Source organism: Micromonospora sp. DT15 (assembly GCF_049841475.1).
Taxonomy (GTDB): domain Bacteria; phylum Actinomycetota; class Actinomycetes; order Mycobacteriales; family Micromonosporaceae; genus Micromonospora.
The window spans coordinates 1-57,671 of record NZ_JBNCKJ010000012.1 but is presented as its reverse complement, the minus strand read 5'-3'; the positions used below and the strand labels follow the sequence as shown (position 1 = coordinate 57,671).

Genomic DNA, 57,671 nt, shown 5'->3' with positions numbered 1-57,671 from the left:
GGCCGTAGCTGGGCGCGGCCGGGGACAGCAGAACCACCCCGCCGGCCGGGGTCACCTCGCGGGACAGCCGGACCGCGTCCACCAGGTCGTCGACCAGTTCGGTACGCACCTTCGGCAGGCCGGCGAGCACCTCGACGATCCGGGTGCCGCTGTCCGGAATCCCGATCACGGTCAGCTCCCGCTCGGCCAGGTGCTCGGCCAACGGCGTGTAGTCCAGACCCCGGTCGTTGCCCCCGACGATCACCGTCAACGGCCGCCCGTCGTACGCGTCGATGGCGTGCATGGCCGCGTACGGGCTGGTGGCGAGGGTGTCGTCGACGAACGTCAGCCCGGACGGGTCGGTGATCTCGGTGAGCCGGTGGGCCAGCCCCTGGAACTCGGCGACCGCGATGGCGAGGTGGTCCTTACCGGCCACCACGTCCACGCCGAGCGCGTCAAGGACCGCGAGCGCGACGCAGAGGTTGCCCTCGTTGTGCCGGCCGACCAGCGGCAGCACCGCGCGCGGAAAGAGCGGCTGGTCGCCGAAGTGGAACCACTGCGTACCGTCGGAGCCGGTGGCGACGTGGGTGGTGTCGGGGCTTCCTGCGCGGACCGCCGGCAGCTCACCAAGCTCCGCCGCCAGCCGGGGATCGCCACCGTTGACCACGATCGTCTGCGGGTCGTGGGCGAGCAGGTTGAGCTTGTCCCGGTAGTACTCCCGCTCCCCGCCGTGCGCGTCCAGGTGCTCGGGGAAGAGCGCGGTGACCACCGCCACCCGCGGCGAGTCGGTGAGGTCGCTGCACTGGTAGCTGGACAGCTCCAACACGTACAGCTCCGCCTCCGGCAGGTCCAGGGTCGGCACGCCGATGTTGCCGCCGAAGACGTTCGGTCGCCCCATCGCGGTGAGCAGGTGACTGATCAGGCTGGAGGTGGTGCTCTTGCCCTTGCTGCCGGTGACCCCGACGGTGCGCGCGGCGTGGTCGGCCATCCACAACGCGGTGCCCTGGGTCACCATGACCCCGCGGCGGCGCAGCTCGACCAGCCACGGGTGGGTCTGGGGCACGCCCGGGGACCGGACCACCACGTCGGCGGCGGCAAGCCGTTCGAAGCCCGCCTCGCCGGTGACCAGCGGCGCCGCCTCGGCCAGGGGGCCTTCCCACGGCAGCGACAGGAAGTTCGCGCTGTCGTCCACGGCGACCAGGTCGGCGGGGCCGTGGGCGGCGATCGCTGTCACAGCGGCCCGGCCCTCCCGACCGGCGCCCCAGACGGCGACGGTACGTCCGCGCAGGTCAGACAGGCGCACTGGTGTCTCCTCGGGGGTCACGGCGGCGGCAGGGCGGGCCCGGTCCGGACACGGCCGGACGAACCAGGGCCTAGTATGGCGTGTGCCCAACGAGCAGCTCCGGCGGATGGACGCCTTCACCTTCCCGTCCTACTCGATCGACTTCGCCACCGGCGAGGTGTTGTTCGACTACGCCCTGACCGGCCCGGCCGGCGAGCAGCGGTTCACCGAGGTGATCACGCTCCCGCTGCCGGCGGAACCGCCCTCCGACGAGACGGTGGCGACCCTCAACCGGGTGCTGGAGGTGCTCCACCTCGTCGCCGGGGTCAGCTACTACAAGGCCGCCGCGCCGCCCCGGCTCGTGCTGCCGACGCCGTTGGGCGCGGCCACCGTCGACTACGTCACGGCCGTCTACACCAGGGGCCTCGCCGAGTACGCGTACCGCAACCAACTGCCGCACGTGCTCGACCTGCGCCCCGAGGTGCCAACCGGTGTGGTGGCGCCGGCCCGGGTGTACGACGACTCGGACCGTCGCCCGCTCTCCGCAGTCGGCGGCGGTAAGGACTCGATCGTCAGCCTGGAGGCGCTGCGCCGCGCCGAACTGGACCCGGTGCCATTCTCGGTCAACCCGAACCACGTGATCGTCGCCGTCAACGAGGCGTCCGGGCTGGTTCCCCTCGCTGCCCGGCGGCGCATCGACCCGGTGCTGTTCGACCTGAACGCCGCCGGCGCGCTGAACGGGCACATCCCGGTCACCGCCATCAACTCCCTGATCGCGGTGGCCACCGCCGTCCTGCACGGGCTGGGCCCGGTGGTGATGTCCAACGAGCGTTCGGCATCCGACCCGAACCTGGTCTGGAACGGCCACGAGATCAACCACCAGTGGTCCAAGGGCGTCGAGGCGGAGGGGCTGCTGCGGGCGTCGCTGGCCGAGCACGCCGGCCTGACCGACCCGTACTTCTCCCTGCTGCGTTCGCTGTCCGAGCTGCACATCGCCCGGCTGTTCGCCGAGTTCACCCGGTACGACGACGTGGTGACCAGCTGCAACCAGGCGTTCAAGCTGCGCGACGCGAGCGAGCGCTGGTGCCGGGACTGCCCGAAGTGTCGCTTCGTCTTCCTGGCCATGGCGCCGTTCATGCCGCGGGAGCGGGTCACCCACATCTTCGGCGGCGACCTGCTGGCCGACGAGTCGCAGATCCCCGGCTACCGCGAGTTGCTGGGCGTGGACGGGCACAAGCCGTTCGAGTGCGTCGGTGAGGTCGAGGAGTCGGTGGTGGCCCTCGGCCTGCTCGCCGAGCAGGAGCAGTGGCGCGACGCCCCGGTGATCCAGGCCCTCGTCGACGCCGTCCCGGAGACGGCCTGGTCCTCGGTGGCCCACTCGGACGTCTTCACCCCCGGCGGCCCCAACCACATCCCCCCAACCTACGCAAAAGCCCTAAACGCCCTAGCAACCTAACCCCACCCTCTTCCGGGTCGATCATGGAGTTGTGGTGGCCGTTGTGCCCCTGATCGCGACATTTGTGAGGCACCACAACTCCATGATCGACCGGTTCGGGCGGGGTTAGGCCGGGCCGGCGTGAGGGGGGTGGGGGGAGGGCGCGGGGGTTACGGGGTTCGGACTGCGTCCAGGGCCAGCAGGGCCACGTGTAGGGAGAGGGCGGCCTCTACCGAGTCGAGGTCCACGTCCAGGACGCGGGCGATGCGGGCCAGGCGTTCGTAGAAGGCCGGTCGGGACAGGTGGGCGGCGGCAGCGGCTGCGGACTTGTTGCGCCCCTGCTCCAGGTAGGCGCGCAGGGTGTCCAGCAGCCGCTCCCTCGGGTGCCGGGCGTCGTACTCCAGCAGGGCGCCGAGTTCGCGTTCCACGAACGTCTGCAGGCGGGGCTCGTCGCGCAGCAGGTGCAGCAGACCGGCCAGCCCGACGTGCGGGAGCCGGAAGATCGGCAGGTCACGCCGGTCCCGTCGGGCCGCCTCGGCGACCTGCCGTGCCTCCACGAGCGACCGGCGGGCCTCCCGCAGGGTGCTCACCCCGGACCCGGCGGCCACGATCACGGCACCCGGACCAGCACCCCGGGCCCCCTCGACACCCACCCGAGCGGCCTCGACACCGGGAGCCGCGCGGGACGGCTCCGCGCCCGAGGATGAGCGGGACACCTCGACGCCGGGTCCCGTCCGGCCGGCGCCGGCGTCGAGGCGTACCTGGCGAAGGGCGCTGGCGAACGCGGACAGCGCGCGGTCCTCGGCGGCCGGGTCTGGCAGGGCCAGCAGCACGCCCACCGAGTTGTCGTCGACGGCGCTGGTCAGCGCGGTCAGCTTCGCCTCCCGCAGGGCCTGGCCGACGGCCTCGGAGAGATCACGTAGCCGGGCCTGGCCGGCCTCGGGGCCGACTTCCCCGGCGGGGTCGTCGGCGCGGTGCCGGACCATCACGCCGACCAGGTGCCGCCGGTCGAGCACCACGCCGAGCGCCTTGGCCCGCAGTCCCACCTCGTCCACCGGGCGGGAGTGGTCGAGCAGCGCGGTGAGCAGGGTGCGGTGGATCTGCCGTTCCAGGCCCTCGGCGTCGCGGCGGATCAGCCGGCCCAGCGCGAGGGTGGACGCGGCCCGCTCGATCAGGATGGTGAGCCGGGTGGGCGAGCCCGCGCTCGGCTCGACGGCCTGGGCGCTGGGCACGTCGCCGCTGGCCGGCCAGCGCAGCAGCAGCCGACCCCAGTCCTGCCCCCGGGCGCCGACGGTGGTCACCAGCCAGCCGCTGTCCGGGTCGTACGCGGTCCGCCCGGCCGGGCGGATCCGCCGGGAGTGCTGCTCCCAGCCGTCCAGCAGCAGCTCTGCGCTCTCCCCCGCCGGGTCGTACCCGAGCACCTGCCGGGACAGGTTCTCCAGCACCACCGGGCAGCCGGACAGCTCGGCGGTCTGTCGGATCACCTCGGCGGCGTCGGCGCCCTCCACGGACAGGTCGTTGAACCGCTGGTGGATCTCCTCGGTGGCGCGCAGCTCGGTGAGCTGCGCGTCGACGATCAGCGCGTGCACCGCCTCGGTGATCCGGACGAACGGGGTGGCCCGGCGCAGCTCCACCAGGGGCAGCCCACGCCGCTCGGCGGCGGCGGCCATCACCCGGGGCACACCGCTGACGTACCGGCGGCCCAGCTCGACGACGAGCCCGGAGACCCCGACGTCGGCGAGATCGCCGATGAACGCCCGCAACCCGGCGTCGTCCCCGGGCAGACCGATGCCGGTGGTGAGCACCAGTTCGCCACCGCCGAGCAGGGTGGCGATGTCCGGCACCTCGGCGACGTGCACCCAGCGGACGGGTCGGTCCAGCCCCTCGTCGCCGGCGACGACGCGTGGCGCGCCGTGGCGGACCGGGCCCAGGGCGAGGACCTCACGGACGGTAGGGAACACGGCCGCCACGCTACCGTCCGTGACGCCGGATCTCGAACAGCGGCCGGCGACGCGAGCCGGGGCGGCGGCGTGGGCTGCCCCGGCCTGGCGGCGTGGTAGAAGGGCTCAGTCGACGCCGAACTCCATCGCGGCGCGGTCGAGGGCCGCGTCCTCCGGCGAGGCGACGCCCCGGGACGCGATGGCTTCCGCGCCGCCCTCGGGCATCGCACCGATCAACCCGGTGGAGGCGGCCTGCGCGGCCCCGATCATCCGCTGTGGGTTTCCGCCGCCGACCAGCCCGAGGGAGGCGTACTGCTCCAGCTTCGACCGCGAGTCGGCGATGTCCAGGTTGCGCATCGTGAGCTGGCCGATCCGGTCCGACGGGCCGAACGCCGAGTCCTCGGTGCGCTCCATGGACAGCTTGTCGGGGTGGTAGCTGAACGACGGGCCGGTGGTGTCCAGGATCGAGTAGTCCTCGCCCCGGCGCAGCCGCAACGTCACCTCGCCGGTGACCGCCGTGCCGACCCACCGCTGCAACGACTCGCGCAGCATCAGCGCCTGCGGGTCCAGCCAGCGGCCCTCGTACATCAGCCGACCGAGGCGGCGACCCTCGTTGTGGTAGTTCGCCAGGGTGTCCTCGTTGTGGATGGCGTTCACCAGCCGCTCGTACGCGTAGTGCAGCAGCGCCATCCCGGGCGCCTCGTAGATGCCTCGGCTCTTGGCCTCGATGATCCGGTTCTCGATCTGGTCGGACATGCCCAGGCCGTGCCGACCGCCGATGGCGTTGGCCTCCAGCACCAGGTCGACGGCGCTGCCGAACTCCTTGCCGTTGATCGTGACCGGGCGACCCTGGTCGAAACCGACCGTGACGTCCTCGGTCGGGATCTCCACCGACGGGTCCCAGAACCGGACGCCCATGATCGGGTTGACCGTCTCGATGCCGGTGTCGAGGTGCTCCAGGGTCTTCGCCTCGTGCGTGGCGCCCCAGATGTTGGCGTCGGTCGAGTACGCCTTCTCGGTGCTGTCGCGGTAGGGCAGGCCGCGCTCCAGCAGCCACTCGGACATCTCCTTACGGCCACCCAGTTCGGTGACGAAGGCGGTGTCGAGCCACGGCTTGTAGATGCGCAGCATCGGGTTGGCCAGCAGGCCGTACCGGTAGAACCGCTCGATGTCGTTGCCCTTGAAGGTCGAGCCGTCGCCCCAGATCTGCACGTCGTCGGCGACCATCGCCCGCACCAGCAGGGTGCCGGTCACGGCGCGACCCAGCGGGGTGGTGTTGAAGTAGGCCCGACCGCCGGTGCGGATGTGGAAGGCGCCGCAGGTCAACGCGGCGAGGCCCTCCTCGACCAGGGCGGCGCGGCAGTCGACCAGGCGGCCGAGCTCGGCGCCGTAGCTGAGCGCACGACCGGGCACCGAGGCGATGTCGGGCTCGTCGTACTGGCCGATGTCGGCGGTGTAGGCGCAGGGAATGGCGCCCTTGTCGCGCATCCACGCGACCGCGACCGAGGTGTCGAGGCCGCCGGAGAAGGCGATGCCGACACGTTCGCCGGTGGGCAGGGAGGTGAGAACCTTGGACACGGGGAAAATTATGCAATAGAACGCATGGCCATGCAAGCCGATGCGGTCTACCCGCCGTCGACCGGCGCGTCGTCGCGCCCCAGCTCCCAGAACGCCACCGCCGCCGCGGCGGCGACGTTCAACGAGTCCACGCCGCGCCGCATCGGAAGAACCACCCGCACGTCACTGGCGGCCTGCGCCGCATCGGTGAGGCCCGGCCCCTCGGCGCCGAGCAGCAACGCGGCCCGCTCACGCTGCGCCGGGGTCAGCCGCTGCATCGGTACGGCGTCCGGCGCGGGCGTCATCGCGAGCACCGTGAAGCCGGCCTCCCGTACCTGGTCCAGGCCGTCGGGCCAGCGGTCGAGTTTCGCGTACGGCATGGCGAAGACCTCACCCATGCTGACCCTGACGCTGCGCCGGTAGAGCGGGTCGGCGCAGGTCGGCGACAGCAGCACCGCGTCGACACCGAGCGCGGCGGCGCCCCGGAAGATCGCGCCCAGGTTGGTGTGGTTGTTCACGTCCTCCAGGACGACCACCCGGCGCGCGGTGGCGAGCACCTCGGCCGCCGTCGGCAGCGGCCGGCGGTGGAACGACGCCAGCACCCCCCGGTGTACGTGGAAACCGGTGGCCCGTTGCAGCACATCCTGGGTCGCGGCGTAGACCGGGGCGTCGCCGGTGTCCAGGTCGGCGAGCTGGTCGGCCCGCTTGGCGTCGACCAGGTACGACCGGGCCGGGTAGCCCGCGCGCAGCGCCCGGCGCAGCACCAGCTCCCCCTCGGCGATGAACAGGCCGTGCGGTGGTTCCCAACGGGTGCGCAGCTCGACGTCGGTGAGCGCCCGGTAGTCGGCGATCCGGTCGTCGTCGGGGTCGGTGATCTGGTGGACGGGCACCCGACGATTCTGCCGGACGCGGAGCAGCGCGCTCCGAGGCCCGCCCGACGAGGCGTTTTGTCCGAAGAAGAAGGGGAATGACCGGCAGGCAACGGACGTGACGGGAAGGACCAGCCAGGTGAGCGCAGACGACACCACCCCGGGCGAAGCGGGTGCCCTGCCCCGGCGTCCGACCGTCGCGGACCACATCGTGTCGCGACTGTTCAGCTGGGGCGTGCACCGCTACTTCGGCTACCCCGGCGACGGCATCAACGGCCTCACCTCCGCGCTGCAACGCACGAACGGACGAGCCCAGTTCATCCAGGTCCGCCACGAGGAGACCGCCGGCTTCGCCGCCTCCGCGCACGTCAAGTACGGCGGCGGTCCGCTGGGCTGCGCTCTGGTCACCAGCGGGCCGGGCGCCATCCATCTACTCAATGGCCTGTACGACGCGAAGCTCGACCACCAACCGGTGATCGCCCTGGTCGGGCACACCGCGACCACCGCCGAGGGCGGCGGCTACTACCAGGAGGTCGACCTGCTCGCCCTCTACAAGGACGTGGCGGCAGCGTTCCTGGCCCAACTCGACAACCCCGCACAGGTACGTCACCTGGTCGACCGGGCGTGCCGCACGGCGCTGGCCCGGCGTACCGTCACCGCCCTGATCCTGCCTCTCGACATCCAGGACGAGCCGGCTGTCCCGAACCCGCCCCACGCGCACGGCTACTACCAGACCAGCAACGCGCCGAGCAGCACGCCGACGGTGCCACCGGAGGCGGACGTACGCCGGGCGGCCGAGGTCCTGCGCGGCGGGCAGCGGGTGGCCATGCTGGTCGGCCAGGGTGCCCTCGGCGCACGCGACGAGGTCCGCGAGATCGCTGATCGGCTCGGGGCCGGCGTGGCCACCGCGCTGCTCGGCTTCACCGCCGTCGACCATCGCGAGCCGTGGGTGACCGGCGCGATCGGGCTGCTCGGCACCCGACCGAGCTGGCAGCTGATGAGCGGCTGCGACCGGCTGCTGATCGTGGGCAGCAACATGCCGTACTCGGAGTTCTACCCGCAACCCGGGCAGGCCCGCGCGGTCCAGATCGACCTGGACGGCACCCAGCTCGGGCTGCGCTACCCGACGGAGGTGAACCTGACCGGCGACGCCCGCCCCACGCTGCGGGCCCTGCTGAACGAGCTGGGCCCCGGCCCCGGGCCGACCGCCTGGCGGACGGAGGTCACCGAGGCCACCTCGGCGTGGCGTCGGGTGCAACACGACCTGGCCGAACAGGCCGCCGACCCGGTCAACCCGCAGTTGCTCTTCCACACCCTGAACGAACGGCTGCCCGACGACGTGCTGCTCGCCGTCGACTGCGGCACCACCACCGCCTGGTACGCCCGACACATCCAGGTACGCCCCGGCATGCTGGCCAGCCTCTCCGGCACGCTGCTGTCCATGGGCGGCGCCATGCCGTACGCGCTGAGCGCCAAGTTCGCCCACCCGGACCGGCCGCTGGTCGCGCTGATCGGTGACGGCGCCATGCAGATGAACGGCGTCAACGAGCTGATCACCGTGGCGAAGTACTGGCGCAGCTGGGCCGACCCGCGCTTCGTGGTGCTGGTGCTCAACAACCGGGATCTGGCGTTCGTCAGCTGGGAACAGCGCTCCACCGAGGGGACGCCGATGTTCCCGGACAGCCAGCAGTTGCCGGACATCGCCTACCACCAGTGGGCGGAGGTGCTCGGGCTGCACGGCGAGTTGATCGACTCACCGGATCAGGTGCGCGACGTCTGGGACCGGGCGCTCACCGCCGACCGGCCGGTGGTGATCAACGCCCTGGTCGACCCGGCGGAGCTGATGCTGCCACCGCACTTCACTGTCGAGCAGGCCCGCAAGACCGCCGCGGCGGTGCTACGCGGCGACACCGACTGGGCCGGAATCATCCGCCGCGGCCTCCCGTCGACGCTCGCGAGCTACCGCCCCCGCCGCCGAGACCGCTAACCCCACCCCGCGCCCCGCGCCCGGCCCGGCCCGGGGCGGGCGGGGGCGGGCGGGGTGGGGTGGGTGGTCAGCCGCGGCGGTCGAGCCAGCGTTGGAGGGCTGAGCGGGGGTCCTGGGTGGGCTCCTGCCGACGCTCCGGGACGGCGGGGCGCTCCACCGGGCGGCGCGCGTCGCCGGCCAGCTCACGGCTCGGTGCGACGAACGCCTTCTCCGGTTGGCCCTTCACGGCGGTGGCGATGACCCGGGCCACCGCGTCGATCACCTTGGTCTGCACCGCTGACCCCACCGAGTCGGCCGGGTCGTCCGGGTTCGCGGCGATACCGGCCACCGCGACCTGCGGGGTGAAGCCGACGAACGTCTCGGTGGAGTTCTGCTCCGAGCTACCCGTCTTACCAGCCACCGGTCGGCCGTCGAGGATGCCGTTCACACCGGTGGCGGTGCCGCCGTTGCACTGCCCGAACGCCGACTGCTGACCCACCGGGCAGCGCGCCGCGTCGGTCGCGGCACGGGCGACGTCCGCGTCGAGCACCCGCTTGCAGGACGGCTGCCCCACCGGCACCTTCGTGCCGTCCGCGCCAGTCACCGAGACCACCGGCACCGGCGTGCAGTAGGTGCCCTCGGCGGCCACCGTCGCGTACGCGTTGGCCAGGTCGAGCGGGGTGGTCGCCGCCACTCCCAGAGTGAACGAGCCCCAGTTCGCGGCGTTGTTCTTGGCGAAGTTGGCGTCCGAGTCGGCGCGGAACGTGATGCCGAGCCGCTGCGCCATCTGGACCACCTTGTCCTGGCCGACCTGCTCGGCCAGCCAGACGAAGTAGGTGTTCACCGAGCGGCCGAAGCCGTCCCACATCATCCGGTACCCGTCCATCCAGTCCGGGTTGGCGTTCGCCGGGCACCAGTGACCGTCACAGCTGCCCGACCCCTCGGCGGGGTACCGGGTGGGCAGCTTGGCGGGCGCGTCGAAACCGGTGGAGAGGGTACGGCCCGACTCCAGCGCGGCGAGCATGGTGAACATCTTGAACGTGGAACCCGCCTGGTATCCGTCGACGCTGGCTCCGCCGGAGATCAACGGGTTGACGGTGTTCGGGTAGTTCGCCTGCCCGGCCGGGTTGTCGGCGAGGCTGTAGTGCCTGTTGACCGCCATCGCCAACACCCGCCCGGTCCCGGGCTGGACCGCCGCGATCGGCAGGGCGCGCTTGTTGTCGTACCCGTAGACCTTTGTGGCCTGCTGTTGCGCGGTGGCCTGGATCTTCGGGTCCAGCGAGGTGACCACGGTGTAGCCGCCCGAACGCAGTGCCTGCTCGCGCTCCGCGACGGTCGCCCCGAAGGCCGGCTGGGTCAGCCACCACTGGCGCAGGTAGTCGCAGAAGTAGCCCCAGTCGTCGTGGCCCTGGGAGACGGCGGTGCAGCCGTTGGGCTGGGCGGTGGGGCGCAGGGCCAGCGGCTCGGCCTTGGCCTGGGCGGCCTGCGCTGCGGTGATCGCGTTGGTGGCGACCATCGAGTCCAACACGTACGACCGGCGGGTCAGCGCCTCGTCCTTGTCGCCGCTGATCGGGCTGTACGCGTCCGGGGACTGCACCAGACCGGCCAACAGAGCCGACTCGGCGAGGGTCAACTGCGCCGGAGGCTTGCCGAAGTACCGTTGGCTGGCCGCCGCGATGCCGTACGCGCCGGAACCGAAGTAGGCGATGTTCAGGTACCGGTCGAGGATCTCGTCCTTGCCGAGGCTCTTGTCCAGAGCGCTCGCGTACCGGATCTCCTGGATCTTGCGGCCCACTGTGGGATCGGTGGCGGCGGCGCGCTCCTCGGCGGTGCGGGTGGGGTCGGTCTTGAGCACGTTACGGACGTACTGCATGGTCAGCGTCGAGCCGCCCTGCTCGGTGCCGCCACCCTTGACGTTGGCCACCAGCGCCCGGGCCAGGCCGCGCAGGTCCGCACCACCATGGTCGTAGAAGCGCCGGTCCTCGGCCGCCACGATTGCCTGCCGCATGACCGGAGCGATCTCCGACAGGGGTACGTCGGTGCGGTTCACGTCGTAGAACGTGGTGATCAGCGTCTTGCCGTCGTTGGCGTAGAGGTACGAACGCTGCGGCGTGGCCGGGGTCTTCAGCGAGGCAGGCAACGCGGCGTACGACCCGAGCGCGGAGCGGGCGGTGAGCCCGAGCAGCAGGTTGCCCGGCAGTGCGGCGACTGCCAGGACGAGCCCGGCCAACACGCCGGCGAGCAGCACTGTGAACAGCCGCGACAGCGGCGAGCGAGGGGCGGCCATGCTCCCCAGGATTGCCACGAAAGCCGCCAACCGACCACCCCCACAGCCGGATTGTCAGCAACTTCACGGCCCCCCACCAGCCAATCCCCTGTCCCCGCCCCAACCCCGCACCCCCCACCCTGGTTGATCATGAAGTTATTGCCAGGACACGCCGAGGTCGCACGCAATAACTTCATGATCAACCGGCGCGGGGCAACCGGCGCGGGGCGGCGGGCGCGGGGCGGCGGGCGCGGGGCGGCGGGCGGGAGGCGGGACCCCGGGGCGGGTGGGGTTAGGGGTTTGGGGTGCTCAGGCTGGCGCTGGCGGCGTCTCTGGCGGTTTCGCGGGGCATCAGGCGGCCGGAGCGGTAGCCGATGCCGATGCCGGCGATCAGCACGAAGATCGCGCCGAAGGTCTGCAACGAGCCGATCAGGGCACCACCGAGGCCGAGCAGCGGCGCGGCGATGATCAGCATGACGCCGTCGCCGAGGCTGAAGGTGCCCGAGCGGGCCACCGCCCACCCGGTGAGGAACCAGCCCGCGCTGTAGAACGCAGCGCCGAGCAGGACCAGCGACCGCGCGGTGGCACCGAAGACGGGCGTCTGCTCCTCGAACCCGGCGAACGGCAGCATCAGCACGGTGCCGGCGATGCTGACCAGCAACCCGGCCGCGGCCACCCGGCGGCTGCGGGTCGCGGCCAGCAGCCCGGTGAGCGCCAGCAGCGCGAGCAGGCCGAGCCAGACCGCGGCCACCCAGCCGATCAGGTAGACCGCCCGGCCGTCGGCCGGATAGGGGTCGTTGCCCACCCCTCCGTCGCTGGCCATCGCCACCGCGCCGTAGAGGATGGCGTACGCGGGCAGCAGCCAGACCGCCGCCCGCGCGAACCGACGTATCGACCAGGCCCAGGTGGCGTTCGTGGCGGGGGCGCCCGGGGTCGGCTCGCCGACGAAGGGCAGTACGCCGAACCCACCACCGCTGCGCCGGGAGCCCAGCGGGGCGACCGGGTCATGCGCGCCGGGCACCGGGGCCGAGGACCACATCCGCTTCGCCGGATCCTTCATGCGTCACCTCGCTCGTCGTCGAGCGGTGCACCGACGCGCCGGGGCGCCCCGATTGCCTGGTCACCACCCGTCCTAGGACCGATCGTGGCAGGCGTCGGAGCGCCCCATGAGTCTTTCTCGTATTTAGCCGACCGAGCGGCCGGCGTATCGGATCAGCCGCGCTCGCGCTGGTCGGCCGGGTCCTCGACGAGGCTGGTCGGGGACACCGGCTCCGGCGCGGGCAGCCCTTGCGGCCCCTTGCTGCCGGTGGCCTGCGCCTCGGCGACGCGTACCTCGTCGTGGATCTGCTGGGCAGCGTCCGCCGCCGCCTGCGCCGCCGCCGCGGCCTCCCGCTCGACCTGGCTCGCGTGTTCGGCTGCCTCCGGTGCGGGCAGGTCCCCCACCATCTGGCTCAGCCCGCCCAGCGCGCCACCCATGCCCTCCAGGGCCTTGGTCAGCTCGGCCGGGACGATCCAGACCTTGTTGGCGCTGCCCTGGGCGATCTGCGGCAGGGCCTGCAGGTACTGGTAGGCGAGCACCTTCTGGCTCGGGTTCGCCTGGTGAATCGCGTCGAAGACCGTCCGAATCGCCTTCGCCTGGCCCTCGGCCTGCAGGATCCGGGCCTGCCGGTCACCGTCCGCGCGCAGCACCGCCGACTGCTTGTCACCCTCGGCGGTGAGGATCACCGACTGCTTGTGGCCCTCGGCGGTCAGGATCGCCGCGCGGCGGTCCCGCTCGGCGCGCATCTGCTTCTCCATGGAGTCGCGGATGCTGGCCGGCGGCTCGATCGCCTTGATCTCGACCCGGGTCACCTTGATGCCCCAGCGGCCGGTGGTCTCGTCCAGCACACCCGAGAGGTGCCTGTTGATCTCGTCCCGGCTGGTGAGCGCCCGCTCCAGATCGAGCGAGCCGATCACGTTACGCAGCGTGGTGACGGTCAACTGCTCGATGGCCTGAAGGAAGCTGGAGATCTCGTAGGTCGCCCGGACCGAGTCGACCACCTTGAAGTAGAGAACGGTGTCGATCGAGACCACCAGGTTGTCCGAGGTGATCACCGGCTGCGGCGGGAAGCTGACCACCTGCTCCCGCATGTCGACCTTGGTACGCACCGCGTCGATGAACGGCACCAGCAGGTTGAGGCCGGGGTTGAGGGTGCGCTTGTACTTGCCGAGCCGTTCCACCACGTCCTGGCGCTGCTGCGGCACGATCCGCACCGCCTTGGCCAGCGTTATCACGGCGATCAACGCCACCGCGATGATCAGCACACCTATGACCGTCATCGGTTCACCCTCTCGCTTCCGGCAACTCGCCGGCGGAAGAAACATCGTCCTGCCACACCAGGGCTGTCGCGCCCCGGACCTTTATCACCCGAACCCGTTCACCGGGCTCGAAAGTCTGCGTCGTGTCGTACGACCGGGCGGTCCACAACTCACCGTCGATCTTGACCAGACCGTGCTCGGCGTCCACCCGTTCCAACACCAGTGCCGTGGAGCCCTCGATCGCCTCCACGCCGAACGGCTGCTCGCCGCTCTCCAGCGCGGAGCGGCTGTGCCGCCGGATGACCGGTCGGACCACCACCAGGCTCAACGCCGACACCACAGCGAACACCAGTGCCTGCACCGCGACCGGCGCACCCAGTGCGGCCGCACCGGCGGCGGCGAACGCACCGACCCCGAACATGATCAGAAATAGCGTCGTCGTGAAAATCTCGGCGACGGCCAGCACCACACCCAAAACGATCCACACCACGGCGTCCACACCGCAAGGGTGACACGTTAATGCACGAGCAGCCCACCCGTGATCATCAGTAGGCTCGGCGACACGAGCGCCGCCCACCGCATTTACCGGCCGAACGAGGAGATTTCCGTGACCCTGCTGCCCGCGACCGCCCGGCAGATCGACACCCAGGTCGCCCAGGCGCAGATCGACGGACGTACCCCGTCACTGGTGCTGGGCGTGGTCCGCGACGGCACGCTGGTCCACCTGGCCACCGCCGGCGAGCACCCCCGCCCGGACGCCGACCTGCAGTACCGGGTGGGCTCGATCAGCAAGACGATGACCGCCACCTTGATCATGCAGTTGCGTGACGCCGGCCAGCTCTCCCTGGACGACCCGCTGGAACGGCACCTGCCCGGCACCGCGGCGGGCGCGCTCACAGTGCGTCAGCTGCTCGGGCACGCCAGCGGCATGCAACGCGAACCCGAGGGCGACTGGTGGGAGCGGAGCGCGGGCGCCGACCTGGCCACGCTGCTCGACGGCCTCAACGCCGACAAGATCGCCTACCCGCCGCACACCGCCTACCACTATTCCAACCTGGCCTACGGGCTCCTCGGTGGCCTGCTCGAACGGCTCACCGGGAAACCCTGGGCCGACCTGCTCGACGAACGGATCCTCACCCCGCTGGGCCTGCGCCGCACCACCTACGCGGCCACCGAGCCGTACGCCCCCGGTTACGTCGTCCACCCCTGGCACGGCACCCTGCGCGAGGAACCCCGTACCGACACCGGCGCCATGGCTCCCGCCGGGCAGCTCTGGTCGACGATCGAGGACCTCGGCCGCTGGGCCGCTTTCCTGGCCGACCCCGACCCGTCGGTGCTGGCCGCCGAGACGCTGACCGAGATGTGCGCCCCCGTGGTGATCAGCGACCTCGACTCCTGGACCGGCGGGCACGGCCTGGGGCTGGAGCTCTACCGCGACGGCGAGCGGGTGTACGTCGGGCACGGCGGCTCGATGCCCGGGTACGTGGCCACCCTCATGGTGCACCGACCCAGCCGCACCGCAGTGGTCGGCTTCGCCAACTCGTACGGCTTCCCGATCACCGGGCTCGGCCGTCAGCTGCTGACCATGGCGCTGGACGCCGAGCCGGCGCTCCCGCAGCCGTGGCGGCCGGCCACCGCCGCACCCGACGCGGGGTCGGCCGAGCTGGCCGGTCGCTGGTGGTGGATGGGCACCTCGCTGGACCTGAGCTGGGACGCGGGTGACCTGGTGGCCCACGTACGCGGTGAGCGGGTGACCCGGTTCACCGCCGAGGGGACGGACCGCTGGCGGGGACGTTCCGGCCCGGAGAACGGCGAGATCCTGTCGGTGCTGCGCGACGACAGCGGACGGGCGCTGGCGGTCGACATCGCCACGTTCGTCTTCACGCGCAGCCCGGACGAGGTTCCCTGACCGGCCGCCGGGGGGTCAGGCGGTCAGGCCGGCTCGGTGACGAAGTCGATGAGCCGTTCCATGGCGTTGATCAGAGGGGTCTCCACGTCGGCGAAGCTGTTCACCCGGGACAGGATGTGCCGCCACATGTCCGCCGGCTCGGCCACCCCGAGGGCCGCGCAGACCCCCTCCTTCCACGGCCGCCCCGGCGGCACCACCGGCCAGGCCGCGATGCCCAACGCGGCAGGCTTGACCGCCTGCCACACGTCCACGTAGGGGTGCCCGGTCACCAGCACGTGCGGCGAGTTCACCCGGGCGACGATCCGGCTCTCCTTGCTGCCCGGCACCAGGTGGTCGACGAGCACGCCGAGTCGTCGGGTCGGGCCGGGGCCGAAGTCGCGTACCTCGGCGTCGAGGGCGTCGATGCCGTCCAACGGCTCCACGACAACACCCTCGATCCGTAGGTCGTCGCCCCAGATCCGCTCGACCAGCGCGGCGTCGTGGATGCCCTCCACCCAGATCCGGCTGGCCTTCGCCACCTGGGCCCGCACGTTGTCCACGGCGACCGAGCCGGACGCAGTGCGTCGACGGGCCGCCGGAACCGGCGCACGGGTGGGGCGGCGCAGCGTCACCGGGCGGCCGTCGAGCAGGAACGCGGCCGGCAGCAGCGGGAAGTTGCGCCGTTTACCGTGCCGGTCCTCCAGCACCACCGCGCCGGCCTCGAAGCCCACCACCGCTCCACAGAATCCGGAGTCGGCATCCTCGACCACGAGATCCGGTTCGGCGTCCACCTCGGGGGTGACCTTGCGCCGTCGCCAGTCGCCCGCCAACACGTCCTCGCCGTATCGCCCCGCCATGTCGATCACGCTAGACCCAGCCCGCTCCCACCCCACCCCCGACACACCGCCCCCAACCCCCGACCGCCGCACCCCTAACGTCAACCGCCACCCACCGCTGTCGATCATGCAGTTGTGGTGCTCCACAAAACGGCTACAACCGGTGCCTGTCACCCACCACCACTGCATGATCGACGCGACCCGGGGCGCGGAGACACGAGCGGGCCGGAGCGGGGATCGGGGCGAACAGGGCAGTTGGGGGCAGGCCGGGCGACCGGAGCGGCAGCCGAGACAGGGCCGGTCGTGACCACGTACCCTTTCGGCATGTCCACCCCCGCAACGGGCGCGGTCACACTCGCGCCGCGCCGGTCCAGCCGGTTCGTTGCCTGGGTGCGCGCGTGGCGCGCCGGGTTGGTGCCCTTCGACGAGGTCGCCGACGCCATCGCCGGCGACGAGGAACACCTCGTTGCGGACGCCCCGGGCACCTGGACCGACGTCCCGCTGGGTGCCGCGCTGCCCACCCTGGCCAAGCTCTCCCCGGACGAGATCCGCCTGGTGCTGCCCGCGCCCGGCGACCCGAGGGGTCTGCCCGGCCCCGGCGACTTCGCCGGTGCGGCGCTGGTCACGGGTGAGGCGGTGGTCGCCGGCGGGCTGGGGTTGATCCCGGAGGTCCGCTCGCACACCTCCGGCTCCGGGGACTGCTTCGAGACGGTGCTGTGGCGGGTCTACCCGCTGCCGGCCAACGCCCCCGCCGCGTCACTCTCGTTGCCTGGCGCCGCCGAGGCGGAGGCCGAGTTGGCGGCCGCGCTGGCCGAGACGACAGCCGTGCTGACCCGCCTCGACGTCGCCCAGTGGCGGCCCGAGCTGGCGGGTGCGCTGGCCGCGCTCCGCCGCCCGGACGGCACCACCGATCTCCCACCGGGCTTCGACCCGCGGGCCCGCCGGCTCTTCGCCCGCGCCGCGGTGCTCGACCGGGTGCTGGCGTTGGCCGGGCACGCCGCCCCGGGCGGCGCGATCAACAACTACGAGGCGCAGCAACGGGACGCGGCACTCCGCCCCCTGACCGCAGCCTGCCGGCAGGCGCTGGTGGCCGCCTGCAACGCCCCCCTGCGCCCCTGACCGGAGCCCTGCAGCACCGGTTGATGGCAGGTCAGATCTCGTCGAGCAGGTCCGCGACCGAGTTGATGATCCGCGACGGGCGGTACGGATAACGCTCCGCCTCGGTGCGGCTGCTGATCCCGGTGAGCACCAGGATGGTCTCCAGCCCAGCCTCCAGGCCGCACAGGATGTCGGTGTCCATCCGGTCACCGATCATCGCGGTGCTCTCCGAGTGGGCGTTGATGGTGTTGAGCGCCGAGCGCATCATCATCGGGTTGGGCTTGCCGACGAAGTACGGCTCGACCCCGGTCGCCTTGGAGATCATGGCGGCGACCGAGCCGGCGGCGGGTAGCGCGCCCTCCACGGACGGGCCGGTCACGTCGGGGTTGGTGCAGATGAACCGGGCGCCGTCGTTGATCAGGCGGACAGCCTTGGTGATCGCCTCGAAGCTGTAGGTGCGGGTCTCGCCGAGCACCACGTAGTCGGGGGCGAAGTCAGTCAGCACGTAGCCCACGGCGTGCAGCGCCGTGGTCAGCCCGGCCTCACCGATGACGTACGCGGTGCCACCCGGCCGCTGGTCGGCGAGGAACTGGCCGGTGGCCAGGGCGGAGGACCAGATCGACTCCTCCGGCACGTCCAGCCCCATCCGGCTGAGCCGGGCCGTCAGGTCCCGCGGGGTGTAGATCGAGTTGTTGGTCAGCACCAGGAACGGCTTGCCGGAGGCGCGCATCCGGTTGATGAACTCCGGCGCGCCGGGCACCGGCTGGCCCTCGTGCACCAGCACGCCGTCCATGTCGGTCAGCCAACTCTGCACGGGCTTACGGTCATGCATGATGATCCTCAGAGGTCAGGGGCGACGGGTCGGCACGCAACAGACGGTGGCGCAGGTGTCCCACATGGGCAGCTCGCCCAGGCGGCGGCGCAGCTGCGCGCCGTCCGGGTCGGTCCGCTCGGTGACCAGCTCACGCACCATGGTCACGAAACGCGGGTCGGTGCCGGGCGTACCGGCCCGGACGAAGTCCAGGCCGAGCTGCTTCGCCGTCTCCAGCGCTTCGGTGTCCAGGTCCCACACGACCTCCAGGTGATCGGAGACGAACCCGATCGGGCTGACCACCACACCGGTGGTCCCGCTCTGGGCGAGGGCGGCCAGGTGGTCGTTGATGTCCGGTTCCAGCCACGGAACCTGCGGCGGGCCGGAGCGGCTCTGCCAGACCAGGTCGTACCCCAGGTCGGGTGCGGCGGCCGCGGCGACGAGCCGGGCGGTCTCGTGCAGCTGCGCCTCGTACCGGCCACCGTGCGGGCCGGCGTTGGCCGCCATCGAGGTGGGGATGGAGTGGGCGGTGAAGACCAGCCGGGTGGTGTCCCGCTTCGCCGGGTCGAGCTGGCTCAACGCCGCCCGGACCGCGTCGACGTGCGGCTCGACGAAGCCGGGGTGGTCCCAGAACTGTCGCAGCTTCTCGATCACGGGGGCGTCCGGGCCGACGGCGGCACGCGCGGCGGCGATGTCCTCCTGGTACTGCCGGCAGGAGGAGTAGCCGCCGTACGCGCTGGTGACGAAGGCCAGTGCCCGGGTGACCCCGTCGTCGCGCATCTGGGTCACGGTGTCGGCGAGCATCGGGTCCCAGTTGCGGTTGCCCCAGTAGATGGGCAGGTCGACACCGTGCGCGGCGAAGTCGGCGCGGACGGCGGCCAGGAGGTCACGGCACTGCTGGTTGATCGGGGACACCCCACCGAAGTGCTGGTAGTGCTCGGCGACCTCGGCCAGCCGCTCAGGAGGCACACCCCGGCCCCGGGTCACGTTCTGCAGGAACGGCATCACGTCCTCGGGCCGCTCGGGCCCGCCGAAGGACACCAGCACCACCGCGTCGTACGACATGGGGTTCATTCTTGCCCCTCGGCCGGGACGCCACGGCGACGCCCCCTGGTCCGGACGCGTAGATCACGCGGACGGCGACCAGTGGGCGTCGCGGGGAGCGTCAGGAACCGATGGCGTGGTAGCCGCCGTCGACGTGGACGATCTCGCCGGTGGTGGCCGGGAACCAGTCGGAGAGCAGCGCCAGGCAGGCCTTGGCGGCGGGCTCCTGGTCGGTGAGGCTCCAGCCCAGCGGGGCCCGCTCGGCCCAGGCGTCCTCGAACTGGTCGAAGCCGGGGATCGACTTGGCGGCGATGGTCCGCAGCGGCCCGGCGGCGACCAGGTTGCTGCGGATGCCCTGCTTGCCCAGGTGCATCGCCAGGTAGCGGGAGGCGGACTCCAGGCCGGCCTTGGCCACGCCCATCCAGTCGTAGACCGGCCACGCCTTCGTCGCGTCGAAGGTCAGACCGACCACCGCGCCGCCGGGCGACATCAGCGGCAGCGCCGCCATCGCAAGGGACTTGTACGAGAAGGTGGAGACGTGCAGGGCGGTCGCCACGTCCTCCCAGGGCGCGTCGAGGAAGCCGCCACCCAGGCAGCTCTGCGGGGCGAAGCCGATCGAGTGCACGACACCGTCGAGGCCGTCGACGTGCTCGCGTACCCGGTCGGCGAGGCTGGCCAGGTGTTCGGTGTTGGTGACGTCCACCTCGATGACCGGCGCGGGCTCGGGCAGCCGCTTGGCGATCCGCTCGACCAGGGACATCCGGCCGAAGCCGGTGAGGACGACCTGCGCACCGTTCTCCTGGGCGAGCTTCGCCACCGAGAAGGCGATCGAGGCGTCGGTGATGACACCGGTGACGAGCAGTCGCTTACCGGCGAGCAGTCCGGACATCGCTGATTTCCTCCGTAGTCAAAAGGGTTAGTGGCCCATGCCGAGGCCGCCGTCGACCGGGATGACGGCGCCGGAGACGTACCCGGCGCTGTCGGACGCCAGCCAGGTGACCACGTCGGCGACCTCGTCCGGGCTGGCCATCCGACCGGCCGGGATGGACTTGAGGATCTCCGCCTTGCGGTCGTCGGTGAGGCCGGCGGTCATGTCGGTGTCGATGAAGCCGGGCGCCACCACGTTCGCGGTGATGTTGCGGCTGCCCAGCTCCCGAGTGATCGAGCGGGCGACGCCGACGAGGCCGGCCTTGCTGGCGGCGTAGTTGACCTGCCCGGCGCCGCCGGCGAGGCCGACCACCGAGGAGATGAAGATCATGCGACCCCACTTGGCGCGGAGCATCTTGCCGGAGGCCCGCTTCGCGACTCGGAACGCGCCGGTGAGGTTGGTGTCCACCACGTCGGTGAACTGCTCCTCGGTCATCCGCAGCAGCAGCGTGTCGGCGGTCATGCCGGCGTTGGCGACGAGCACCTCGACCGGCCCCAGCTCGGCCTCGACGGCGGCGAAAGCGGCGTCGATCGAGGCGGCGTCGGTGACGTCGGCGCGGACGCCGAACAGCCCTTCAGGCGCCTCGCCGCTGCGGTGGGTGACCGCCACCCGGTCGCCCTGCTTGGCGAAGGCCTGCGCGATGGCCAGGCCGATCCCCCGGTTGCCCCCGGTCACCAGCACGGTGCGAGCCACTGTTCCCCCTTGCGATGGTCAGCACGGACGCGTCGGAGCCTAGGCGTTACCGGCAGGTAAGCGCTAACGGGAGTCGTGTCACACCGGGGTACGACACCGGGATCAACCCCTGGTGGCACGCCTCGTGGCGGGGTCGGCCCGTAGCCTCCGGGTGGTGAACCGGCATCCGATCGCGGTGGCCCTACGGGCCCTGCGGCAGACAGTGCTCGGCCCGGACGCCCCGGTCGAACGGCCGCTGCTGGCCCGGTGGCCACGGCTGGCCCCGTACGCCGCGCCGGTCGGCCTGCTCGCCGCGCTCGGCCTCTTCCTGATCACGTTGACAGTGGAGAGCGACTGGGGCCTGCCGCCGCCGATCGCGCTCCTGTTCGCGGCGATGACGGTGGCGCCGCTGCTGGCGCTGCCCCGGCGACCGCTGCTGGCCTGGCGGCTGACGGTGCTGGCCCTGCTGATCTGCACGTTCAACGCCCCGGCCGACCAGGCCTGGCCGTGGACCCCGCCGCTGGCACTCGGGTCGATCGCGGTGGCGGCGGTGGTCGTCGCACGGGTCGACCGCCCAGTGCTGGCCTGGGTGGTGGCGATCAGCACGGTGCCGGTGTTCACCCTTGTCCACCCGAACAACCGGGTCCCGGTCCTGCTGCTGCTCGGCGCGCTGGCGATCGCCGGCGACCTGATCCGGCGCAACCGGCTGTCCCGGCGCGCGCTGGTCGCGCAGACCGAGCTGAGCGAACGCGAGCAGGAACGTCGTGCGGTGCTGGAGGAACGCACCCGGATCGCCCGGGAACTGCACGACGTGGTGGCCCACCACATGTCGCTGATCGCGGTGCAGGCGGAGACCGCCCCGTACCGGCTGACGGACGTGCCGGCCCCGGCAGCCGCGGAGTTCGTCGCCATCGCCGCGTCGGCCCGCGACGCGCTGACCGACATGCGGCGGCTGTTGGGGGTGCTGCGCAGCGAGACGAGCGGGCCGCAGACCGCGCCGCAGCCGGACCTCACCGACCTGGGCGCGATGGTGGACGCGGCACGCCGGGCCGGGCTGCCGGTGACCCTGGACGCCGAGTCGGTGCACGACGACCGGGTGCCCGCGCCGGTCGGGCTGGCCGCGTACCGCATCGTGCAGGAGGGCCTGGCCAACGCGGCCCGCCACGCTGCCGCCGCCGCGGTGCGGGTCACCGTCCGCACCGGTCCGTCCGGTCTGGGGGTACGCGTCGAAAACTCCCCGGCCGACGTCCGACCGACCGATGACGGTGGCTCCGGGCACGGGCTGACCGGTATGCGGGAGCGGGCCACCTCGCTGGGCGGTACGTTCACCGCCGGGCCGCTGCCCGACGGGGGTTACGCGGTGGCGGCCGAGTTGCCGTACGACGCGGAGGGCGGGGACCGATGATCCGGGTGCTGATCGCCGACGACCAGGCGATGGTCCGGCAGGGTTTCGGCGCGCTGCTCGCCGCCCAACCGGACCTGCTGGTGGTGGGGGACGCCGCCGACGGCGCGCAGGCGGTGGCCGCCGCCCGCCACCTCGACCCGGACGTGGTGCTGATGGACGTGCGGATGCCGGTCATGGACGGGCTGGAGGCCACCCGCAAGCTGCTCGGTGACCGGTCGACGCAGCGGCCCCGGGTGCTCATCCTCACCACCTTCGACCTGGACGACTACGTGTACGAGGCGCTGCGCGCCGGGGCCAGCGGGTTCCTGCTCAAGGATGCCCCGGCGGCCGACCTGGTGCAGGCGGTGCGGGTGGTGGCGGCCGGGGACGCGCTGCTCGCCCCGGGGGTGACCCGTCGGCTGATCGCCGAGTTCGCGGCCCGTCCGGACCGCCGCAGCCCGCGCCCCACCGACCTGGCCGGGCTCACCCCGCGCGAGACCGAGGTGCTGCGGTTGATCGCCCGGGGCCGCAACAACGCGGAGATCGCGGGTGACCTGGTGGTGGCCGAGCAGACGGTGAAGACGCACGTCGGGCGGATCCTGGCCAAGCTGAATCTGCGCGACCGGGCACAGGCAGTGGTGCTGGCGTACGAGACGGGTCTGGTGGCCGCCGGCGAGTAGCCCTGTGGAGCCAGCCTTGAAACGGCTCTGCGGGACGACGACCGGGCCCCGCCCCTGGGCGCAGTCTCCCTCCGGACGACATTCCGGAGGGAGACCGTGATGCGACGACGAGGTGCCAGCCGGGTGGCGATGGCCGCGCTGCTCGGCGTGAACCTGGTTCTACCGACCCGACCCGAGCCGGCCACGGCGGTGGGGTTCGTCGAGGCGTACCCCGTGACGGCGGCGGCGATGCGCGCGGCCGGCCCCCCGTACGCGGACTGGGCGACCGACGGACGCCGGTTCCTGCTGTTCGACGAGCGCGGTGACGGCCGCGCGGTCGAGGTTGTCGGCGACCTCGCCGACGCGGACCGGATCGCGGTGCTGGTGCCGGGGGTCGGCAGCACCCTCGCCGACTTCGACAGGGGGTTGGGCGGGGTGGCCCGGCGGGCGCCGGCGGTGCAGGCCGGGCAGCTCTACCGGGAGCTGCGGGCGCTCGACCCGGCGGCACGGGTCGCGGTGCTGGCCTGGCTCGGCTACGACCCGCCCGACGGGGTCCTGACGGCCGCCGGTGGCGTCAGCGCGCGGCGCGGCGCGGCCGGGTTGGCCGCGCTGCTCAGGGAACTGGCCGGACGCCGTCCGGCGGCGACGATCACGCTGGTGGGGCACAGCTACGGGGCGCTGGTGGTGTCGCTGGCGGCGGCGGAGGCCCCGGCCCAGGTCACCGACGTGGTCAGCCTCGGCGGCGTCGGCGCCGGGGTGCAGCGCGCCGACGACCTGCCCGGCGGGCGGCGGTTCTGGGCGGCCGAGTCGCCGACCGACTGGATCCGTCGGGTACCACCGGTGCGGCTGCCCGGCCTGGGTTTCGGCCGGCGACCCGGCGATCCGGCGTTCGGTGCCCGGCCCCTGCCGGTGGGTGGGGTGGCGGGGCACGACGGCTACCTCACGCCGGGCAGCGCCACGCTGGTCGCGGTGGCGGCGGTCGTGCTGGGCGACACCGACGGGATCGGGGACGCCCGGTGAGCCGGGACCGTGCCGTCGACGCCTTGCGGGCGTACGCCATCGGCGGGGTCGTGCTGGGGCACTGGCTGGTCACCGGGTTGGTGCTGACCGGCGACGGCGGGCTGCACCAGGCCAGTCCCCTGACCGCCCTGCCCGACCTGGCCCCGATGACGTGGGTGTTGCAGACGCTCGGGTTGTTCTTCTTCACCGCCGGGTTCGGCTCGACCCGGTCGCTGGCCCGTTACCCGGGCGGCACGGGCGGTTGGGTGGCCGGTCGGCTGCGGCGTCTGCTGCTGCCCAGCGTGGCGCTGCTCGGTGTGGGGGCGGCCGTGCTGCTCGCCGCGACCGTCGTCGGCACCTCGGACGACACGCTCGCCGTCGCGCTGCGGCTGGCGGTCAGCCCGCTGTGGTTCCTGCTACCGCTGGTGATCCTGGTCGCGGTGACCGGTCCGCTGCGCGTCGCCGTACGCCGGTGGGGGGTGGCCCGGTGCGTAGCGCCGGCGGTGGCCGTGGTGGCAGCGGTCGACCTGGCCGTCCGGCTGCTGCCGTCCGGCACCGACCTGCCCCCGGTCACCGTGCTGGCGGCCTGGTCGGTGCCCTACCTGCTGGGAGTGGCGCACGCCGACGGACGGCTGGACGGCCGTCGGGCGGGCGGCACGTTGGCGGCCGGTGGGGCTGTCGCGCTGGCGCCGCTGGCGGCGCTGGGCTACCCGGTGAGCGCGGTCGGCGTACCCGGGGCCGGGGTGTCCAACCTGAACCCGCCGTCGCTGCTGGTCGTGGCGTTGGCGGTGACCCAGGTTGGGCTGGGGCTGCTCGCCCGGCCGGCACTGCACCGGCTGCTGGCCCGACCGCTGCCGGGCCGGGCGGTGACCGAGGTGAACCGGTCCGCCGTCCGGATCTACCTGTGGCACCAGCCGGTACTGGTGGCGGTGACCGCGCTCACCGCCCGCGGCGGGCTGGCCCTGCCCGGTCTGCACACCGCCCCGGACGGCCCGGGGTGGGTGCTGGCGCGCTGCTGCTGGCTGCCGTTGCTCGCCGTGGTGCTGGTCAGCGTGGTGCGGGTGGGTCAGCCGAGGTCGTTTCGGCGGGGCGTACGCGCTGGTGGCGGGTGGCGTCCCCAACCGGGCGGTGGAGGGGCGGCCGACCGGTCGGCCGAGTGCGTTCCGTCGGCACCGCAGGTGTACGATCATCGACGTTCCGGCCCGCCCGACTTGCAGGAGGTGATCGCTGTGCGAGATAGCGATCCTCCCAGTCGTGGCCGGGCCGATGGTCAGTCCCGCTGAGCCACGACTCAGTCTGGTGAGCTGACCCCGCTCCGCTCCCCACCACGTCGGCAACTGCCGAGGTGAGTGTGCCGCGCCGCCCGATCCCGGGCGGTCGCCGGGAGCCGCCCGGTCACGACTTCGTGTGCGCGTCCCCACCCCCTGCGGTCCGCCCCCGCACGCGGACCGTCCAGCCGCCACCCGGAGCCGTCATGAGCCGCTACGTCGCCCCGCTGGGCTTCACCCTCGCCGCCGTCTGGGTGGCCATCGTCTTCGTGCTCGCCGGTGGCGGTCACTGACCGCTCCGGGCCGGCAGCTCGCGCTGCCCGGGGCTGGTGCCGGCGGCGATCGTCGACCGCCGCCGGCGCAGCCCTTCACAGCATGCGGGACGACCACAGCAGACTGAACGCGCCCGCGCAGAGCGCCAGCAGCAACGCCACCCCGGCGTACCACTGGGTCACCTCACGCGGCTCGGTGCGGAACCCGATCGAGCTGCCCATGTCCTGATAGACCTGCTTCAACTCGCTCACCGAGGCCGCCTCGTAGAAGTAACCCTCGGTGGTCTCGGCCAGCTCGGCGAGGGCCATCCGGTCCACCGGCACCCGCTGCAACTGCCCGCCGATGTCGACCTGGCCGGTGTCGGTGCCGAAGGCGATGGTGGAGACCGGAACGTTCGCGGCCTGCGCGGCCGCCGCCGCCTCCTCCACCGCCCGACCGGAGGTCCGGAAACCGTCGGAGAGCAGCACGATCCGGGCCGGCGGAATACCCGCCGCGCCATCGGCCGGCACCGACCGGATCGCCTCCAGGCAGGTGAACACCGCCTCGCCGGTCGCGGTCGCCTCAGCCAGCACCAGCCCGTCGATGGCGCTGGTCACCGCGTCCCGGTCCTTGCCCGGCGGCACCAGCACGTTGGCCGCCTTGGCGAACGACACGAGGCCCAGGTTGTAGCTTTCCGGCAGCTCACTGACGAACTGCTTGGCCGCCTCCTGGGCCGCCTCCAGCCGGTTCGGCGCCACGTCGTCGGCCTGCATCGACAACGACACGTCGATGGCGAGCATCACCGTGGCCCGCTCCAGCGGTTCCTTGGTGTCCACAGCGGGACGGGCCAGCGCGGTGGCCAGCACCAGCAGGCAGAGCAGGAACGCAGTCGCCGGGACGTGCCGACGCCAGCCCAGGCCCTTCGGCGCGACGGTACGCAGCAGGTCCACATTGGTGAACCGCATCGCGTACGCCCGGCGGTGCAACTGCCGCCAGACGTAGAACGCGGCGAGGGCGAAGACCGGCAGCACGGCCAGCAGCCACCACGGTTGCAGAAAACGGATCATCGTGTCGTCCCCCGGGTACGCGCGTGCCGCTGCGCGGCCACGAATCGCACCATGTCCAGCAGCCAGTCTCGGTCGGTACGCAGACGCAGGTGGGCCGCGCCGGCGCCGCGCAGGGCAGCGGCGATCGTGGCCCGTTGGGCGGTGGCGGCCTCGGCGTAGCGCTGCCGCAGCCGCGGGTCGGCGGTCTGCACCTCGTGCAGCTCGCCGCTCTCCGGGTCGACCACCGGCAACACGCCCACGTCGGGCAACTCCAGCTCACGAGGGTCTACCACCTCGATCGCCAGCACGTCGTGGCGGACGCGCAGCTTGCGCATCGGCCGCGCCCACTGCTCGGCCGGCGCGAGGAAGTCCGAGACCACCACGGCCACCCCGCGACGGCGGGGCGGACGGTTGAGCATCTCGATCAGGGCGCCCAGATCACCACGGCCGGGCTGGATGGCGGTGCCGGCGACGGCACGCAGCAGGCCCTGCGCCTCCTTGCGCCCGGAACGGGCCGGCAGCCGGGTGAGCACCCCGGGCCCGGCCGGCGGTGGTACGCCCCGCCAGCGTCGGGTCGGGGCGGACACCCCGCCACCGGTGCCGATCACGGCGCCGATCCGGTTACCTCCGCGCACGGTCAGGTGGGTGATGGCAGCCGCGGCGGCCACCACCACCTCCCGTTTGAGCCACTGCCCGGTGCCGAAGTCCAGGCTGGCGGAGAGGTCCAGCGCGAGCCAGGTCTCCAGCTCCCGGTCGGCGACCGTACGCCGCACGTGCGGTGTGGTGGTCCGGGCCGTGACCGGCCAGTCCATCCGGCGTACGTCGTCGCCGGGGCGGTACTCCCGGGACTCACCCGCCTCACTGCCCGGTCCGGGCAGCAGGCCGGCATAGTCGCCCTGGAGCAGACCGTCAAGCTTGCGGGTGACGAGCAGCTGAAGCCGGGACAGCACGGCTTCGCTACGGTCGGCCAGGGGGGCCGGACGAGGGGTGGGTGAGGTCACGGGCGCTGCCCGGGCCAGCCAGCGCCCGGCGGCGGCGCGATCGACGGCGGGGTGGCCTGCTGCCGGGGAGCGACCGCCGGGAGCGGAATCGTCGACATCACCCGCTGCACGATGTGGTCGGCGGGTACGTCGTCGGCGAGCGCGTCGTAGCTGAGCACCAACCGGTGCCGCAGGATGTCCGGCGCGATGTCCTGAACGTCCTGCGGCAGTGCGTAGTCACGCCCGCGCAGCAACGCCAGGGCACGGGTGGCCCGGACCAGACCCAGCGAGGCACGCGGGCTGGCCCCGTACTGGATCAGTTGCGCGACGTCGGGCATGCCGTGCTCGGCCGGGGCCCGGGTGGCCAGCACCAACCGGACCGCGTAGTCGACCAGGGCATTGTGGACGAAGACCTGGTCCGCCTTGCGTTGCAGAGCGATCAGCTCCGGGGTGTCGAACACCGCGGTCGGCTCGGGCGCGGCCACGCCCATCCGGTAGACGATCTCCCGTTCCTCCGCGTCGGTCGGGTAACCCACCACGATCTTCATGAGGAACCGGTCCCGCTGCGCCTCCGGCAGCGGGTAGACGCCCTCCTGCTCGATCGGGTTCTGGGTGGCCATCACCAGGAACGGGTCGGGCACCCGGTGGCTCTCCCCACCGATGGACACCTGCCGCTCGCTCATCACCTCCAGCAGCGCGGACTGCACCTTCGCCGGCGCACGGTTGATCTCGTCAGCGAGCAGGAAATTGACGAAGACCGGCCCCAACTCGACGTCGAACTTCTCGCTCGACTGCCGGTAGATCCGGGTGCCCATGATGTCGGCGGGCACCAGATCCGGGGTGAACTGGACCCGGGCGAAAGACCCACCGACAACCTTGGCGAGGGTCTCCACCGCCAGGGTCTTGGCCACCCCGGGCACGCCTTCGAGCAGGCAGTGACCTCGGGCGAGCAGCGCGACGAACATCCGCTCCACCATCCGGTCCTGCCCGACGATCACACGTTTGATCTCGAACAGGCCCTTCTCCAGCAGGGTGGCGTCCTGCGCTGGTGTGGTCACCGGGGCGGGTGCCGCTCCGTTCGGCGTCGGGGCGTCGGGCATGGTCGGCTGGGCCACCGGTCCTCCACAGCGTTTGTCGGTCGTCGCGGCTCGTGCGGTATCAAGACTCGCACGCCTTGCTGAGTGTCGAGGGAGGGAGAAGCCGATTTCGGGCGCGCCGTCCCCGGCAGCCGATTCGCACATCTCGGGTGTGCACATACCGGCCTGCCGCGTGTACGATTCACCCCGTCGCCGGGCGGCTCCCCCCGTGGTCGCCCGGCGCTCAAGCTTCCGTCCCGCCGCCCTAGACTGGCCGGGATGAGCACCCCCTCCCCCGCCGACGACGCCCTGATCTGTTCGGCCCGGGGCTGCCGGTCCGTCGCCGTCTGGGCGCTGGAGTGGAACAATCCCCGCCTGCACGACGCCGATCGGCGTAAGACCTGGTTGGCCTGCGCCGGGCACCGGGGCAGCCTCGGTGACTTCCTCGACGCTCGAGGCTTCCTGCGTGCCGTCACTCCGGTGCCCGGATCGCCTACGCTCGACGTGTGAGCGGCGACCCTCCGGCTTCCCCCGGCCCCACCTCCCCGTCCTGGCCGCCCACCCCGGCCACCGCACCACCCGGCGTCGACCCGCCGCCCGGCGCGTTCCCCGCACCCGGCACGCTCGGCCCGGAGCCCACCGCGCCGGATGTCTCGACGCCCGCCCCGCTGCCACCGGGTGCGCTGCCACCCGGTCACCGGCCGGCACCCGCCGCCGACCAGCGCCCACCCGACCTGCCGCCTCCCGGCCTCCTGCCGCCCGACTCCGGCGCGCTGATGACGGCCGCGCCGGGTGGTCGGGGTCCGCTGGAGCCCTGGCCGGACACTGTCAACTGGCAGCCGATCTCCACCGACCTGATCTGGGTGGAGCTGATCCGGCTGGCGATCGTGGTCGCCATCGGGCTGGCGGTGACCGGCGTCGCCTGGGCGTTCAGCGGCCACTGGTTGTTCGGGCTCGCCGTGGCCGTCGTGCTGGTGCTCGGCGCGTGGCGGGCCATCGCGATCGTCCGCGCGGTCCGGGCCTGGGGGTACGCCGAGCGGGAGAACGACCTGCTGGTCCGGCACGGGCTGCTGGTGCGCCGGCTCTCCATCGTGCCGTACTCGCGGATGCAGTTCGTCGACGTGAGCGCCGGGCCGTTGGAGCGCGCCTTCGACCTGGCCACCGTGCAGCTGCACACGGCGGCGGCGGCGAGCGACGCCCGGGTGCCCGGGCTGCGCCCGGCGGAGGCGTCCCGGCTGCGCGATCGACTCACCGCGCTCGGCGAGGATCGGGCGGAGGGGCTGTGAGCACCCGCGCGGGCAGCCGCCGACCGCACCGAGGGCCGCTCCGATGAGCGACGGGCCCGCCGAGCCGAGCACCGTGCCGCCCACCGGCCCGACACCACCGGGGCCGCTGCTGCCCGCTGGCACGGCTCGTGATGGCGCGACACCGCCTGGACGGGTGCCGCCTGGCGCGGCACCTGATGGGCCGGTGCCGCCCGGGGCGCCCGCGCCGTGGCCGGCACCACCGGGTGGTGGCGAGGGCGAACCCCGGCAACGACTGCACCCGCTCAGCCCGGTGCTGCACGGCGCCAAGTCCCTGGTCGTGGTGATCGCCGGGCTGTCCTGGTCGACGCTGTCGCGGGTGGGCTTCGGCTGGTTCGCCGCCATGGTGGCGGTGCTGGCGCTCGGCGCGACGGTGCTGTCGGTCATCAGCTGGTACAACACCGGCTACCACGTCGTCGGCCGGGAACTACGGGTGTACGAGGGGCTGCTCTGGCGGCGTACCCGGGCCATCCCGTTGGAACGGTTGCAGGCCGTCGAGGTGGTCCGGCCGCTGCTCGCCCAGCTCACCGGCCTGGCCGAGCTGCGTCTGGAGGTGGTCGGCGGAGGCAAGACCGAGGCGCCACTGGCGTACCTCGGGGTGGGCGACGCGGCAGTGCTGCGGGAACGTCTGCTGGTGCTGGCCGGGCGGGTGGCGCAGCAGCCCGTACCCGGCGACGCGGCGGCCCCGGTGGCCCCGGGTGCGACGGTGCCACCGGCGGCCGTACCGGGCCGGTCACTGCACGCGGTGAGCAACCAGAACCTGCTGATCAGCCAACTGCTCACTCCGCAGGCGTTCCTGCTCCCGTTCGGTGTGGCCTTCGTCGTGGTGCAGTTCCTCACCGCCGGTTCGTGGTCGTTCGTCGCGGTGGCGAGCACCCTGACCGCGATGGCGGGTGTGCTGCTGCAACCGATCCGCCGCGTCCTCGACGACTGGAACTTCCGGCTGGCCCGCGACGGCGGCACGCTGCGGGTGCACAACGGCCTGCTGGAGACGCGGGCGCAGACCGTGCCGCTGGAGCGGGTGCAGACCGTGCGGGCCACCTGGCCACTGTTGTGGCGGGTGAAGGGCTGGCTGCGGCTGCGGCTGGAGGTGGCCGGTTACTCCGTCGCGGAGGCCGACGACCGTAACCGGCCCGACCGGCTGCTGCCGGTCGGCGACCTGCCGACGGCGACGATGATCGTCGCCGAGGTGCTTCCCGGGGTACGCCTCGACGCTCTCGCGCTGAGCCCGCCGCCGCGCCGGACCCGTTGGCTGCACCCGCTGGGCCGTGCCGCGTTCGGCGCGGGGCTGTTCGAGCGGGTGTTCGCCACCCGGTCGGGGCGGCTCACCCGGCAACTGGTGATCGTGCCGTACGCCCGGATCCAGAGCGTGCGGGTGGTCCAGGGGCCCATCCAGCGCCGTCTCGGGTTGGCCACCGTGCACGCGGACACGGCGGGCGGCTCCGGCGCCACCGCCCAGGACCGCGACCTGGCCGAAGCCTGGGCCCTGGCAGCCGACCTGACGACAAGAGCCCACCAGGCCCGCACCACCACCCCCCAACCCTGACCCCCACCCCCCACCCCCACCCCCCACTCGGCCCTCCGCGCCCCGCCGTTCTCCGCGGTGATCATGAAGTTATTGCCCCGACACGCCGTGCGGGAGGGCAATAACTTCATGATCACCAGGCCGAGGGTGGGGCGGGCCTTGGTGGGGTGGGGGGGGTGGGGTGGGGGGGTGGGGTGGGGGCCTTGGGTGGGTCAGCGGTCGGCGGGGACCGGGGGGTTCGTGGTGGTGGTTTCCGGGCCGCGTGGGGTTGGGGGCTCCGGCTCGTTGTGCGGGGGGTCGGCGGGGTCGGTGGGCTGTTTCGGCTCGGGCTTCGGGTGGCGGACACGCCACGCCGCCCAGCCGCGCTCCGCCAGACCGACCACCAGGAAGGTCAGCCCCACGTAGGCCCAGCCGACCAGCACGTCGATCACGTAGTGCTCACCCGAGTAGACCAGGGTGAAGGTCATCGCCAGCGGGTACGCGAGCAGCAGCGGCCACCAGCGACGACGGGTGGCGGTCAGGAAGAACAGCACCACGAACAACGCCCAGGCGGTGTGCAGCGACGGCATCGCGGCGACCGGGTTGGAGGCGATCTGGCCGGCGTTGAGGACGTTGCCGGCGCCGTGCATGCCGAACGCCTTCCAACCCCGGGTGGAGATCCGGGCGACCTCGGTGAGCAGGCCGTTCTGCGCCGCCCACCAGGGCGGGGCCGCCGGGTAGATGAAGTAGGTGACCAGGCCGGCCGCGCAGAGGAAACCCCACCGCCGCATGTACGCGGCCCAGCGGTGCCGATCGCGCAGCCAGAGCACCGCGGCGGCGGCCAGCGCCACCACGAAGTGGGAGAAGTACACCCAGCTCGCCGCGATATCCCACCAGTGCACCTGCGGGTGGTAGAGGTGCTGCTGCAACCAGACGGTGGGCACCTCACCGCCGGTGGCCCAGCCGAACATGAACCGGTCGGCGACGATCAACTCCATCGCGTGCGGCGTGGCCCCGTTGTCGGCGAACCCGCGCGAAAGGTTGTAGATCACGAACAGCAGCACCACCGGCACCCAGTCCCGGGCGAAGCGCAGGTGGCTACGCCACGGCCGATCGCTGTTCCAGGCGATGGTCGCCAGCCAGATCCAGACGAAGGCGTACGCCGGGTCGGTGGGCAGCCCGATGGCCAGCCACGCGGCGACGAACGCGACCGCCCAGACGGTCATGGCGACGACGCGCCGACGACCCCCGTCCGGGGACTCGGGCGGGTCGGTCCGGGCGGGGGGCTGGGGGTCAGTCGCGACGGCCATCGGGGTCAAGGTTAACGACGGGTACGGCATCGACCGACGGGGACCACCCGTTGCGCGTCCGGGGGTGGTCGCGTCCGGATCGTCGGGCGCGTGCTCGACGGGTCCAGCGAGCACCTAGGCTGACGACCATGCAGGAGCAGCCCGAGCCGGCCTTCGCGCCGGGTCTGACCGCCCAGGTCGAGTTGACCGTCACCGACGCGGACACCGCCCAGGCGGTCGGTTCCGGGGACGTACCGGTGCTGGGCACCCCCCGGGTGCTGGCGCTGGCCGAGGCGGCCACCGTCGCGGCGACGGCGACCGGGATGCCGCCCGGTTCCACGACAGTGGGCACCCGGGTCGAGTTGGAGCACCTGGCGCCGACAGTGGTCGGCCGGACGGTCCGCGCGCAGGCGCTGCTGGCGACCGTCGACGGTCGCCGGCTGTCGTTCGAGGTCACGGTCAGCGACGGTGACCAGACGGTGGCCCGGGGCCGGGTGGACCGGATCCTGGTCGACCGGGGCCGCTTCGTCGAACGGGCCGGGCGGGCGTCGTGAACGCCGCTTTCGTCGAGGTCGCCGACCGGGTGCACGTGCTGGCCGAACCGCTGCTGCGGGTCAACGTCACACTGGTCGTCGGCGACGACGAGGCGCTACTGGTGGACACGCTCTCGTCGGCCGCCCAGGCCACCGAACTGGCCGCGGCCGTCCGGGCGGTCACCGACCGTCCGCTGACGCTCGTCAACACCCACCACCACTACGACCACTGCTTCGGCAACGCCGTCCTGGCCGGCGACCCACCCCGCCCGGTGTACGGGCACGAACTGGCCGCCGCCGCCCTGCGCGAGGAGCCGGAGCGGCTGCGCCGGGAGGCGTACGAGGAGGTGCGCACGGAGCACCCGGCGCTCGCCGCCGAGCTGGCCGACACCCCGCTGCTCGCTCCCACGCACACCGTGCACGTCGAGACGGTGCTCGACCTGGGCGGTCGGCAGGTGCTGCTGCGCCACCCCGGTCGGGGGCACACCGAGGCCGACCTTGTGGTGCACGTGCCGGACGCCGACGTGCTGGTGGCCGGGGACCTGGTGGAGCAGAGCGGCCCGCCCGCCTTCGAGGACTCGTACCCGTTGCGGTGGCCGGACGCGGTCGCGGACCTGCTGCGACTCACCACCGCGCGCACTGTGGTGATCCCGGGCCACGGCGACCCGGTCGACGTCGACTTCGTCCGGGCCCAGCACGCGGAGCTGGCGAAGCTGGCCTGGCTGATCCGGGCCGCGCACACCGGCAGCGCCCCGCCGGAGCGGGTGGCCGCCGAGGCCCCTTTCGGGGCCCGCCCGGCCCTGGTCGCCGCCCACCGCGGCTACCTGGAACTGAACGGCACGGCCTGACGGCCTACACCGAGGTACGTCGCCACTGCTGGTTGGTGCCGGTGCCACACGTCCACTGCACCGCGCGGGCACCGTCGGTGGTGGCGGAGTTGAGCACGTCGAGGCACTTGCCGCTGTGCCGGGCGACGAGCTGCACGTAACCCGTGCCGAGGTCCTGCACCCGCCACTGCTGGTTGGTGCCGCCGTTGCAGGTCCACTGGGTGACCCGTACCCCGTCGGCGGTGGCGCCCGCGCCGCCGTACACGTCGAGGCACTTTCCGCTGTGCGCGCTGACCACCGTCTGGTAACCCCCACCCGCGTCCTGGAACCGCCACCGCTGGTTGGGCTGACCGTTGGCGGCCCACTGCACCACCTCGGCACCGTCGGTGGTCGCGCTGTTGTTGACGTCCAGCAGCTTGCCGCTGTGCCGCGCGGCGAGGGTGTACGCGCTCGGCACCGGCACCGTGGTGTCCGGGGCGAGCCGGTACAGCCCGGCGCCGTGGGCCGGGAGCGACCGGGTGAGGGTCCCGGTCGCCGTGCCGAGGGCCGCGCCGGACCACAGGTCTGTCACGGCGGCCGACCCGATCCCGAGGTCGGCGAGGTTCACCGACACCTGCGCCGCGCTGCTGTCCCTGTTGAACAGGGCGACGTACCGGTGGTTGCTGCCCGGCACGTCGGCGACCCACACCTGCCGGCTGCCACCGTAGAGCTGACGGTTGTTCGCGCTGTTCTGGTTAACTCCCAGAACCGCAGCGTTGGTCATCAACGCCAGCTCGGCGGCGCGGTTCTCGACCAGGTTGCCGCCCCACATCAGTGGCGCCCGGTTGATCGCCCACAGTGACATCAGGGTGCGCTGCTCGTCCGACGTCAGGTTGGAGTATCGCGGCGAACCAACCGGCCCGTACTTGGAGAGCCGGCCGATCGGGATCATGTCGGCGTCGGGCCAGGCGCCGGTGGCGCGGTACGGGGTCCAGTTGCGCAGTTGGTCGAAGAGCGCGTCCACTGACGACCAGTTGTCCCACAGATCGTTGACGATCCGCCACATGTGCGCGTTGGCTTGGACGTGTGCGCCGCTGGACAGCGAGGTCGGGCCGGGCGAGAGGCTCAGCACCATCGGTCGGCCGCTGCGCTGGATGGCCGTCCGGTACCCCTCGACCTCCGACTGCCGGTACGTCGGGGCGGCGATGTCGTCCACCTTCACGTAGTCGACACCCCAGGACGCCAGCAACTGGAACATCGAGTCCAGGTAGGTCTGCGCGCAGGGGTTGGACATGTTCAGGCCCCACATGAGGTTGAGCCAGGCCGCGGTGGTGGTGTTGTTGATCTGGTTGGCGCGGCAGGTGGTGCCGAGGATCGGGACGTTGTCGGCGACCGCCTGGCGGGGAATGCCCCGCATCAGGTGGACGCCGAACTTCAGCCCCTTCGCGTGGACGTAGTCGGCGAGCGGCTTGAACCCGTTGTCACCGGCGGCGGAGGGGAACCGGGTCGTGTCGGGCAGCAGCCGGCCGTTGGCGTCCATCCGGAGCCGGGGTTGCAGGTTCGCGTCCTGGTTGGGGCTGTTGTTGTGTTGACCGGGGTAGTACCAGGCCCAGTCGATCACCACGTACTCCCAGCCGAACTGCCGCAGGTTCGTGGCCATGTAGTCGGCGTTGGCCCGGACGTCGGTCTCGGTGACCCGCCAGTTGAACGAGTCGTAGCTGTTCCACCCCATCGGCGGGGTGTCGGCCACCCCGTTGTCCCACGCGGCGGCCCGCTCGGGCGGGTGGGCGACGACCATCCCGGCAGCCACGAGCAGCATGACCAGTAGGGCCGCAACGTGGCGGAACGCCAGAGGTACCAGAACCACCCGCATCAGAACCTCCCCGACGACGCCCACGTTCCATCGCGCGTCATCGATGTTAACGTTCACAAATCCCCGAGGTCAACCCCACCGCCACCCCCCAACCTCCCACCCCCTCCCCCACCCCTTCCTCGTCGATCATGGAGTTGTGGTGGGTCACAAAAGCCATGAATATTCAGCTTTCGGGCACCACAACTCCATGATCGACGGCGGGGCGCGGGGCGGGGCGGGGCGGGGCGGGGCGGGGCGGGGCGGGGCGGGGCGGGGAGATGCGGGGGGGCGGGGTTAGGTGGTGAAGCGGTTTTGTACTGCGGTGCGGGTGGGCATGGCGGTGGCGCCGCCCGGGGATTCGCAGACCAGGCCGGCCACCCGTAGCGCGAAGGCCACCCGCTCGGTCCAGCCCGACGGGCTGTCCGGCTCGCCGTCGACGAGCAGGTCGGCGATCAGCGCGGCCATCACCGAGTCACCCGCGCCGGTGGCGTCGATCGCGTTGACCTTGGGGGCCGGCACCCGGACCGGGTCGGCGTCGGCGGCAGCCAGCACCGCACCGGCCGCGCCGAGCGTCACGACCACAGTGGCCGCCCCCAACTCACGCAGGTACGCCGCCACCCCCTCGACCGGCTCACCGGGGTAGAGCAGCACAGCGTCGGCTGCGCTCAGCTTGACCAGGTGCGCGCCGGCGGCGAACTCGGCCACCACCTCGCGCAGCCCCTCCAGCGCGCCCGGCCCGTTCAGCAGCCGGGGACGTACGTTCGGGTCGAAGACCCGCAGGCCGGCGGCGAGCGACCAGGCACGACGGGCGGCGGCGAGCGTAGCGGGTCGGAGCAGCACGATCGAGCCGCAGTAGAGCACGTCGGCGCCCTCCAGCAACGCCAGGTCCAGATCGTCGGGACCGAGCAGTCCGTAGGAGGCCGGCTCGCCGTAGAAACGGAAGTCCGGCTCCGGCCCGGCGTACGTGACCACTGCGAGCGTGGTCGGCGCCGGGACCGTGATCGCACCGGCCACCCCGACGTCGGCCGCGGTGAGGAAGGCGCGGATCCGGCCGCCCAGCGCGTCGTCACCGAGCGAGCCGACGAACTGTGCCGCACCGCCGAGGCGGGCCACCCCGACGGCGACGTTCAGCGGCCCGCCGCCGATGGCCTGCCGATAGACCCGCTCCCCTTCGAGATCGCTGTCGAGCAGGTCGACGAGCGCCTCACCGAGCACCACCGCGTATCCCATGCCGATCCTCTCGTCGTCGCCACCGGCCGCCGATCGCCGAGCCGATCTCCGTGGCACCAGGCTGGCACAGCGCACGGCCCGATGGGCGCCGAAGGCCACGCACCGACGGGCGCGCTACCCCGGCTGGTGGATCGGCCCGTCGAGTACCGCGAGGGGGCGACCGGTGCCGCCCCACCGGGCCGCGACGATCTGCGCGGCCACACTCACAGCGGTCTCCTCGGGGGTACGACCACCGAGATCCAACCCGATCGGGGAGGCGAGCCGGGCGAGCTGCGCCGGGCTGAGCCCCGCCTCGCTCAACAGCTTGTGTCGCTCGTCGTGGGTACGTCGTGAGCCCATCGCGCCCACGTACGCCAGCGGGTGGCGCAGCGCCAACTCCAGCAACGGCACGTCGAACCTGGGGTCGTGGGTGAGGACGCACACCACCGTCCGCTCGTCGAGCCGATCGGCCGCCAACTCGGTACGCAGGTAGCGGTGCGGCCACTGCACCACCACCTCGTCCGCCTCGGGAAAGCGCCGCGCGGTGGCGAAGACCGGCCGGGCGTCGCAGACGGTGACCCGGTAGCCGAGGAACGCGCCGATCCGGGCCACCGCGGCGGCGAAGTCGATCGCACCGAAGACGATCATCCGGGGCGGGGTGGCGTACGCGGTCACGAAGAGACTGACGCCGCCGCCTCGCCGCTGCCCGTGGTACCCGTACCGGAGCATGCCGCTGTGCCCGGCGGCGAGCAGCCCGAGGGCGTCGGCGCTGGCCGCGTCGTCGAGCCGGTCGTCACCGAGCGAGCCGACGGACCGCTGGCCGGTCAGCACGAGCCGCCGGCCGAGCCGCCGGGCCGGGTCGGTCGGTGACCTGCCGGCGTCGGCGGGTGGATCGTCGTTGGCGTCGGCGGCCACGCAGGTGACGATCGCCGCCGGGTGGCCGCCGCTACGGGCTGCGGCGACCGCGTCCAGCGCCGGCAGGGCGCTCGCGTCGACGCGCTCCACGAACACGTCGAGGATGCCGCCGCAGGTCAGGCCCACGGTGTACGCGTCGTCGTCGCTGATCCCGTAGCGGCACAGCTCGGGTTGGCCGGTGTCCAGCACACGGCGGGCCCGTTCGTAGAGATCGGCCTCGACACAGCCGCCGGAGACGCTGCCGATGACCGTGCCGTCGGTAGCGACCACCATGGCGGCGCCGGGTGGCTGCGGGGCGGAGTGCCAGGTGGCAACCACGGTGGCCAGCGCGACCGCCTCGCCGTCGCGGCACCGGCGGTGCACCTCGTCGAACACGTCCGGCACCGGCGGCCGCCTCCCCGTCCCCGCTCCCCGTACGCAGGATATGACGTCCAACGACGACCGGCGGGTCTTCTCATACATCGAGGAATGACTATTGCGCTCGGTCGCCGCGGCGTGGTGGGATGACGCGTACCGGGCGGTGCGAGGGCTGCGGCGCCGCCGGTTGCCGGGTTGGTTAGACGCGAGGGCACCGGTCCAGGACAGGACCGTCGACGGCGCACGTCCACCGGCTGTTTTCCGCCGGGGCACGTCGCCGTGATCGTCGCACCGCTCACGACAGCGGGGCGATCACGCCACATCCCACCCGATTGCGGCGGGGCGGCTCAGCCAGCGCCCCTCGCGAGTCAGGAGAACCTGTGAACCGTTCCCGTATGGCCGCCTTGCTCACCGCGGCCATGACCCTCGCGCTCGGCGCTGTCGCCCTGGCATCCACTCCACAGCCGGCCGCCGCGCACGGCGCGGCGATGACGCCCGGCAGCCGCACATACCTGTGCTGGCAGGACGGCCTCAGTACGACCGGTGAGATCAGGCCGACCAACCCCGCGTGCTCCGCCGCCGTGGCCCAGAGCGGGACGAACTCCCTCTACAACTGGTTCAGCGTGCTGCGCTCCGACGCTGGCGGCCGGACCACCGGCTTCATCCCGGACGGGCAATTGTGCAGCGGCGGGGCCACCGGTTTCCGCGGCTACGACCTGCCCCGCACCGACTGGCCGCTGACCCACCTGACCGCCGGGGCACGGTTGGACTTCAAGTACAGCAACTGGGCGCACCACCCGGGCACGTTCTACTTCTACGTGACGAAGAACAGCTGGAGCCCGACCCGGGCCCTCGCCTGGAGTGACCTGGAGGAGCCGTTCCTGACGGTGACCAACCCGCCGCAGCGCGGCTCGGTCGGCAGCAACGACGGGCACTACTACTTCAGCGGCAACCTGCCCTCGGGCAAGAGCGGCCAGCACATCATCTACTCCCGCTGGGTCCGCTCGGACTCACAGGAGAACTTCTTCGGCTGCTCCGACGTGGTCTTCGACGGTGGCAACGGCCAGGTGACCGGCATCCGGGGTGGCACGACGTCGCCTACCCCCACGCCGACCACGCCGACGCCGGGTCCGACCGACCCGCCGCCGACCACCACCCCGCCGCCGGCCGGTGGCGCCTGCACGGCCAGCTACAAGGTGTCGGGCTCCTGGCAGGGTGGCTTCCAGGGCGATGTCACGATCACGAACAACGGCAGTTCGGCGTTGTCCGGCTGGACCGCAAGCTGGACCTGGCCCAACGGGCAGGCGATCAGCCAGATCTGGGGCGCGACACAGACGTCGTCCGGCTCGTCCGTGACGGCGACAAACGTGGCCTACAACGGCACTATCGCGCCGTCGGGGACCGCGACGTTCGGCTTCCTGGCCAGCTCCACAGGAACCAACAGCGTCCCCACGGTGAGTTGCGCCGGGCGCTGAGGCCCCAGCCCGGCTAGATGATCAAGAGGTTTGCGTCACCTGGAGCAACTCGGGTGACGCAAACCTCTTGATCAATGTTGGAGACGTTGGGCCGGGTCAGCGGACCATGGAACCGACCACCGGCTTCGTGAGCAGGGCGGACTGGTTGCGCTGGATACCCGGGTCGAGGGTCTTGGCCACGAAGATCGCGTGCCAGATGCAGAAGATCAGCACCGTCCACACCTTGCGGGAGTGGTCGGCCTCCTCCCGCTTGTGCTCGTCGAGCAGCCGCAGCGCGTACGACAGGTCCAGCAGGTCACCCGCGCCCGAGGTGCTCAGCACGTGCCGGGCCCACTCGTACATCTCGCCACGCAGCCAGACCCGGGTGGGGGTCGGGAAGCCCAGCTTCTTGCGGTTGACGATGGCTGGCGGCACGACACCCTGCAATGCCTGACGCATCGCGTACTTGGTGGCGTCGGAGCGCGGCGGCAGCTTCAGGTCCACCGGGATCTTCGCCGCGACGTCGAACACCTCACGGTCGAGGAACGGCACCCGCACCTCCAGCGAGTGCGACATCGAGATCCGGTCGGCCTTGACCAGGATGTCGCCGCGCAGCCAGGTGTAGAGGTCGACGTACTGCATCTTGGTGACGTCGTCCAGCTCGGTGCACTCGGCGTAGATCGGGGCGGTGACGTCCGTGTAGCGCACCGAGGGGTCGTAGCGGCGCATCAGGTGCTGCTTCTCCTCCTCGGTGAACATCCGGGCGTTGCCGTAGTAACGCTCCTCGATCGGGGTGGTGCCGCGCTCCAGGAAGCTCTTGCCCTTGACTCCCTGCGGAATCGCCTTGGAGACCGCGCGCAGCCCCTTCTGCACACCGCCGGGCAGACCGTTGACGCTGCCCAGCGACAGCGGCTCCCGATAGATCGTGTAACCGCCGAAGAACTCGTCCGCGCCCTCACCGGAGAGCACCACAGTGACGTGCTCGGCGGCCTTCTTCGCCACGAAGTAGAGCGGTACCAGCGCCGGGTCGGCCACCGGGTCGTCAAGGTGCCAGACGATCTTCGGCAGCGCGTCGATCATGTCCTGCGGACCGATCTTGGTGGGAATCGTGGTGACGTCGAGGTGCCGGGCCGAATCCTGGGCGACGTCGATCTCCGAGTAACCCGGCACGTCGTAGCCGACGGTGAAGGTCAGGATGTTCGGGTTGAACTCCCGCGCCAGCGCCACCACCGCTGTGGAGTCGATGCCGCTGGACAGGAACGAGCCGACCGGCACGTCGGAGCGCATGTGCATGCGCACGCTCTCCCGCAGCGTCTCGCGGATCTCGTGGTAGAGCCTCTGCTCGTCGTCGACCGGCGCCGGCCGGAACACCGGCCGGTACCACCGGCGTACGTCGATCCGGCCGCCCGGGGTCCAGTTCAGGTACTCCCCGGAGCCGATCCGGCTGATGCCCTTGTGCAGGGTGCCGGGCTCGGGGACGTACTGCAGGGTCAGGTAGTGGCTCAGGTTCGCCGTGTCGACGCCCGCGTCGCCCTGGTAGTTGCTGTGCGCGAACGGCAGCAGCGCCTTCTTCTCCGAGGCCAGGTAGAGGCCGTCGGCGGTCTCCAGGTAGTGCATCGGCTTGATGCCGAAGTAGTCGCGGGCACCGAACGCCCGCCGTTCCTGCCGGTCCCAGATGACGAAGGCGAACATGCCCCGCAGCCGGGTGAGCACCTGCTCACCCCAGAAGTGGTAGCCCGCGACGATCACCTCGCCGTCACCGGCGGTGGCGAACTGGGCACCGAAGTTTCTGATCAACTCCTCGCGCAGCTCGATGTAGTTGTAGATCTCGCCGTTGAAGGTCAGCAGGTAACGGCCGTTCGCGTAGGGCAGTGGCTCGTGGCTCGACGCGACGTCGATGATGGCCAGCCGCTTGTGGGCGAACACGCCGTCCGCGTACCGGCCGGAGGCGTCGCCGACCACCTCGACCCCTGTCTCGTCGGGGCCGCGGTGGTGCAGGCATTCCAACGCTCCGGCGATGTGGTCGCGATGCGCTGCGGCGTTGCCGTTCGCGCTGAAGAAGGCCAGAAGTCCGCACATGGTGGCCATCTTTCCACGCGCGCTGTCGGCCCTTGCAGCCGTCCGTCGATCCACCCGACTCCGAGGGGGCGTCACCGCCAACCGGACGCGCGGTACCGTCGGGACCAGCAACGAAGCGGAGGGAGCGGCGCAATGACCGAGGGACAGACCGACGGTACGCCGACGGACGGTACGGAATCGCACGATCCGGACTTCCCGGAGGCGTTCCTGTCCTTCATGCGGCAGGGTTGGAGCGACACCGCGCTTCCCGTGACGCCCCGCCCGGAGACGCCCAACTACGCCAAGCGGCGGGCGGCCCTCTCGGCGGCGTTCCCCGGCGAGACGCTGGTGATCCCCACCGGCACCGAGAAGGTCCGGGCCAACGACACCGACTACCCGTTCCGGCCGGGCAGCGACTTCGCCTACCTGACCGGCGACCACGACGCCGACAGCGTCCTGGTGCTGCGCCCGAACGGCTCGGGGCACGACGCGACGCTGTACATGCGGCCCCGGTCCTCCCGGGAGACCGACGAGTTCTTCCGCAGCCGCAACGGCGAGCTGTGGGTGGGCCGGCGGCACACCCTCAGCGAGAAGTCGACCGAGTTGGGCCTGCCGACCGCCGACCTGACCGGCCTGGAGGCGACGCTCGCCGACCTGGCTCCGGGGCGTACCCGGGTGTTGCGCGGTTTCGACGCCCAGGTGGACGCGGCCGTCCGCCCCTACGACGGGCCACGCACCGAGGGCCAGCCGGCCCGGGACCGCGAGCTGGCCATCGCCATCTCGGAGATGAAGCTGGTCAAGGACGAGTGGGAGATCGGCCAACTCCAGGACGCGATCAACGCCACCGTACGCGGCTTCGAGGACGTCGCCCGGATCCTGCCGGCCGACCGGGCGGTCTCCGAGCGGCTCCTGGAAGGTGTCTTCGCGCTGCGGGCCCGGCACGACGGCAACGACGTCGGGTACAGCTCGATCGTCGGTGCCGGCGAGCACGCCACGATCCTGCACTGGGTCCACAACCACGGTGCCACCCGACCGGGTGACCTGCTGCTGATGGACATGGGCGTCGAGGGTCGCAACCTCTACACCGCCGACGTCACCCGGGTGCTCCCGGTGAACGGTCGGTTCACCGCCCTGCAACGCCAGGTCTACGACATCGTGTACGCCTCGCAGCAGGCCGGCATCGAGGCCATCCGCCCCGGCGTGAAGTTCAAGGACGTCCACCTGACCTGCATGCGGGTCCTGGCCGAGGGCCTGTCCGACCTGGGCCTGCTGCCGGTGAGCGTGGACGAGGCGATGGACGAGAAGTCGACCGTCTACCGGCGGTGGACGCTGCACGGCTTCGGCCACATGCTCGGCATCGACGTGCACGACTGCTCCAACGCCCGCAAGGAGACGTACCGCGACGGCGCGCTGGGCGAGGGTTACGTGCTCACCGTCGAGCCCGGTCTGTACTTCCAGCCGGAGGACGAGCTGGTCCCCGCCGAGCTGCGGGGTGTGGGCATCCGGATCGAGGACGACGTGCTGGTCACCGCGACCGGCGCGGTCAACCTGTCGGCCGGGCTGCCCCGCACCTCCGACGAGGTGGAGACCTGGCTGGCCGAGCAGCGCGAAGCCGGTCCCCGCCTGCCCAGCTGACCCGCCTGACCGCTAGACCAGGCTGACCCGCCAGTGCCCTCGCCCGGGGGCGCTGGCGGGTCACGCTCCGCCCCTGGCCCGCCCGACCCTCGCTGAGGGCCGGCGGCCAGGGGCTTTTGCCGTGATCAACTCGATTTCCGTGAAGTCGCGCTGTCCCGCTCGCTCAGATGCCGCGTTTTCAGCGAAGCCGAGTGGATCACGCCCGGAGGGCGGGCACCGTTCGGCATCCGTACACCTGACGGCCAAGGGACGGCGCGAGACGACGGTCCCTCGACTCGGCGCGGCGACGGCCGATTGCCGTGCGTCGTCCGCCGGTGTTTGTGCTGCTCGGGCCCTTTCCGCCGGCCCGGACCGGTTGCCGCCCTCACCTGGCCTGCGCCAAATGCGTGGTTATCTCGGATACGTCCGCATCGCGAAGATGGTTCTCATACGGTGAGGATCAGAGGCTACAACCCATTTGTAGCTGGTCGTGGCGCCTCGGGCGGTGCGATCCCGTCTGGTAGCAGGAAAGGGCGGAAGGCTCTGATGTCCAACGACGTAACGAGTACCGACGGCGGGGCCTCGACAGCTCCGCCAACACGGCGAAGGCGGGCGCTCTGGGTCGCCGGCGTAGCCGGGCTGACCGGCGTGGTCGGCCTGGCGGCCCTCGGCGGCGTCGCCGCTCGGGACGACAAGCCCAAGTCCGACCAGGTGTCGGACGCGCAGCCATCGACCAACCGAGAGAACGTCAGCGACGACGGCGGCGCGGACAAGGGCGGTGCCAAGGACGACGGCGGTCAGGACGGCGAGTGGGGCGGCGACGACTGGAGCGGCTTCGACGACCAGTCCGGCAAGAATGGCAAGGACCGCGAGGACGGCAAGCACGACGAGAAGGACCGCACCAGGCAGGTGCCGTGCGACTCCGACAAGCTGATCCAGGCGATCACGTTCGCCAACAACGATGACGGCGGCGTGTTGGAGCTGGCCAAGGGCTGCACCTACACCCTGACTCGCAACCAGGACGGCAACGGCCTCCCGGTGATCACCGAGCGCATCACCCTCAAGGGTGAACACACCACCATCGGCCGCGAAGCCACTGCCGACTACTTCCGCATCCTCAACGTCGGGGCTGGCGGGCAGCTCACTCTCAAGGGCCTGAGCATCAGGGGTGGCCAGACCCTTCAGTACCCGATAGCCGCCGACCCGGCGACGGTCTGGGCGCCGTACTCGGCCCAGGTCCGCTCGACCACTGCCACGCCACCGGCAGCGGCGGCGCCCGCCGCGAAGCCGGCGACCGCTGCCGCGCCCGGCGCCAAGCCAGCGGCGGCAGCGGCAACGGCAACGGCAACGGCAACGGCAACGGCAACGAAGCCGGCAGCAACCGCTGCCAAGCCGGCCGCGAAGGCAGCGCCTGCCAAGGCCACCGCCCAGGCAGCGCCTGCCAAAGCCACCGCAAAGGCAGCCGCCAAGCCGGCCGCGACAGCAGCGCCAGCCAAGCCCGCAGCGGCAGCAACCAAGGCCGCTCCGACTACCACCAAGGCCGCCCCGGCCAAGCCGGTAGCCGCGGTGGCGAAGCCGGCGGGTGCCGGTACGGCGGTCGTGCCGCTGGTCGAGCAGCCTGGGTTCACCGACGGCGCTGGGGTGCTGGTGCAGCCCGGTGGTCGCGCGGAGATCCTGGACAGCGAGTTGCTCTACAACCAGTCCGGCGGCAACGGCGGCGGGTTGGCCAACTTCGGCAGCACCAGGCTCAGCAAGACGACGGTTGCGCACAACACCGCGTTCTTCTTCGGTGGCGGCGTCTTCAACGCCGGCGTACTCCAGGTCGACGAGTCGAAGATCAAGGACAACACCGGGATCGTCGGCGGCGGCGGCATCTCCAACGGCGCTGCCGACATCTTCACCGAAGACGTCGACGGCGGCTCGGTCTGGGTCTACAAGAGCGAGGTCTCCGACAACGAGACGCTCGGCTTCGGCGGCGGCGTCCTGGATGTCGGGGGCACCACGACGTTGCACGAGACGACGGTCAGTGACAACACGGCGGTCCTCGCCGGTGGTGGCGTCGCGGTGGCCGACAGCCAGCTCACCCTCAAGGACGCCTCGGTGGTCAAGAACAGCACCGCCGGCGTGGGTGGCGGTCTGGCCGTGGCCTTCGACAGCGTCGCGACGATCGAGAACAGCAGGATCAAGGACAACACGGCCGGCTTCTTCGGCGCCGGCCTCTACAACGAGGACAGCGTCACCACGCTGCGCGACAGCGAGGTGACCGGCAACCGGGCCCTCGGCCCGGTCGGCAGCGGCGGCGGCATCTACAACACCGACGGCGGCGAGGTCAGCCTCCACCGGACGAAGGTGACGCACAACTTCGCCACCCTGCCGCCCGGCGGGATCTCCAACGGCCTCTTCAGCGTCGTGCGGCTGGACGACGAGTCCGTGGTGTCCGCCAACCGCCCCACCAACTGCCTGAACGTTCCTGACTGCTTCTGACCGGAACGGGTGGCTGATCCACATAGAGGGCGCGCCCCTCCGAGCCGTGACGGCTCGGAGGGGCGTACCCATTTGAGCAGGTCAGGGGCTTGCGGGCCGGCTTGGGTGGGGTGTGTCGTTCCCAGCCCCGGTGGGGGCAACATGAACCTAATGTGGGCTTCTCTCGGATAAGCCCGCGAGGCGAGGAACCTTCTCATACGGTGGTTTTGGGAGCTACAACCGATTTGTAGCAGGGGACGCCCGTCTGACGGCGGCGACCCTGTCTGGTACGAGGAGAGGGCAGAGAGCTCCGATGTCCAACTACCTAACGAACAACGAAGCCTCCGGGCGGGCGACGGCCAAGAGCCGCCGCAAGCTCTGGCTCGCCAGTGGCGTGGCCGGTTTGACGGGCGTGATCAGTCTCGCGGCGGTGGGCGTCGCGGGCAGCGCCGGAGCGGTCGGCTTGAACTGGAACACCGCGCAGGTCAGCAAGGACGGCGACCAGCGGGGTGACGAGGCGCGCGACTGGAACAAGGACGAGGACCGGAACAAGGACAAGGACCGCGACAAGGACCGCGACAAGGACCACGAGCGCGGGAAGGAGGTGCCCTGCGACACCGACAAGCTGATTCAGGCGATCGTGTTCGCCAACAACAAGCACGGCGGTGTGCTGGAGCTGGCCAAGGGCTGCACCTACAACCTGAGCCGCAACGACTACCAGGGCAACGGCCTGCCGGTCATCACCGAGCGCATCACCCTGAAGGGTGAGCACACGACGATCGCCCGGGAAGCCACTGCGGACTACTTCCGCATCCTGAACGTCGGCGCGGGCGGTCACCTCACCATCAAGGGCCTGACCATCAAGGGTGGACAGACCCTCGAACGCTACAACAGCGTCGAGCCGGCGGCCGTCTGGGCGTCGTACTCGGACTCCGAGGCGATCGCGGCTCAGGTGAAGGCGGGCGTTCCGCTGGACCAGGTGCTCACCGCCCGGCAGGCCAACCCGAAGGCGGGCCTGACGGCCGCTCCGAAGGTCACGGCCAAGGCCGCGCCGGCTGCCAAGCCGGGTGTCGTCACGCCGCTCGTGGAGTACCCGGAGGACACCGACGGTGCTGGCATCCTGGTCCAGCCGGGCGGCACCGCCGAGATCCTGGAGTCCGAGGTCGTCCTGAACCAGTCGGGCGGCAACGGTGGTGGTGTGGCCAACTTCGGCACCACGAAGATCTGGCACAGCACCGTGACCCGTAACACCGCCTTCTTCTTCGGTGGCGGTGTCTTCAACGCCGGCCTGCTCAAGGTCGAGGAGTCGAAGATCACCGACAACACTGCCATCATCGGTGGTGGCGGTATCTCCAACGGCGCCGCTCGGATCTTCGCCGACGACGTCGACGGCGGAACGGTCGAGCTCAAGAAGGCCGAGATCAACGACAACGAGACGCTGGGCTTCGGCGGTGGCTACCTCGACATCGAGGGCAACACCACGGCGTACGGGACCAAGTTCGTCTCGAACACCGCGGTCCTCGCCGGCGGCGGCCTGGCCGCGGCGGACAGCCAGCTCAACCTGCACGAGGTCTCGGTGGAGCGGAACAGCACCGCCGGTGTCGGTGGCGGTGTGGCCATCGCCTTCGACAGCGCTGTCACGTTCGAGAAGAGCAGCATCAAGGACAACACCGCCGGCTTCTTCGGCGGCGGGCTCTTCAACGCCTTCAGCGTCACGACGCTGCGCGACAGCGAGGTTGCCGGTAACCGGGCCATCGGCCCGATCGGGGTCGGCGGCGGCATCTTCAACATCTTCGGCGAGGTCAACCTGTCGAAGACGAAGGTCTCGCACAACTTCTCCACCTTCGCCCCGGGCGGTGTCTTCAGCTTCTTCGGAGACGTGAACGTGGACGACAAGTCCGCCATCACCGCGAACCGTCCGACCAACTGCCTGGCCATTCCGGGCGGCACCATCGAGAACTGCTTCGCCTGATCACCTCAGGGTGAGCATGGCGTAGCGCCAGCGCAACGGGCCGGCCCCCTTCCGCGAGACGCGGAAGGGGGCCGGTTCACGTCACTTCTGGACGAAGACCGCCACGCTGCGCGCCGGTACGGTGAAGGTGCCGGCCGCCCGGTCGAACGAGGCGGTACGCAGCACCGGGTCGGCCGAGTCGACAAGCACCGGGTGCAGTGCCACGTCCGCTCCGCGCAGTCCGGTCACCGTCTGGTCGACAGTCGACGGGGTGCTGTTGAAGACGACGGTCAGCGACTTCCACGGCCCGCCCAGCCCCTTGGCGTCCAGGGTCATGGTCAGCACACCCGGCGTCTCCTGCGCGCCGGACAGCGGGAACGCCACCCGTCGCTGTACCTGCTCGGCGGTGGCCAGCCCGAACACCGGCGACGACGCCCGGACGCGCAGCAACTCGGCGTACCGGGCGTCGGTGGTGTTGATCGCCGCGCAGTCCGGCACCAGCGCCGGGTCGGCCAGCAGCGGCTTCGCGTACGGCCACTTGTCCTCGTTGTCGGGTGCGGGCGGCAGACCGGCGCCGAACCCGTTGCCCTCTGCGCAACCCCAGCGGATCTGGTTGAACCAGTCACCGGAGTTGTACGAGTTGCGGTCCAGCGACTTCGACCGCAACCGTTCGGTGCCTGCGGTGACGAACCCGGTGCCCTGTCCCAGCACCACAGTGCCCAACGCCAGCACCTGCATCCGGGAACGGTCGGTCGCCGAGGTGACCTGCGGCAGTTTGTACGCCAGCGCGTCGTACAGGATCTCGTTGTCGTGCGCGTCGGCGTAGGTGACGGCCTCCCCGGGCGCGGCCGTGTAGCCGGCCGGGGAGCCGTTGTAGTCGACCTGCGCCCCGGTGACCTCGTGCCCGGCGCTGTCGGTGAACCGGTAGTCGCGCAGGTTCCCGGTGAGCCCCACCTTGATCAGGTCGTGGGCGCGCAGCAGCCGGGCCTTCTGCTCAGCCGGTGACCCGTTGACCGGGTCGCCGTTCGGGTCGGTGTAGAGCCCGGAGGCGAAACCCTGCACCCTCGGGTTCTCGTCGAACGGTCCGCCGCCTCGCACCGCGTCGCGCAGCCGGTCGTTGAAGGTGCCGATGCCGGTGCCGGCCATGTTGGTCTGGGTGGCCTGGACGAAACGGGCGTCGTTGGCGACCTCGCCGAAGTTCCAGCCCTCGCCGTAAAGCATGATCGCCTTGCCGTCCACTCCGTCGCGGGCGACGGTCAACCGGTCCAGGGCCGCCCGGACGGCCAGGATGTTCGCCTTCGGGTGGTGGCCCATCAGGTCGAAGCGGAAACCGTCCACCTTGTACTGTCGCGCCCAGGTGACCAACGAGTCGACCACCAGCTTGCCCATCATCGCGTGCTCGGGAGCGGTGTTGGCGCAGCAGGTGGAGTTGGCCACCGCGCCGTCCTCCAGCAGCCGGTGGTAGTAGCCGGGCACGATCTGGTCGAGCACCGACTTCGCGTCCGTGCCGGCAGCCGACGTGTGGTTGTAGACCACGTCCATGACCACCCGCAGCCCGGCGTCGTTCACCCCGGCGACCATCCGCCGGAACTCGGTGGTCCGCGCCGCGCCGACCGGGTCGACGGCGTAGCCGCCCTCGGGCACTGTGTAGTGCAGCGGGTCGTACCCCCAGTTGTAGCCGTCGGTCTCGGCGACCGCCGCCACGCACTTCTGCTGCTCGGCCGAGTCCGGTGGCAGCGCCGCCAGGTCGCAGGCCGGCTGCCGCTGGTCGGCCCGCTTCTCGGGGATCGTCGCGAAGTCGAACGCCGGCAGCAGGTGCAGGTAGTTGACCCCGGCGTCGCCGAGCGCCCGCAGGTGGGTCATGCCGGCGGTTCCCGGGTCGGTGAACGCGAGGAAGGTCCCCCGCCGCCCGGCCGGCACCGTGTCGTCGGCGATGGAGAAGTCCCGCACTGACAACTCGGTGATCTGCGCCTTCGCGGCCGGCACCGGTGCCGGTTTGCGCAGCGTGCGCCACCCGGGCGGTGCCAGCGCTGGGTCGTTCAGGTCGACGAGCTGGCTGTGCGTGGAGTCGGCGGCGAGGGCCACCGAGTACGGGTCGGTCACCGACGCGGTGACCATCCGCTGCGCCGCCGGCTGCCACGCCCGCACCTCGTACCGATAGAACTTGCCGGTCCAGGTGTGGTCGCCGCGCACCGACCAGACGCCGGTACGGTCGTCGCGGCGCATCGGCACCGACTTCGGCGCGGCCGTGGGCGAGTCGAACAGGTGCAGGCGCACGCTGTGGGCGGTCGGCGCCCAGAGCGCGAGGCTCGGCGTCCGCCCCGCGAAGGTGGGCCCGAGCGTGGCGTCGGTCGCGCGGGAGTACACGTCGTCGAGCACGCCGGGGATCTGCACGCCGGTCGCGGCGAGCAGCGCACCCTCGGCGTCGCGCTCGGTGACCAGCAGCTGCCCCCGCAGCGCCGCCGGGACCTTGGCCAGGTCCGCCCGGTCCAGGGCGAAGCTACGGTACGACCACAGGTGCGGGAACCTGTCGCGTTGGGCCTCGGTGAGCCCGTTGCGCTGCGCCCGCAGCGGCATCGTGGTGTACGTGCCGGTCAACTCGCCGTCGACCACAATGACCCCGCCGGTGGGCGCGGTGACCAGCGCGTACGTCCTGCCGTCGGTCGGGGGTGTCCGCCACGCCACAGTGGACCTGTCGATCCAGTGCGCCTCCTGCTTGCCGATGTCGGTGTCTCCGCTGGCGGTGGTGGCCGTCGACGGCAGCAGGCGCCCGGGCGTGGCGGCGAGCAGCCACACCTCCCGGCCGGCGCTGGCGAAGTCGAGCCGCTGGTCGTCGGGCAGGTCCTTGGTGTCGCCGTTGTGGATGATGTAGTTCAGGCCGGTGGCACCGGTCGCCAGTGGCACCCGGAACACCGCCCCGAACGCGTCGACGGCGCTCGGCCGCAGCGGGGCGGACCACTCGGTCGGGTTGGCCGCGCCGTCCCACAGGTGCAGGCCCCAGCCGTCGTAGTTGCCGTCGGCCCGCCGATAGTGGAGCACGGCGGTGCCCTCCTCGACCGGCGGCTCCGGTTCTCCGGCGGCCGCCTGCCTGCTCGGGTAGATCGCCGGGTCGCCCTGCTTGAGCCAGATCTCGCCGGTCTGCGTGACGTCGATGCTGCGGTCCTGGGCGACGTCCTTCGTACCAGCCTTGTCGACGACCAGGAAGTTCACCGACGTCGCGCCCGGCTTGAGTTTCACCCAGGCGAACCGGCCGTAGGAGTCCTCACCCGCGAACGGCTGCCCCTTCGGCCACTCGGTGACGTACGCCGGGTCGATGTCCCCCCAGGCGTACAGCCCCCAGTCGTCGTACCCACCGGCCGGGCGCTGGTAGTGCACCACCGCCCACTCCCGGGAGCTGCCCTGCGGCGGGGTTCCCACGACGGCGGTGGACCGGGCGGTGGCGGTACGGCCCCGGCCGTCGCGGACCACCGCCTTGTAGTCGACCCGGGTGCCGCCGGCCAGTCCGGTCAGGTCGTGCTGCACCGTGTACGGGGCGTGGTCGGCGCTGCCCAGCAGTGTCCACCGGCCGCCGGCCACCCGCGCCGCGACGGTGACGGTGGCCAGCGGGTCGCCGGTCACCCGGGCGGTGACCGCTGCCCTGGTGGCGACCGCCGCGTCCGGAACCGGGCTGGTGATGGTGATGGTCGGCTTGTCGGCCGCCGGTGCGACGGGTTTGCCGGCCCGGTACACCGCCGCCGACAACGGCGGCACGGTGAGGGTCAGTTCGCCGTCCCCGCCAGCGGTGGCGCGGTCGGTGCCGCCGTAGATGCCGGTGAAGGTGACGCCGGCCGACCAGGTGTCCACCGTGACAGTCTGCGCGGTGTCGGCGTTGTTCACGGCCACCACGTACTCGGTGCGGTCCGACGGGGCGATCCGGGAGGCGGCGAAGACGCCCGGCCCGTCAGCCGCGTACCGGGTGACCTGCACGCCGTCGCGCAACGCCGGGTGGGCCTGGCGCAGCCGGCCCAGGTCGGCGATGGTCCGGTACAGCGGGTGGGTCGGGTCGAACTGGTCGCTGGCGTGCGTACGGTCGGTGCCGAGCAGGTCGTCGTCGAGGTAGTCGGCAACCTTCGACGCGAACATGTCCTGCCGGGCGTCCTTGTCCCCGCCGGGGCCGGTGAAGCCCTGTTCGTCGCCGGAGTAGACCACCGGCTGGCCCCGGGTCAGGAACATCAACTGGTGCGCGAGCTGGTCACGACGCAGGTGGCTGGCCGGGTCGCTGCCACCACCGGCGATGAACGATCCGATCCGGCCCATGTCGTGGTTGCCGAGGAAGGTGGTCAACCGACCCGCGTCGGTGTCCCGGGCCGCGTAGAGGTCGTCGCGGGCGTACACGTCGGCGAGCGCCTTCGCGGAGCCGGCGCCGGCGGTGAAGCCCCGCGCGGCCTCCTGGAAGGCGAAGTCGAGGGTGGCCGGCAGGCCACCCTGGCGGACGTAGCTGGAGCTGATCTCCGGGTCGGCGCTGTACACCTCGCCGAACATGAAGAAGTCCTTCTTGCCGGCCTTCTCCGCGGCCCGCTCGATGCCCTGGCTGAACTGCGGCCAGAAGTCCATGTTGACGTGCTTCACGGTGTCCAACCGGAAGCCGTCGACGCCGGTCGCGCCGATCCAGTCCCCGTACGCCTTGGTCAAACCCCGCACCACCTCGGGACGCTCGGTCCACAGGTCGTCGAGGCCGAAGAAGTCGCCGTACTCGCTGTTCTCGCCCGCGAAGGTGGAGTCACCCCGGTTGTGGTACATGGTCGCGTCGTTCAGCCAGGCCGGGACCTTGACGCTCGCGTCCTTCGGGTCGGCGAACGTCGGCGTGTACGGGAAGGACTCCTTGTCGACCGGCGGGAACGCCCGGGAGCCGTCGGCGTAGTTGCGGTCCTCGAACGCCCGGCCCTGCGCGTCGGTGTACGGCGAGGTCGCCTTGTCCACGTACGCGTACCTGTCCTCGGCGTACTTGATCACGTCGGCGGTGTGGTTGACGATCACGTCAAGGTAGATCTTGAGGCCGCGCTGGTGGGCGAGCTTGACCAGCCGCTTCATCTCTTCCATCGTGCCGAAGTGCGGGTCCACCTGGGTGAAGTCGGTGATCCAGTAACCGTGGTAGCCGGCCGAGATGTCGTTGCCGGCACCCTGTACCGGCCGGTTCTTGAAGATCGGGGCGAGCCAGATGGCAGTGGTGCCCATCCCCTGGATGTAGTCCAACTTGTCGATGACGCCCTTGAGGTCGCCGCCGTGGTAGAAGCCCTTGTCGGTCGGGTCGAGGCCGGTCCGCAGCCGGTCGCCGGTGAGGCCGCCCCGGTCGTTGCGGGGGTCTCCGTTGGCGAACCGGTCCGGCAGGACGAAGTAGAACTGCTCGGCTCGGGCATCGTTGCCGCCGGCTTTCAGCAGCGCCTCGGCGGAGGGTTCGGCGCGCCACTGGGTCGCGCCGCCGATCGCGGTCGGGGCGTCGGCGGACGGCCGGGGGCTTGCGGCGGCGGGTTGCACGGCGACCGGAGCGCCGACGAGCGTGACGGTGAGCAGGGAGGCAAGGGCCAGCAGGGCGGTGCGCGGTATCGGCGGGGGTTTCATCGACGCCTTCCTCTGGTCGCTGATTGGCCGCACGCTAACCCTTGCCGAAACATTCTGCAATACCTTGCAAACATGGTCGCAACACAGCACGTCCTTGCGGAAGCGCCGGTCAGAGCCCGTTGCAGCGCGTCCCGTCGACAGTGCACTCCCGCGGTGTGGTGGGGGCCCGCTCCATGTGGAACCGCAACGACACCGAACCGCCCGGCGACACGTCGACCCCGCTGACGTACGTGAAGCCGTCGTCGAACTGGCGGATCGTCCCCTGTGGGACGCCCTCCACCCAGGAGGTCACCAGCCGTCCACCGGCGAACTCCAGCCGCACCGTCCAACCACGGCTGCGGGTGGACGTGTTGACCATCGCCACCTCGCCGATGAAACCCCCGTCGAAGCTCTGTACCACCCGGTACCGCCCGATCATCGCCAGCTGTCCCGGCGCGGCCCGGCTCGGCGACAGCGTCGCCGCCGGCTTCCCGGTCAGACCGGCCGCCGGTTCGGCCGATGGTGACGCGGACCCGGCCGCCGCGCTCGGCGGCAGCCCGTTCGCACGGCCGGATATCCCCGGCAGCACCGGCGGCGGAGAGGGCACCGAGGTGGGCACGCTCGGCGCCACCACCACCGCCGACGGTACCGGCAGCGCCGGCGGTTGCGCGCCGTCCGGCGCAGGGCTACGTCCCCGGTACGCGCCCAGGGCCACGATGAGCAGGACCACCATCACGACGACACCGGCGCCGACCACGATCCAGGGTGACGTGGCGATCGCCACCGGACCGTGTGGTGGGCGCGGAACACGGCGCATGCCGGACATGTACCTCCTTCAGCGGACCGTCCGCGCAGCGTAGCGATCGGCGGCCCGGCCCGGAAAGCCTTGGTGGTGCGGCGGTGAGGCGGGGCGGCGGTGCGGCGGTGGCTCAGCCGATCCGGCAGTCGACCCCGTTGACTGTGCACTTGACCGGTCGCTGCGCCGAGTCACCCCAGCCGACGCGCAGCCGCAGCGTCCGAGAGTCGCCCGCGTCCAGCGAACGGGTGCCGCGCAGGACGAACTCCCCGTGCCCGCGCCCCCGCACCGAGACGCCCGAGTCATCACCCACTCGCAGAGTCCAGGTGTCGTCGTCGAACAGCAGTTCCACCTGCCATTCCGCCGACCGACTCGACTCGTTGGCGATCGACAGGACCGCCGAATCCCCGTCCCAGCCGTTCGAACCGACCTCGTACCGGGCGCTGACCGCGTCCTGCGCCGACGGCGCAATCAGGACGCTCGTCGGCACCGGAGTCGGCGAGCCGGTGACGGTGGCCCGCGGTGACGGTGTCCGGCTACTGCGTGACGGTCGCGGCGACACCGAGCGCCGCTCCACGGCGGCCGGAGTCGGCCCACCGGTGGCCGACGCGGCGGCCGGCACGGTCGGCAGGAACGCCGGAGGAGCGGCCTGCGGCGGCGCGTCCCGCTCCCTGGTGCGAAACGACAGCAGCGCGATCACGAGGAGCACCACCAGCGCGCACACGCCGAGCAGCACCACGATCCACGGCACCGACGCCAACACCCGCGCCGCCCGCGAATCTGCCGCACCGTCCGGCCGCACCGCCATCAGGTCTCCCCTCGTCCCCCACCGACGCGACAGCGTAGCCAGCGCCGCACGGGCCCGAAACCGGGTGGGTACGGATCGGGCCAACCGGCCCCCGTCGGTCAGCCCGTCCGGACGACAGTGCAGATCAGTGGTCCGTCATCCGAGATACGCAGCAGGTAGCGGTACCGCTCCCCCGGCACCGCCTGCCCCCGACAGTCCAGGAACTCCCACTCGACCGCCACCATCGTCAACAGCGCGGACACCGGCTGCACGTCCTCGATCCGGGCGTGGGCCGCGACCAACTCCCGGTCCTGGTAGTCGGGTGCGGCGCCCACGAAGGACAGCGCCACCGCCGCCGCGGACGTGAACGAGAAGCTGTAGGTGTCAGCAACCACCAGCCCCGGCAGGGCGTAACAGCCGGCGATGGCCGGCAGGTCGCCTGAGGTCAACGCCACGCCGTACCGGTCGAAGAAGTCAGCCAACGTGTCAAGGTCCGTGGAGGCGTTCACGGCCACAGCAATTGCCGGTCACCGCACAGCTCAAACCTCAGCGGGGCGGCACCTGAACCTCGATCTCGGAACCCAACCGGGCGTCGCCGGCCAGACCCAGGTCGTCCCCGCTCCAGAACCGCCCCGGGTCGTACCAGTTCGGACGTCGACCCGCCGGCAGCAACCCCATTGCCTCATAGGTCACCGCCACCACCTCGGCGCAGTACGCCGTCTCCAGCGCCCGGTCCCGCTCCCCCGCCGACCGGGCCGAGCTGACCGGGCCGGAAGGGTTGGCGCGGTCGGTCGGGTTGGGGCGCTCGGTCGGGTCGGGGCGGTCGGTCGGGTTGGGGCGCTCGGTCGGGTTGGGGCGCTCGGTCGGGTTGGGGCGCTCGGTCGGGTTGGGGCGGGGTGTCGGCTGGCCGAGGCGTGCCAACGCCGACAGCCCACCGAGGTGCGGCAACGCGGGAAGCCGGCCGGGGCGCGGCAGCGCCGGCACCCGACCCCGCACCCAGCGCCACGCCAACTGGGCGGTCGACGGGAAGGGCGTGCCGTCCAACCGCGCGATCGTCCGCAGCACCGCCCGCTCCATCTCCGCGTCGGCCGGCGGGTCGAGCTGCCGCAACCAGGCCCGTTGGCCGTACCGGTTGGCCCAGACGCCCACCGCGTCCCGCAGGTCGTGCAGCTGGACGCCACGTTGGTGGCTGCCCGACCACAGGTCCGGCAACGATTTGCCCAACTCCGCGTGCCACATCAGCGGCGGCATGTCGTCCAGCACCACCGCCATCCCGACGTGATTCACCGGGCTGTTGGTGGTGAACTGGATCGCCCGGTCCGGCACGCTGCGGCCCCGGAACACCCACACGTCACCGGTGCGGGTCAACTCGACGGCCTCATCCAGGCTGATGCTCATGAGGGTCTAGCCTAGGCCGATGCGGCAACGAATGCGGTGGTGGAAGGTTCTCGGGCTGGCCGGGCTCGCCGGTGTCGCGGCCTCTGGCGTGGTCATCGCCCGGGCCGAACGGCGTCGGCGCGCGTACACCCCGGAGGAGATCCGGCAGCGGCTGCTGGAGCGGCACGCCCAGGCCAGCGACGCCGCGAATCCCGGTGACCCGACCTGACCCACCGTCCTCTGTAGATCATCGTTGGGGCAGCCGGGCAGGTCGATGATCGATACGATGAGGCCATGACGACGCCCGTCGCACAGCGGCCCTTCGTCCTGTCCGTCCCGGCCGCCCCAGTCGAACGACACGGCAACGTCGACCTGCACCTGCCCACCCACACCGGTCGCGCGCCGGCCGTCGTGGTGGTGCACGGCGCTCCGCTGCCACCCGACGCGCCCGATCCTCGCGACTGGTTGCTCTACCGCGGCTACGGCGCGCTGCTCGCCGCGAGCGGCGTCGTCACCGCGCTGGTCAGCTACCAGGTGTCCGACCTGTCCGCGCTGCCCGCCGCAGCCGACGACATCGCCGCCATGGTCGAGCAGGTCCGCGCCGATCCGCGGGTCGACCCCGAGCGGGTGGTGCTGTGGTTCTTCTCCGGCGGCGGCCTCTTCGCGGCCGACTGGCTGCGTGTCCCACCGGCCTGGCTACGCGGGATCGCACTGACCTACCCGCTACTCGTTCCGTTCCCCGGCTGGGAGGTCGATGCCCGGTTCCTGCCGGTCGAGGCACTCAGCTCCGGCACCGGCGTGCCACTGGTGCTGACCCGCGCCGGTCAGGACATCCCGCCGGTCCTGGCCGGCATCGACGCGTTCCTCCCCGCGGCGGCCGCAAAGGGCTGGCCGGTGCAGGTGATCGAGGTGCCGGACGGGCAGCACTCCTTCGACATCCTCAACCACGGCCCGCAATCCGAGGCAGCCGTCCTGGCCGCCCGCGACGCCGTCCTGGAACTGCTCGACGCAACCTGACCACCTCCACCAGGTAGCGACGCAGGGCGGGATGATCCACTCGGGTTCCGTGATGTCGGGGGGTCTCCGGCATCGGGACACCGCGTTTTCAGGGAACCCGAGTGGATCATGAGGTTTTGGCCGTCGTGTCGGGTTCGGTAGGGTGACGGTTCGGGTGGTTTGTCGGGTTCGGGGTGAATGTCGGGTGGTCGGGGCCACTCCGGCGGCGGAATCGTGGGCCGGGCCGGGTCGTTATACCTGGCAGACCACCGCAACAGCCCGGGTCACCCCGGGCC

General features: G+C 71.7%; 45 protein-coding genes and 2 pseudogenes (1 of these 47 running past the window's edge). 20 read left to right on the top strand and 27 right to left on the bottom strand.

The window, feature by feature from the left end:
- Window positions 1–1,282: the 5' portion of a UDP-N-acetylmuramoyl-L-alanine--D-glutamate ligase gene (murD, locus tag ACLQ3F_RS24885; protein ID WP_357194381.1), read on the bottom strand. Its footprint begins 65 nt before the window's first position; only the first 1,282 of its 1,347 coding nucleotides appear in the window; its start codon is at window positions 1,280–1,282; the stop codon falls past the left edge of the window.
- Window positions 1,283–1,364: 82 nt separating this feature from the next.
- Here murD and ACLQ3F_RS24880 point away from each other — a divergent pair, with 82 nt between their 5' ends.
- Window positions 1,365–2,717: a hypothetical protein gene (locus ACLQ3F_RS24880; RefSeq protein WP_425851718.1), complete on the top strand. Its 1,353-nt coding sequence runs from the start codon at window positions 1,365–1,367 to the stop codon at window positions 2,715–2,717.
- Between the two features lie 149 nt (window positions 2,718–2,866).
- Here the strand turns inward: ACLQ3F_RS24880 and ACLQ3F_RS24875 are convergent.
- From ACLQ3F_RS24875 to ACLQ3F_RS24860, 4 genes and pseudogenes are all read right to left on the bottom strand, one after another.
- Window positions 2,867–3,301: pseudogene (locus ACLQ3F_RS24875) on the bottom strand (PucR family transcriptional regulator); the annotation flags it as partial.
- Between the two features lie 140 nt (window positions 3,302–3,441).
- Window positions 3,442–4,657, bottom strand: a pseudogene (locus ACLQ3F_RS24870) (PucR family transcriptional regulator ligand-binding domain-containing protein); the annotation flags it as partial.
- Window positions 4,658–4,762: 105 nt separating this feature from the next.
- Window positions 4,763–6,214: an argininosuccinate synthase gene (gene argG / locus ACLQ3F_RS24865; RefSeq protein ID WP_357194390.1), complete on the bottom strand. Its 1,452-nt coding sequence runs from the start codon at window positions 6,212–6,214 to the stop codon at window positions 4,763–4,765.
- 47 nt (window positions 6,215–6,261) lie between these two features.
- The gene (locus ACLQ3F_RS24860) at window positions 6,262–7,083 is read right to left on the bottom strand and encodes a TrmH family RNA methyltransferase (protein WP_393227216.1); all 822 of its coding nucleotides are present in this window, start codon (window positions 7,081–7,083) and stop codon (window positions 6,262–6,264) included.
- 118 nt (window positions 7,084–7,201) lie between these two features.
- Here ACLQ3F_RS24860 and ACLQ3F_RS24855 point away from each other — a divergent pair, with 118 nt between their 5' ends.
- Window positions 7,202–9,049 carry a thiamine pyrophosphate-requiring protein gene (locus ACLQ3F_RS24855; protein ID WP_425851716.1) on the top strand — a complete coding sequence of 616 codons (1,848 nt, stop codon included), beginning with the start codon at window positions 7,202–7,204 and terminating at the stop codon, window positions 9,047–9,049.
- Window positions 9,050–9,116: 67 nt separating this feature from the next.
- Here ACLQ3F_RS24855 and ACLQ3F_RS24850 read toward each other — a convergent pair whose 3' ends face one another.
- From ACLQ3F_RS24850 to ACLQ3F_RS24835, 4 genes are all read right to left on the bottom strand, one after another.
- Window positions 9,117–11,315 carry a transglycosylase domain-containing protein gene (locus tag ACLQ3F_RS24850; protein ID WP_425851714.1) on the bottom strand — a complete coding sequence of 733 codons (2,199 nt, stop codon included), beginning with the start codon at window positions 11,313–11,315 and terminating at the stop codon, window positions 9,117–9,119.
- Between the two features lie 271 nt (window positions 11,316–11,586).
- Window positions 11,587–12,354: a hypothetical protein gene (locus ACLQ3F_RS24845; protein WP_425851712.1), complete on the bottom strand. Its 768-nt coding sequence runs from the start codon at window positions 12,352–12,354 to the stop codon at window positions 11,587–11,589.
- A gap of 152 nt (window positions 12,355–12,506) precedes the next feature.
- Window positions 12,507–13,613: an SPFH domain-containing protein gene (locus ACLQ3F_RS24840; protein ID WP_357194402.1), complete on the bottom strand. Its 1,107-nt coding sequence runs from the start codon at window positions 13,611–13,613 to the stop codon at window positions 12,507–12,509.
- 4 nt (window positions 13,614–13,617) lie between these two features.
- Window positions 13,618–14,091: an NfeD family protein gene (locus ACLQ3F_RS24835; protein WP_355009697.1), complete on the bottom strand. Its 474-nt coding sequence runs from the start codon at window positions 14,089–14,091 to the stop codon at window positions 13,618–13,620.
- A gap of 108 nt (window positions 14,092–14,199) precedes the next feature.
- Between ACLQ3F_RS24835 and ACLQ3F_RS24830 the strand changes: the two genes are divergently transcribed.
- Window positions 14,200–15,501 (top strand): serine hydrolase domain-containing protein, encoded by a 1,302-nt coding sequence (locus ACLQ3F_RS24830; RefSeq protein ID WP_425851711.1) that lies wholly within the window; start codon window positions 14,200–14,202, stop codon window positions 15,499–15,501.
- 23 nt (window positions 15,502–15,524) lie between these two features.
- Here the strand turns inward: ACLQ3F_RS24830 and ACLQ3F_RS24825 are convergent, their stop codons facing one another.
- On the bottom strand, window positions 15,525–16,337 hold the full coding sequence (locus ACLQ3F_RS24825) for a DUF3097 domain-containing protein (protein ID WP_357194409.1): 813 nt from the start codon (window positions 16,335–16,337) through the stop codon (window positions 15,525–15,527).
- 303 nt (window positions 16,338–16,640) lie between these two features.
- Between ACLQ3F_RS24825 and ACLQ3F_RS24820 the strand changes: the two genes are divergently transcribed.
- Complete coding sequence (locus ACLQ3F_RS24820) at window positions 16,641–17,435, top strand: hypothetical protein (protein WP_357194411.1); 795 nt, start codon at window positions 16,641–16,643, stop codon at window positions 17,433–17,435.
- A 31-nt stretch (window positions 17,436–17,466) separates the two neighbouring features.
- Here ACLQ3F_RS24820 and ACLQ3F_RS24815 read toward each other — a convergent pair whose 3' ends face one another.
- From ACLQ3F_RS24815 to fabG, 4 genes are all read right to left on the bottom strand, one after another.
- The gene (locus ACLQ3F_RS24815; RefSeq protein WP_091403868.1) at window positions 17,467–18,246 is read right to left on the bottom strand and encodes an HAD-IIA family hydrolase; all 780 of its coding nucleotides are present in this window, start codon (window positions 18,244–18,246) and stop codon (window positions 17,467–17,469) included.
- Between the two features lie 15 nt (window positions 18,247–18,261).
- Complete coding sequence (locus ACLQ3F_RS24810) at window positions 18,262–19,290, bottom strand: ferrochelatase (protein ID WP_425851709.1); 1,029 nt, start codon at window positions 19,288–19,290, stop codon at window positions 18,262–18,264.
- A gap of 100 nt (window positions 19,291–19,390) precedes the next feature.
- Complete coding sequence (gene fabI, locus ACLQ3F_RS24805) at window positions 19,391–20,158, bottom strand: enoyl-ACP reductase FabI (protein WP_357194417.1); 768 nt, start codon at window positions 20,156–20,158, stop codon at window positions 19,391–19,393.
- 27 nt (window positions 20,159–20,185) lie between these two features.
- The gene (gene fabG, locus ACLQ3F_RS24800; protein WP_355009692.1) at window positions 20,186–20,890 is read right to left on the bottom strand and encodes a 3-oxoacyl-ACP reductase FabG; all 705 of its coding nucleotides are present in this window, start codon (window positions 20,888–20,890) and stop codon (window positions 20,186–20,188) included.
- Window positions 20,891–21,044: 154 nt separating this feature from the next.
- Between fabG and ACLQ3F_RS24795 the strand changes: the two genes are divergently transcribed.
- The 5 genes from ACLQ3F_RS24795 (at window position 21,045) to ACLQ3F_RS24775 (ending at window position 25,472) form a co-directional block, all read left to right on the top strand.
- Entirely contained in the window at window positions 21,045–22,274 is a 1,230-nt protein-coding gene (locus ACLQ3F_RS24795) for a sensor histidine kinase (protein ID WP_425851706.1), read from the top strand.
- Window positions 22,271–22,933, top strand: a complete 663-nt coding sequence (locus ACLQ3F_RS24790; RefSeq protein WP_425851705.1) for a response regulator — start codon at window positions 22,271–22,273, stop codon at window positions 22,931–22,933. Before ACLQ3F_RS24795 ends, ACLQ3F_RS24790 begins: the two co-directional genes overlap by 4 nt.
- A gap of 99 nt (window positions 22,934–23,032) precedes the next feature.
- Entirely contained in the window at window positions 23,033–23,932 is a 900-nt protein-coding gene (locus tag ACLQ3F_RS24785; RefSeq protein ID WP_425851703.1) for an alpha/beta hydrolase, read from the top strand.
- A complete protein-coding gene (locus ACLQ3F_RS24780; RefSeq protein ID WP_425851701.1) occupies window positions 23,929–25,194 on the top strand; it encodes an acyltransferase family protein in 1,266 nt (421 codons plus the stop codon). Before ACLQ3F_RS24785 ends, ACLQ3F_RS24780 begins: the two co-directional genes overlap by 4 nt.
- A gap of 62 nt (window positions 25,195–25,256) precedes the next feature.
- Window positions 25,257–25,472, top strand: coding sequence for a hypothetical protein (locus ACLQ3F_RS24775; protein WP_196925116.1), 216 nt, complete (start codon window positions 25,257–25,259; stop codon window positions 25,470–25,472).
- 75 nt (window positions 25,473–25,547) lie between these two features.
- On the opposite strand, the gene ACLQ3F_RS24770 is transcribed toward ACLQ3F_RS24775, so the two are convergent.
- From ACLQ3F_RS24770 to ACLQ3F_RS24760, 3 genes are read right to left on the bottom strand one after another with little or no spacing between them, the layout of a single operon-like run.
- Entirely contained in the window at window positions 25,548–26,498 is a 951-nt protein-coding gene (locus ACLQ3F_RS24770) for a VWA domain-containing protein (RefSeq protein WP_238682141.1), read from the bottom strand.
- Complete coding sequence (locus ACLQ3F_RS24765) at window positions 26,495–27,496, bottom strand: DUF58 domain-containing protein (protein ID WP_425851903.1); 1,002 nt, start codon at window positions 27,494–27,496, stop codon at window positions 26,495–26,497. The genes ACLQ3F_RS24770 and ACLQ3F_RS24765 overlap by 4 nt, the downstream gene beginning before the upstream one ends.
- Window positions 27,475–28,572, bottom strand: a complete 1,098-nt coding sequence (locus ACLQ3F_RS24760) for an AAA family ATPase (protein ID WP_196924350.1) — start codon at window positions 28,570–28,572, stop codon at window positions 27,475–27,477. The genes ACLQ3F_RS24765 and ACLQ3F_RS24760 overlap by 22 nt, the downstream gene beginning before the upstream one ends.
- A 240-nt stretch (window positions 28,573–28,812) precedes the next feature.
- On the opposite strand from ACLQ3F_RS24760, the gene ACLQ3F_RS24755 reads away from it, so the two are divergent.
- The 3 genes from ACLQ3F_RS24755 to ACLQ3F_RS24745 all read left to right on the top strand — a co-directional run bounded on the left by ACLQ3F_RS24755 (window position 28,813) and on the right by ACLQ3F_RS24745 (window position 31,383).
- Complete coding sequence (locus ACLQ3F_RS24755) at window positions 28,813–29,043, top strand: hypothetical protein (protein ID WP_357194432.1); 231 nt, start codon at window positions 28,813–28,815, stop codon at window positions 29,041–29,043.
- Window positions 29,044–29,309: 266 nt separating this feature from the next.
- Window positions 29,310–29,819 carry a PH domain-containing protein gene (locus tag ACLQ3F_RS24750; protein ID WP_425851902.1) on the top strand — a complete coding sequence of 170 codons (510 nt, stop codon included), beginning with the start codon at window positions 29,310–29,312 and terminating at the stop codon, window positions 29,817–29,819.
- A gap of 43 nt (window positions 29,820–29,862) precedes the next feature.
- Window positions 29,863–31,383 (top strand): PH domain-containing protein, encoded by a 1,521-nt coding sequence (locus ACLQ3F_RS24745; RefSeq protein ID WP_425851699.1) that lies wholly within the window; start codon window positions 29,863–29,865, stop codon window positions 31,381–31,383.
- A 191-nt stretch (window positions 31,384–31,574) separates the two neighbouring features.
- On the opposite strand, the gene ACLQ3F_RS24740 is transcribed toward ACLQ3F_RS24745, so the two are convergent.
- Window positions 31,575–32,651, bottom strand: coding sequence for a phosphatase PAP2 family protein (locus ACLQ3F_RS24740; RefSeq protein ID WP_425851697.1), 1,077 nt, complete (start codon window positions 32,649–32,651; stop codon window positions 31,575–31,577).
- A 128-nt stretch (window positions 32,652–32,779) separates the two neighbouring features.
- Between ACLQ3F_RS24740 and ACLQ3F_RS24735 the strand changes: the two genes are divergently transcribed.
- The gene (locus ACLQ3F_RS24735) at window positions 32,780–33,184 is read left to right on the top strand and encodes a thioesterase family protein (RefSeq protein ID WP_030488289.1); all 405 of its coding nucleotides are present in this window, start codon (window positions 32,780–32,782) and stop codon (window positions 33,182–33,184) included.
- Window positions 33,181–34,011: an MBL fold metallo-hydrolase gene (locus tag ACLQ3F_RS24730; RefSeq protein ID WP_425851695.1), complete on the top strand. Its 831-nt coding sequence runs from the start codon at window positions 33,181–33,183 to the stop codon at window positions 34,009–34,011. Before ACLQ3F_RS24735 ends, ACLQ3F_RS24730 begins: the two co-directional genes overlap by 4 nt.
- Window positions 34,012–34,015: 4 nt before the next feature.
- On the opposite strand, the gene ACLQ3F_RS24725 is transcribed toward ACLQ3F_RS24730, so the two are convergent.
- The 3 genes from ACLQ3F_RS24725 to ACLQ3F_RS24715 all read right to left on the bottom strand — a co-directional run bounded on the left by ACLQ3F_RS24725 (window position 34,016) and on the right by ACLQ3F_RS24715 (window position 38,329).
- Complete coding sequence (locus ACLQ3F_RS24725) at window positions 34,016–35,842, bottom strand: alpha-galactosidase (protein ID WP_357194444.1); 1,827 nt, start codon at window positions 35,840–35,842, stop codon at window positions 34,016–34,018.
- A gap of 273 nt (window positions 35,843–36,115) precedes the next feature.
- Window positions 36,116–37,051: a carbohydrate kinase family protein gene (locus ACLQ3F_RS24720; protein ID WP_425851693.1), complete on the bottom strand. Its 936-nt coding sequence runs from the start codon at window positions 37,049–37,051 to the stop codon at window positions 36,116–36,118.
- A gap of 114 nt (window positions 37,052–37,165) precedes the next feature.
- On the bottom strand, window positions 37,166–38,329 hold the full coding sequence (locus tag ACLQ3F_RS24715; protein ID WP_425851691.1) for an XdhC family protein: 1,164 nt from the start codon (window positions 38,327–38,329) through the stop codon (window positions 37,166–37,168).
- Between the two features lie 368 nt (window positions 38,330–38,697).
- Here ACLQ3F_RS24715 and ACLQ3F_RS24710 point away from each other — a divergent pair, with 368 nt between their 5' ends.
- Complete coding sequence (locus ACLQ3F_RS24710) at window positions 38,698–39,777, top strand: lytic polysaccharide monooxygenase auxiliary activity family 9 protein (RefSeq protein WP_425851901.1); 1,080 nt, start codon at window positions 38,698–38,700, stop codon at window positions 39,775–39,777.
- A gap of 96 nt (window positions 39,778–39,873) precedes the next feature.
- Here ACLQ3F_RS24710 and asnB read toward each other — a convergent pair whose 3' ends face one another.
- Entirely contained in the window at window positions 39,874–41,835 is a 1,962-nt protein-coding gene (gene asnB, locus ACLQ3F_RS24705) for an asparagine synthase (glutamine-hydrolyzing) (protein ID WP_357194453.1), read from the bottom strand.
- A 132-nt stretch (window positions 41,836–41,967) separates the two neighbouring features.
- Between asnB and ACLQ3F_RS24700 the strand changes: the two genes are divergently transcribed.
- The 3 genes from ACLQ3F_RS24700 to ACLQ3F_RS24690 all read left to right on the top strand — a co-directional run bounded on the left by ACLQ3F_RS24700 (window position 41,968) and on the right by ACLQ3F_RS24690 (window position 47,863).
- Entirely contained in the window at window positions 41,968–43,449 is a 1,482-nt protein-coding gene (locus ACLQ3F_RS24700; protein ID WP_425851689.1) for an aminopeptidase P family protein, read from the top strand.
- A gap of 525 nt (window positions 43,450–43,974) precedes the next feature.
- Complete coding sequence (locus ACLQ3F_RS24695) at window positions 43,975–45,912, top strand: hypothetical protein (RefSeq protein ID WP_425851687.1); 1,938 nt, start codon at window positions 43,975–43,977, stop codon at window positions 45,910–45,912.
- A gap of 292 nt (window positions 45,913–46,204) precedes the next feature.
- The gene (locus ACLQ3F_RS24690; RefSeq protein ID WP_425851685.1) at window positions 46,205–47,863 is read left to right on the top strand and encodes a hypothetical protein; all 1,659 of its coding nucleotides are present in this window, start codon (window positions 46,205–46,207) and stop codon (window positions 47,861–47,863) included.
- An 81-nt stretch (window positions 47,864–47,944) separates the two neighbouring features.
- On the opposite strand, the gene pulA is transcribed toward ACLQ3F_RS24690, so the two are convergent.
- From pulA to ACLQ3F_RS24665, 5 genes are all read right to left on the bottom strand, one after another.
- Window positions 47,945–53,440: a pullulanase-type alpha-1,6-glucosidase gene (gene pulA, locus ACLQ3F_RS24685; protein ID WP_425851683.1), complete on the bottom strand. Its 5,496-nt coding sequence runs from the start codon at window positions 53,438–53,440 to the stop codon at window positions 47,945–47,947.
- Between the two features lie 109 nt (window positions 53,441–53,549).
- Window positions 53,550–54,245, bottom strand: a complete 696-nt coding sequence (locus ACLQ3F_RS24680) for a cellulose binding domain-containing protein (protein ID WP_425851682.1) — start codon at window positions 54,243–54,245, stop codon at window positions 53,550–53,552.
- Between the two features lie 103 nt (window positions 54,246–54,348).
- A complete protein-coding gene (locus tag ACLQ3F_RS24675) occupies window positions 54,349–55,023 on the bottom strand; it encodes a hypothetical protein (protein ID WP_357207040.1) in 675 nt (224 codons plus the stop codon).
- A 98-nt stretch (window positions 55,024–55,121) separates the two neighbouring features.
- Window positions 55,122–55,511: a hypothetical protein gene (locus tag ACLQ3F_RS24670; RefSeq protein WP_357207039.1), complete on the bottom strand. Its 390-nt coding sequence runs from the start codon at window positions 55,509–55,511 to the stop codon at window positions 55,122–55,124.
- 37 nt (window positions 55,512–55,548) lie between these two features.
- Entirely contained in the window at window positions 55,549–56,400 is an 852-nt protein-coding gene (locus tag ACLQ3F_RS24665; protein ID WP_425851680.1) for a hypothetical protein, read from the bottom strand.
- Between the two features lie 19 nt (window positions 56,401–56,419).
- On the opposite strand from ACLQ3F_RS24665, the gene ACLQ3F_RS24660 reads away from it, so the two are divergent.
- Window positions 56,420–56,608 carry a hypothetical protein gene (locus tag ACLQ3F_RS24660; RefSeq protein ID WP_425851679.1) on the top strand — a complete coding sequence of 63 codons (189 nt, stop codon included), beginning with the start codon at window positions 56,420–56,422 and terminating at the stop codon, window positions 56,606–56,608.
- 65 nt (window positions 56,609–56,673) lie between these two features.
- Window positions 56,674–57,396, top strand: a complete 723-nt coding sequence (locus ACLQ3F_RS24655) for an alpha/beta hydrolase (protein WP_425851677.1) — start codon at window positions 56,674–56,676, stop codon at window positions 57,394–57,396.
- Window positions 57,397–57,671: the final 275 nt, after the last annotated feature.

What these genes read in the sequence shown, in the direction of transcription:
- ACLQ3F_RS24850 (WP_425851714.1), bottom strand. Translation starts at nt 11,315, where the DNA reads ATGGCCGCCCCTCGCTCGCCGCTGTCGCGGCTGTTCACAGTGCTGCTC.
- ACLQ3F_RS24845 (WP_425851712.1), bottom strand. Translation starts at nt 12,354, where the DNA reads ATGAAGGATCCGGCGAAGCGGATGTGGTCCTCGGCCCCGGTGCCCGGC.
- ACLQ3F_RS24840 (WP_357194402.1), bottom strand. Translation starts at nt 13,613, where the DNA reads ATGACGGTCATAGGTGTGCTGATCATCGCGGTGGCGTTGATCGCCGTG.
- ACLQ3F_RS24825 (WP_357194409.1), bottom strand. Translation starts at nt 16,337, where the DNA reads ATGGCGGGGCGATACGGCGAGGACGTGTTGGCGGGCGACTGGCGACGG.
- ACLQ3F_RS24820 (WP_357194411.1), top strand. Translation starts at nt 16,641, where the DNA reads ATGTCCACCCCCGCAACGGGCGCGGTCACACTCGCGCCGCGCCGGTCC.
- ACLQ3F_RS24815 (WP_091403868.1), bottom strand. Translation starts at nt 18,246, where the DNA reads ATGCATGACCGTAAGCCCGTGCAGAGTTGGCTGACCGACATGGACGGC.
- ACLQ3F_RS24810 (WP_425851709.1), bottom strand. Translation starts at nt 19,290, where the DNA reads ATGTCGTACGACGCGGTGGTGCTGGTGTCCTTCGGCGGGCCCGAGCGG.
- fabI (WP_357194417.1), bottom strand. Translation starts at nt 20,158, where the DNA reads ATGTCCGGACTGCTCGCCGGTAAGCGACTGCTCGTCACCGGTGTCATC.
- ACLQ3F_RS24790 (WP_425851705.1), top strand. Translation starts at nt 22,271, where the DNA reads ATGATCCGGGTGCTGATCGCCGACGACCAGGCGATGGTCCGGCAGGGT.
- ACLQ3F_RS24785 (WP_425851703.1), top strand. Translation starts at nt 23,033, where the DNA reads ATGCGACGACGAGGTGCCAGCCGGGTGGCGATGGCCGCGCTGCTCGGC.
- ACLQ3F_RS24770 (WP_238682141.1), bottom strand. Translation starts at nt 26,498, where the DNA reads ATGATCCGTTTTCTGCAACCGTGGTGGCTGCTGGCCGTGCTGCCGGTC.
- ACLQ3F_RS24755 (WP_357194432.1), top strand. Translation starts at nt 28,813, where the DNA reads ATGAGCACCCCCTCCCCCGCCGACGACGCCCTGATCTGTTCGGCCCGG.
- ACLQ3F_RS24750 (WP_425851902.1), top strand. Translation starts at nt 29,310, where the DNA reads ATGACGGCCGCGCCGGGTGGTCGGGGTCCGCTGGAGCCCTGGCCGGAC.
- ACLQ3F_RS24745 (WP_425851699.1), top strand. Translation starts at nt 29,863, where the DNA reads ATGAGCGACGGGCCCGCCGAGCCGAGCACCGTGCCGCCCACCGGCCCG.
- ACLQ3F_RS24740 (WP_425851697.1), bottom strand. Translation starts at nt 32,651, where the DNA reads ATGGCCGTCGCGACTGACCCCCAGCCCCCCGCCCGGACCGACCCGCCC.
- ACLQ3F_RS24735 (WP_030488289.1), top strand. Translation starts at nt 32,780, where the DNA reads ATGCAGGAGCAGCCCGAGCCGGCCTTCGCGCCGGGTCTGACCGCCCAG.
- ACLQ3F_RS24725 (WP_357194444.1), bottom strand. Translation starts at nt 35,842, where the DNA reads ATGCGGGTGGTTCTGGTACCTCTGGCGTTCCGCCACGTTGCGGCCCTA.
- ACLQ3F_RS24720 (WP_425851693.1), bottom strand. Translation starts at nt 37,051, where the DNA reads ATGGGATACGCGGTGGTGCTCGGTGAGGCGCTCGTCGACCTGCTCGAC.
- ACLQ3F_RS24710 (WP_425851901.1), top strand. Translation starts at nt 38,698, where the DNA reads ATGGCCGCCTTGCTCACCGCGGCCATGACCCTCGCGCTCGGCGCTGTC.
- asnB (WP_357194453.1), bottom strand. Translation starts at nt 41,835, where the DNA reads ATGTGCGGACTTCTGGCCTTCTTCAGCGCGAACGGCAACGCCGCAGCG.
- ACLQ3F_RS24700 (WP_425851689.1), top strand. Translation starts at nt 41,968, where the DNA reads ATGACCGAGGGACAGACCGACGGTACGCCGACGGACGGTACGGAATCG.
- ACLQ3F_RS24695 (WP_425851687.1), top strand. Translation starts at nt 43,975, where the DNA reads ATGTCCAACGACGTAACGAGTACCGACGGCGGGGCCTCGACAGCTCCG.
- ACLQ3F_RS24690 (WP_425851685.1), top strand. Translation starts at nt 46,205, where the DNA reads ATGTCCAACTACCTAACGAACAACGAAGCCTCCGGGCGGGCGACGGCC.
- pulA (WP_425851683.1), bottom strand. Translation starts at nt 53,440, where the DNA reads ATGAAACCCCCGCCGATACCGCGCACCGCCCTGCTGGCCCTTGCCTCC.
- ACLQ3F_RS24680 (WP_425851682.1), bottom strand. Translation starts at nt 54,245, where the DNA reads ATGTCCGGCATGCGCCGTGTTCCGCGCCCACCACACGGTCCGGTGGCG.
- ACLQ3F_RS24675 (WP_357207040.1), bottom strand. Translation starts at nt 55,023, where the DNA reads ATGGCGGTGCGGCCGGACGGTGCGGCAGATTCGCGGGCGGCGCGGGTG.
- ACLQ3F_RS24665 (WP_425851680.1), bottom strand. Translation starts at nt 56,400, where the DNA reads ATGAGCATCAGCCTGGATGAGGCCGTCGAGTTGACCCGCACCGGTGAC.
- ACLQ3F_RS24660 (WP_425851679.1), top strand. Translation starts at nt 56,420, where the DNA reads ATGCGGCAACGAATGCGGTGGTGGAAGGTTCTCGGGCTGGCCGGGCTC.
- ACLQ3F_RS24655 (WP_425851677.1), top strand. Translation starts at nt 56,674, where the DNA reads ATGACGACGCCCGTCGCACAGCGGCCCTTCGTCCTGTCCGTCCCGGCC.